Genomic DNA, 57671 nt, shown 5'->3' with positions numbered 1-57671 from the left:
AGACTTGCTCGCGCCACTTGTACGCCTGCTGCCAGCCCAGTGAACGCTTGAGCTTTTCGTTACTGAGCAGCGTTTCGAATTCGCCCAACTCCTTTTTGACCGGCACGTTCGGATAGAACCGCTTGAGCAACTCGGCTGTGGGCAGATCGGAAGACACGTCGTCGGCGGCAACGTTCATCACCTGAAAACCCAGCCCGTCCGTTTCGATGGCGAGACGCGCCGCCGTCGCGAGATCGCGCCCGTCGATATAGCTCCACGCGATGCGCTTGCGCAACGCGGGGTCAGCGAGCCACGTCGGGAATTTCTGGTAGTCGGCGGGATCGAGCACGTTGCCGATGCGGAAGCAATAGATGTCCGCGCCGGTGCGCGCATGGAACGCCTTCGCCGTCACTTCGTTGATGACCTTGGACGTGGCATAGCTGTCCATCGGATCGACTGGATACTCCTCGTCGAGCGGAAAGTACACGGGATCGCGATGCCGGTGCGCGAACACCACGCCATACGTCGTCTCGCTCGACGCGACGATCACCTTCTTGATGCCGAGCTTCGACGCAGCATCGAGAATGTTGTAGGTGCCCATCACGTTGATGCGGAAAACCTCGTTGTCCGTCGTGACGAGAATGCGCGGAATAGCCGCGAAATGCACGATGGCGTCGATCGGCTTCGGCTCGATGTCGTCGTCGAATTCCTTGGGCGTCGTCGTCGAGGCGAGCGCGTTGAAGACCTGTCCCGCATCGGTGATGTCGGTGATGAGCGTTCTCGCGGTGCCCTTCGCCATCGGCACGCGGTCCACGTTCAGCACTTCATAGCCGTGTGCAACCAGATCTTCCACCACCCACTTGCCGGCCAGCCCGCTGCCGCCCGTCACAATCACTCGCTTCGTCATGCTGTGGCTCCTTTTGAGTTCGACACTGTGTGAACTCATCGTAGCCTTGCTTCGCGTTCGATTTCTGTGACGCGCGTCATAGCGGCGTGCGTGTTCGTCTACGGGTCGACCCCGATATCCGACTATGACGCGCGTCACAGATTTCGCGCTTGCCGCGCGCCTATCATCGGCCTCAGTAAAAACGGAGGTGGACCGGTGAGCGACTTATCGTCGAACAAAGCGTCAGACAAGCCGCGGGCGCAATCGCCGCGCGGCATCGAATTCCTGCGCGCCTGTCTGCGCATCCGCGAGTTGAACGTGCTGTCGGTGCTGTTGCTGGTGGGCCTGCTGATCAGCTTCTTCTCGCCGTATTTCCTCACCACCAACAACCTGATGGGCGTGTTCCGCTCGTTCTCGCTGGTCGCGCTCATGTCGATCGGCATGATGCTCGTCATCATCACGGGCGGCATCGATCTGTCGGTCGGCTCCGTCATGGGCCTGTCGTCGCTCGTTACCGCGCTCGCGTTCCAGCACGGCCTGTCCGCATTCGTCGCGGTGCTGTCGGGGCTTGCCGTGGGCGTGATCGCCGGCAGCTTCAACGGCATCATGATCACGTGGATTCAGTTGCCGCCCTTCATCGCGACGCTGGGCACGTTGTCCATCGGGCGCGGGCTGATGTACATCATCACCAAGGGCGTGCCGGTCACGCCGGACGTGCCCGATCCGTTCACCTTCATCGGCCAGGGCTATATCGGCTTCGTGCCGTTCCCCGTCGTCATTCTGCTCGCGATGACCGTGGTGTTCTCCGTCGTCATGCGTCAGACGCGCTTCGGCCGTCATGTCTACGCGACAGGCGGCAACGAAGTGGCCGCGCGGCTGTCGGGCGTGCGAACCGCTCGTGTCAAGTTTGCAGCCTATGTGCTGTCCGGATTGATTGCGTCGATGGCGGGCGTCATCGCGTTCTCGCGCTTCGTGTCGGCAGAGCCGGCCTCGGGCTTCGGCGCGGAACTCGACGTGATCGCGGCGGCGGCTATCGGCGGCGCGAGCCTGTCGGGCGGCGCGGGCAGCGTCGAAGGCGCGATCATCGGCGCGGCGCTCGCCGGCATCATCACCAACGGTGTGGTGCTTCTCAACATCGATACCTATGCGCAGCAGGCCATTACCGGCTGCGTGATCCTGATCGCAGTCAGCATCGACATCTGGCGCGTGCGCCGCAAGGGACGTTGATTCCTGTTCATTCCAATAAGGAGACAAGCATGAAAACCACGCCAAGGATCATCGCGAGCATGATGTTCGCACTGTGCGCCGCGTTCGGTAGCGCAGCCAATGCGAAGGAAGCGAAGGACATTTCGGTGGCGGTCATTCCGAAGGTGGCCGTGCCGTTCTTCGACGACTGCAACAAGGGCGCGCAGTCCGCCGCGGACAAGGCCGGCGTCAAGTATCAATGGGTCGTGCCGCAGAACACGCAGGGCTCCACGCAGGTGCAGATCATCGAGGACCTGATATCGCGTCATGTGGACGGCATCGCCATTTCGGTGAACGAGCCGAAGTCGGTCGAGAGCGTGATGAAGCGCGCGGCGCAAAGCGGCGTGAAAGTGCTGACTTACGATTCCGATTCGCCCAAGAGCGGCCGTTCGATGTACATCGGCACGAACAACGTGCAGGCCGGCGAGACGATGGCCGACACGATGGGCCACGCATTGAACGGCAAGGGCGAGGTCGCGATCATCACCGGGCAGCTCGGCGCGGTGAATCTCAACGAGCGCATCACGGGCATCAAGAAGGGCTTGGCGAAGTATCCGGGCATCAAGATCGTCGAGACGCAAGGCACGGATGACGATCTGGCGCGCGGCGTATCTGTCGTGGAAACGACGCTGCGCGCGCATCCGAATCTCAACGGCATCTTCGGCGTGAGTCAGGTCGGCGGCCCGGCGGTGGCGAAGGTGCTCAACACGAAGGAATTCGGCGCAATGAAGGGCAAGCTCCAGGTGCTCGCCTTCGACGATCTGCCGGATACGCTCAAGGGCCTGAAAGAAGGCTATATCCAGGGGATCATGGTGCAGCGTCCGGTGACGATGGGCTCGCTCGCGGTTCAGCATCTCGTCGCCCAGATTCAGGGCAAGGAGACGCAGGAGAAGGACATCGACACGGGCGTCACGGTGGTGACGAAGGACAACATCGGCAGCTACACGAAATGACGTCCGCCGGCGACCGCCCGCAGCCCTTTCTGACGATGCGCGGCATCTCGAGGACGTTTCCGGGCGTGAAGGCGCTAGACCGCGTCGATCTCGAGATTCACCGTGGCGAAGTGCTTGCGCTGGCGGGCGAAAACGGCGCGGGCAAGAGCACGCTCATGAAGGTGCTGACGGGCGTGTATGCGCCGGACCCGGGCGGCGTCATCGTCGTGGAAGGACGCGAAGTGACGATCGCCGACAACAACCATGCGCGTGCGCTCGGCATCAACATCATCTATCAGGAACTGGCTGTCGTCGAGAATCTGACGGTCGGCGAGAACATCTTCCTCGCGACGGAGCCGCGTACACGCTTCGGCCTGATCGATCGGGCGCGCATGTATCGCGAGGCGCGCGATGTTCTCGAGATGATCGACATGGACGTCGATCCGGCCACGCGCGTCAGCGAACTGAGCGTCGGCCAGCGGCAGATGATCGAGATCGCGAAGGCGCTGTCCGCGCAATCGAAAGTCATCGTGATGGACGAGCCGACCGCATCGCTCAGTCATCACGAGACGAGCGTGCTGCTCGGACTCGTCAAGCGCCTGCGGGAGCGAGGCATTGCGGTCGTGTACATCTCGCACCGGCTCGAAGAGATTTTCGAGCTTGCGGATCGCGTGACGGTGCTGCGCGATGGCCGCACCGTCAGCACGATGCCGATCGCGCAGGTCACGCGCGAAACGCTCGTGCGCCAGATGGTGGACCGCGAACTGAGGGAGTTATACGGCGAGCCGCAATCGCACGCGAGCGAGGAGCGGGTGCTCGAAGTGCGCAATCTTACGCTCAGGCAGAAGAAGGCCGCCGACGCGCGCATTCGCGATATCAGCTTCACGCTGCATCGCGGAGAAGTGCTGGGCATTGCGGGGCTGGTCGGCTCGGGGCGCACCGAGATCATGGAGATGATCTTCGGCATGCGTCCATCGACCGGTTCGATTCTGATGGAAGGCGTTCCGGTCGCGATACGCAATCCGCATGACGCAATCCGCGCGGGCATCGGCTTCGTCACCGAGGATCGCAAGGCGCAGGGCCTCGTGCTCGGCATGAGCGTGCGCGAGAACTTCAGTCTCACGCATCTCTCGCGCTATTCGCCGTTTCAGTTCGTGCAGCATGCGCGCGAGCGTTCGAGCTGCATGGAATACGTGCGGATGCTCGGCATCAAGACGCCCGGCGTCGAGCAGAAGGTCGTGAATCTGAGCGGCGGCAATCAGCAGAAGGTCGTCATCGCCAAATGGGTGGCGCGCAATCCGAAGGTGCTGATCGTCGATGAACCGACGCGCGGCATCGACGTGGGCGCCAAGGCCGAAGTGCATGCGCTCATTGCGCGGCTTGCGGCGCAAGGCATCGGCGTGATCGTGATCTCGTCGGATCTGCTCGAAGTGCTGGCCGTCAGCGACCGTATTCTGACCGTGCGCGAAGGGCGCATCAGCGGCGAGCTGCAACGCGCCGAAGCATCGCAGGAGAAAGTAATGGCGCTTGCCACGGCCTGATTTTCAACCGAACAACGTTTGAGCCAAACATGACCAAGATCGTCGTTGTGCATACCGGACCCGTGACCGTCGAGCCGCTCAAAGCGCAATTCGCGCAACAGATGCCGGATGCACGTGTCGTCAACATCGTGGATGACAGCCTGCTCGTCGACGTGCGCGCAGCCGGCCGCCTGACGCCCGAAGTGACCCGGCGTCTGTACAGCTATATGTCGAGCGCGCAGGATATGGGCGCGGACATTATCCTGAATGCGTGCTCGTCGGTCGGCGAGGCGACGGATGTGCTGCGCGGACTCATTCGAACGCCCATCGTCAAGGTGGACGAAGCCATGGCCGAGGAAGCGAGCGCGCTCGGTGCGCGTATCGGCGTGGTGGCAACGGTGTCGACCACGCTCGAACCGACGGTCCGTCTCATCCGCAAGAAAGCCGCCGAGCACGGACGCGAGATCGACGTGACCGAATGCATCGCGCAAGGCGCATTCGAGGCGCTGCTTGCGGGAGATGCCGCGCGCCACGACGACATCGTGAGGCGCGCGATCATCGAGCTTGCCGATCATGTCGATGTGATCGTGCTCGCGCAAGTGTCGATGGCCCGGCTGCTCGCCGCGCTCGGCACGCTGCCCGTGCCGGTGCTGTCGAGTCCGCAAAGCGGAGTGGCCGCAGTCAGGCGCGCACTCGCGCAGAGCGCCTAGACAGCCGCGAGCGCGTGCGTCTTGCCGATGAAGCGCGAAACGAATGCCGGCGTCAGCACGATCTTCCGTTCGCGCATATCGACGAGACCTTCGGCCCGAAGATCGCTGAAGTGCCGGTTCACCGATTCGCGCGACGTGCCGATGAATTCCGCGAGCTTGTCCTGCGCAATCGGCAAGTCGATGAGAATCGCGTCGCCATGATCGGCGTAGTCGCAGGCGGTGCCGACCTGTTCCGAGAACATCACGAGGATGTTGGTCAGCCGCTTGCGGACGTCGTGCAGCGAGAGGTTCTCGATCAGCTGTTGCGCTTCCTGCCAGCGCAGATAGTGATTGCGCAGCACGAACTGATTGATGACGTCGTAACGCGCGAGCAGGTTCTTGAAGTCCTGCTTGCGGATATAGCAGACCATGCTCGGCGCAAGCGTCTGCGCATGATGCGAATAGTTGGCCTGATTGAGCACGTCGCCATCGCCGAAGATCATGCCGGCCTTGACGAACGCCAGCGTGATTTCCTGACCGTCCTCCGTCAGCCGATACAGCCTGACGCTGCCGCTCTTGAGCAGATAGACATGCTCGCTGGATTCGTCCGGACGATAAATGATGCTGTTCTTGCGCAGCGTGCGATGGTCGCTGAAGGCGGGCATGACCTCGTCGAGGCAATGTCGCTGGATGAGAGAAAGCAGTTCGCTCTTGCCGACAAACCACATTGCCGTCTCCTTAAGGTTTCCTTGCTATTGGCTCTCTTTCCGGGCGCCTTGTAATCGGCGCACGAGGAACCCTTGCTTCAGGACGCGTCCATTCTACACATCGAACGATTTCGCGCGCTTGGGGCTGGAGTGTGTTTTACCGCGCATTGTCATCGGCGAAGGCAGCGCGCGTTATTGCAATGCGACAGGCTCGCAACGCAAGCAGGGTCGATGATTCGCTCGGGAAATTGCTGCGCCCGCGAAAGAAAAACGCCCGATTTGGACGCCACGCGTCTACGGGAAAGTCCTAGCAAGAACATCAGACGTCTGATGTATATTTGACGCCGGGCCACTTGCGAGAGCACCATGCGTCTAAGCGTCGAACGTTCGATGAGCGACAAGATTCAGGACTCGCTCCTCACGATGATCCGCGAGCGCAAGCTCAAGCCCGGTGACCAGATACCCACGGAAATCGAGTTGTGCGAGCTGCTCGGCGTCGGACGCTCGAGCTTGCGTGAAGCGGTCGCGCAGATGATCTCGCATGGACTGCTGGAACGCGTGCAGGGCCGCGGCACCTTCATCAGACAAATTTCGCTCAAGCTGCAGGGCGGGCTGGATGATCTGATGTCCGTGACCGACATGATCAAGAGCGTCGGCGCGGTGCCGTCGACGAGCCGCATCCAGATGGACACCATCGCGGCGTCGGAGAGTCTTGCGGAAAAGCTGGGCATTCAGGCGGGCGACGCATGCCTGCGCATCGAGCGCGTGCGCCGCGCGGACGATGCGATCGCGGCGTACTGCATCGACACCATTCCGAAGACGCTGTTCGATGCCGCGGACGGAGAGCTGGGCGAATCGCTCTTCGGCATGTTCGCGCGTGCCGGGCGGCGCTTGTCGCATACGCATACGTCGATACAGCCGACCATTCTCACGCCGCGCGATCTGCCCGAACTGGGCGATGGTTTCGGCCTGTTTTTGCTGCTGGACGAAGTGGATTTCGATCAGAGCGGCCAGCCGCTTTGCTATAGCAACGACTACTACAACACGAGCATCTTCAAGTTCGATCTGGTGCGCAAACGTCGCTGAAGCGTGTCGATGGCTTGCGCTTTGTAACACATCGGAGGAGACACCGATGGAGTTCGAGGCATTCACCGCATCGGCGCTTGCCGATTACCTGGGCTGCATCGCCGAGGTGCGCGCCCGTCTGGGCGATCCCGACGATCTGGAAGTCGTCGAAGTAGGCGACGGCAATCTGAACTTCGTGTACTTCGTGACCAATGCGAAGGCGCGGGAGCGCAGCGTCGTCGTCAAGCAGGCGCCGCCGTTTCTGCGGCTCGTCGGGAAGAACTGGCCGCTGTCGTGTCAGCGCATGGACCATGAGGTCGCGGCGTTGCGCCGCTTCGGCGCGCTCTGTCCGCAACACGTGCCGCAGGTCTATCACGCCGATGGCAAGCGCTTCCTGATGGTCATGCAGCATCTCTCGTCGCATCGCATCTTGCGGCAAGGGCTGATGGATGGCGTCACGTATCCGCTGATGGCCGATCATCTGTCGACGTATCTCGCGCAGACGCTGTTCTTCGGCTCCGATCTGTATCTTGCACCCGACATCAAGAAGCAGGCGGTGGGCGGCGCGGTCAATGCCGAGCTGTGCCGCATCACCGAGGATCTGGTCTTCACGTTCCCGTTCGAAGACCATCCGTCCAACGTCTACAGTCCGGCGTTGCCGAAGTCCGCGCTCGAACGGCTTCGCACCAGCGACGCGTTGCGCATGGCCGCAGCCGACATGAAGTGGGCCTTCATGAATCATGCGGAGACCTTGCTGCATGGCGATCTGCACACCGGCTCGATCATGGTCAACGAGCGCGAGACCTATGTGATCGATCCGGAGTTCGCGTTCTACGGGCCGATGGGTTTCGACATCGGCGCGCTGATCGCGAATCTCTTGCTCGCGTATTTCTCGCGTGACTATCACGGCCGCCTCGATGGTGGCGATCCCGTCGCGTATCAGGAATGGCTGCTGGCGCAGACCACGCGCATCTGGAACGGCTTCAGCGCGAAGTTTCTCGCGCTGTGGCGCGATCACGAAAACCGCAGCGGCCGGCCTTTCATCGGCGGATCGGCGGATAGCCGTGCGGTCGATGCGTATCGCGCGCATTTCATGCGGCGGCTGCTCGCGGATACGCTGGGCTTCGCGGGGTGCAAGATGATCCGGCGCATCGTCGGCATGGCGAAGGTGGCGGAAATCACGCGCATTCCCGATGCCGAATTGCGTGCGCAAATCGAAGTGCGCTGCCTGCGCTGCGCCGAAGCGCTGCTCGTGCAGCGAAACGCGCTCACCGATATCGAAGACGTCGTTATGCTTGCGCGCGACATGGCGCGCGATGCCCTCGCACAACGCTGAACGGAGCATCAATGAATTCGCAGACCTTGTTCCCGACGCTGGCCCCGACCATCGAATGGCGTGACGGCAAGCTGCTGCTGCTCGATCAGACGCGCCTGCCGCACGAGATCGTCGTGGAACACGTCGCCGACGCCGCCGAGGTGTGGCGCGCGATCCACGAACTGCGCGTGCGCGGCGCGCCGGCCATCGGTGTTGCGGCGGGGTATGGCTTGTGCGTCGCGATGCAGGATGCCCGCACGTTGCCGGTGGCGCAGTTTCGCGCGGAACTCGAACGGCGCGCGGCGTGGCTCGATACCGCGCGTCCGACCGCCGTGAATCTCAGCTGGAGCCTCGGGCGCATGATGAAGCGCGCGCGCGAATGCGATACGCAGGACACGGCGGTGCTGTACGACGTGCTCGTCGATGAAGCGACGCGCATCCATGAAGAGGACATCGCGCTGTGCGAAGGCATCGGCGTGCATGGCATGTCGCTGATCGGCGAGGGCAACGGCGTGCTCACGCACTGCAATGCGGGCGCGCTCGCGACGACCGGTCTCGGCACCGCTACCGCCCCGATCTATGCGGCGCATCGCGCGGGCATCGCGTTCAGCGTCTTCGCCGATGAAACGCGCCCCCTGCTGCAAGGCGCGCGCCTCACCGCGTTCGAACTGCAGCAGGCGGGTGTCGACGTCACGCTCATCATGGATGGCGCCGCTGCATCGATCATGTCGCAGGGGCTGGTCGATCTCGTCATCGTCGGCACGGACCGGGTGGCCGCGAACGGCGACTTCGCGAACAAGATCGGCACGCTGGGCCTCGCGATCGCCGCGCGCCATTACGGCATCCCGTTCTATGTCGCGTGCCCTTCGTCGACGCTGGACTTCTCGACGGCGACGGGCGAACGCATCGAGATCGAGGAGCGCTCCGGCAGCGAGGTCACGCACCTCGCGGGGAAGCGTGTCGCGCCCGAGCACATCAAGGCGCGCAACCCCGCGTTCGATGTGACGCCGCACGCGCTCGTCACCGGCTTCATCACGGAGCGCGGCATCGTCGAGGCACCGTTCGAACGATCGCTCAAAAGCCTCTTCGCCGCCGAAGGCAGCGCGGCATGAACGCGACGAATGAAGATGCGCTGCGCCATGGCATCGTCGACACGGCGCTGGAAATGGAACGGCTCGGCATCAATCAGGGGACGTCCGGCAACGTCAGCGCGCGCTTCGGCGATGGCCTGCTGATCACGCCGAGCGGCGTTCCCGCGCGTGAGCTCAGTGCAGAAGGCATCGTCTATTTGCCGCTCGGCGTATGCGACGGCGACGACGTGCTGCGCGTCCAGCGTCCGTCATCGGAATGGCGGATTCATCGCGACCTGCTGCGGGCGCGTCCCGAGATGCATGCGGTCGTCCACACGCATTCGACGGCGGCAACGGCGCTCGCCATTCAGGGCCGCGACATTCCGGCTGTGCATTACATGGTCGCAGCCGCGGGCGGCGCGTCGATTCGCTGCGCGCCGTATGCGCTGTTCGGCACGCAGGCGCTGTCGGATCACGCGCTCGCCGCGCTCGAAGGACGGCGGGCGTGCCTGCTCGCGCATCACGGTGTCGTGGCGCTCGGCGCGGATTTGTCGCGGGCCGTGTGGCTCGCGCATGAAGTCGAAGTGCTCGCCAGGCAATACCTGCTGGCGCTGCAACTCGGCGCGCCGCCGGTGCTGACCGGCGAGCAGATGCATGAAGTGCTGGACAGATTCAAGACGTACGGCAAGCGCAGCAAGGACGACTGACATTCGCGACAAGACATCAAGCTAACTGCAATGAACAACTCGTAAAAAGGAGACAGTCATGGCCTGGAGTTCAGCACGGTTCGATAGTTGGGGAACATTCGGCAAGTCCACCGGGGCATTGCTGCTGTGCGCAGCGGCGCTCGCGGGATGCAACAAGAGCGAGAACGCGTCGTCGGGCAGCAGCGCCAGCAAGAGCGCGAGCGACAGCGCAAGCCCGCCGGCGAGCGCGCCGGCCCCGGCCTCGGCTGCGGCGAGCGGCAGCAAACCGAAGATCGGCTTCTCGATCGCGACGTTGAACAACGCGTTCTTCGTGGGCCTGAAGGCCGGTGTCGAACGCGGGTCGAAGGAGCAGAACTTCGACCTCGTGCAGACCAACGCCAACGGCGATGCGCAGCAGCAAGTCAACGACGCGCTTAACCTGCTGAGTCAGGGCGTGACGGCGCTCGTGCTCAATCCGATCGATTCGAAGGCGATCATTCCGGCAGTCGAGAAGGCGAACCAGATGAACATCCCGGTCTTCACGCTGGACCGTGGCTCGGATGGCGGCAAGGTGACTTCGTTCGTCGCATCGGACAACGTCGCTCTCGGCCAGACGGCGGCGAAGTGGATCGCGGAGCAGTTGAAAAAGCGCTACGGATCGGAGAAGGGCAACGTCGTCGATCTGATCGGTCTGGTCGGCACCACGGCGGCGACCGACCGCGAAAAGGGCTTCAGCGACGAGATCGCGAAGTATCCGGACATCAAGGTCGTTGCACGTCAGGAGGGCGCGTTCGACCAGGAGAAGTCGCTCAACGCGATGACCAACATCCTGCAGAAATATCCGCAGATCGACGCGGTGTTCGGCGCGAACGACGACAACACCGTGGGCGCGGAGAAGGCCATCGACAACGCGGGACGTTACAAGCCGCTCGACGACAAGGCGCACATCATGGTGATCGGTGCGGACGGGACGGCACAGGCGCTCTCGGCGATTCGCGCGGGCAAGCAGGACGCGACCATCTCGCAGAATCCCATCAAGATGGCGGCGAAGTCGCTGCAGTTCATCGCGGACTACAACGCGAAGAAGGACGTGCCCGCGAACTATGCGTGGCCGACCATGCTCATCGACAAGTCCAACATCGACTCGGATGCGGTCAAGCAGTATGGCCTGTGGTCCGAGGAAGTGAAGCAGTAAGGCCAACCGGCGGCCGCGCGTGCAGCACACGCGCGGCCGCGAGCGGAATGCGAACATGACAGTCGAAACCGAAGCGCGGACGCGCATGCCTTCGAGCACGAAGGCGCCGCTGCTGCGCATGCAAGGCATCGTCAAGAGCTTTCCCGGCGTGAAGGCGCTGCGCGGCGTCAGTCTCGAACTGCACGCGGGTCACGTGATGGCTATCGTCGGCGAGAACGGCGCGGGCAAGTCGTCGCTGGTCAAGACGCTGTCGGGCGCTTACGAGCCGGACGAAGGCGACATCGAGATCGACGGCAGGCCGCTTGCGCGCGGCACCAACGCGGCGATCGACGCGGGCGTGGCCGTCATCTATCAGGAGTTGTCGCTCATCAACGACATGACGGTCGCGGAGAACCTGTTTCTCGGCCGCATGCCCGCGAGAAAGGGCTTCGTCAGGCAGCGAGAGGCGCATGCGATGGCCCGCGAGGCGCTGGCGCGCGTCGGCCTCGACAACGTGCCGCCGTGGATGCGTCTCGGCGATCTGCCGCTCAACAAGCGGCAACTGGTGGAAGTGGCAAAGGCGATTGCGCGCGATGCACGCATCCTCGTGATGGACGAGCCGACCGCCGCGCTCCAGAGTCACGACATCGAGAACCTGTATGCGGTGGTGCGGCGATTGCGCGAAGAGGGCATGGGCATCATCTTTATCTCGCATCATCTGGAAGAAGTTTTCGAACTGGCGGACTCGGCAGTCGTGATGCGCGATGGCGCGACCGTCGGCGCACGTCCGATGTCCGAATGGACCGAAGCGGAACTCGTGCAGGCGATGGTCGCGCGCAATCTCGAATCGTTCTATCCGTGGGAGCCGCGCGAGTATGGCGACGTGGTGCTCGACGTGCGAAACCTCGCGAGCGCGCCGCTTCTGCGCAATGCGAGCTTCGCGGTGCGCGCGGGGGAAATCGTCGGCATTGCGGGCATTGCGGGCGCGGGACGCACGGAGTTGCTCAAGACGATTTTCGGCGCGCTGCCCGCCACGCATGGCGAGATCGTCGTGAAAGGCAGGAAGGTCACGAATCATTCGCCGACGGAAGGCGTGCGCCACGGGCTCGTCTATACGTCGGAGGATCGCAAGCTCGAAGGGCTCGTGCTCGATGCCAGCATCGAAGAGAACATCGCGCTGTCGAGTCTCAAGGCGCTCGCGAGCGGCGGCTTCGTGCGCGGCGCGAGAAAGCGCAAGCTCGCGCAGGAAGCGAGCACGCGCTTCGGCGTGCGCGCTTCGTCTGTGTTGCAGGTCACGGGCACGCTGTCGGGCGGCAATCAGCAGAAGGTCATTCTGGGCCGCGCCACCGCGACGAATCCCGCCGTCATCATGCTCGACGAACCGACGCGCGGCATCGACGTGGGCGCGAAGACCGAGATTTACGCGCATATGGTGAAGATGGCGCGTGCGGGCGCGGCGGTCATCATGGTCAGTTCCGAGTTGCCCGAATTGCTCGGCATGTCGGATCGCGTGCTGGTGATGTATCGCGGCAGCATCGTGACCGAAATTGCACGCGACAAGGCGAACTCGGAAACAGTGATTCAATGGGCAACGACAGGAGCAGGCGCATGACATCCACGGCAGCCAACCGGGCGGACACGGAAGCGCTGTCGCGCCGCGTGATCCGTCAATTGAGAAGCGGCATCGGGCCACTGTTCGCCGCGCTCGTCATCATTTGCGTGGCGTTGTCGATCGCATCGCCGGAATTTCTGACGACGAGCACGCTCACCAACATCATGGTGCAGGTGTCGGTCGTCGGCATCGCGGCGGTCGGCGGCACCTTCGTGATCATCACGTCGGGCATCGATCTGTCGGTGGGATCGCTCGTCGCGCTGACGGGCATGGTCGCCGCGACCTTCATGGCGGGATCGAGCCCGGATGCGGTGGGTCTCGGCATCGGCGGACTCTTCATCGCGCTGGCGACGGGCGCGGCGGTCGGCGCGATCAACGGCTTCGCGATTTCATGGCTGCGGCTCGTGCCCTTCATCGTCACGCTCGCCGCGATGGCAATGGCGCGCGGCCTCACGCTCGCCATCTCCGACGGCCGCACGAAGTTCGATTTTCCGAACGCGTTCACGGTCTTCGGCGCAAAGGCGATCGCGGGCCTGCCGATGCCGATGATCGTGATGCTCGTCGTGTTCGTCATCGGTCATGTCCTGCTGCGCAAGACGACATTCGGCCATCAGGTGTTCGCGGTCGGCGGCAATCAGGAAGCCGCGCGGCTCGCGGGCATTCCGGTACGTCGCGTCGTGTTCCTCACGTACATGCTCGCGGGCGTGACGGCGGCGATTGCGGGCATCGTGCTCGCCGGACGCCTGAACTCCGCATTGCCTTCGGCGGCCAACGGACTCGAACTTCAGGTGATCGCGGCCATCGTGATCGGCGGCACGTCGCTCGCGGGCGGACGCGGCTCGATCGTCGGCACGTTCATCGGCGTCGTGCTGATCGGGGTGATCAACGTCGGTCTGTCGCTGCTCGGCGTGAACCCGTTCTGGACGCAATTCATACAGGGCGGCGTGATCTTCGCGGCGGTCCTGCTCGACGCGTTGAGTCAGCGGCGCAAGCTGTGACGCGCGCATGCCCCTCGCCAAACACGCAATCAAAGGAGACACGAGAATGAAGAAGATCATCAACAACCCGGACACTTTCGTCGACGAGATCATCGACGCGTTGTTGCTCGCGCATCCGAAATGGATCAAGGCGGCGAACGCCGACAAGCGCGCGCTGGTTCGCGCCGATGCGCCGAAAGCGGGCCGCGTGGGCATCGTGACGGGCGGCGGCTCGGGTCATATGCCGGGCTTTCTCGGCTACGTCGGCGAGGGCCTGTGCGGCGGCGTGGCGGTGGGCAACGTGTTCTCGTCGCCGTCGTCGGAGCAGATATTCGAAGCGACCAAAGGCGTGAACGGCGGCGCGGGCGTGCTGTACGTGTACGGCAATTATGGCGGCGACGTGCTGAACTTCGATCTCGCATCCGACCTCGCGGACGCGGAAGGCATCGACATCAAAACTGTCGTATTGACGGACGACGTGGCATCGGCGCCGAAGGAACGCGCAGCCGACCGGCGCGGCGTGGCGGGCATGGTGTTCGCGTTCAAGTGCGCCGGCGCGGCGGCCGAGCGCGGCGATTCACTCGATGAAGTGGCGCGCATCTGCGCCAAGGCCAACGCGAACTGCCGCACGATGGGCGTGGGCCTGTCGCCGACGATCCTTCCGGCAGCGGGCAAGCCGACGTTCACGCTGCCGGATGGCGAGATGGAGATCGGCATCGGCATCCATGGCGAACCCGGCACGCATCGCGGCGCGCTGCAATCGGCCGATGTCATCGCGGACAACATGATGCGCCAGATTCTCGACGATCTCGACGCGCCGAAGGGTTCGCGTCTTGCGCTGCTCGTGAATGGTTTGGGCGCGACGCCGCTCGAAGAACTCTATCTGCTATACCGGCGTGCGGCGAAGGTCATCGACGGCGATGGACTGACGATCGCGTGGTCATATGTCGGCGAGTATGTGACGAGCCTGGAAATGGCGGGGGCATCGATCACGGTCATGCTGCTCGACGACGAACTCGAAGCGCTGCTCGCCGCGCCGGCGCATTCGCCGTTCTTCCGCGAAGGCACGCGCGCTTGATAAGGATGTCGAAATGACGACGACGAAGCAACTGATAGACGTTGTGAGCCGCGCATTGAGCGCGCTCCCCGCGCATGCCGACGAACTGCGCGACCTCGATGCCGCTCTCGGCGACGGCGATCTCGGCATCACGGTGCGCGCGGGAACGGAAGCGGTCGTGAAGGCAATCGGCTTGCTGCCGGAGGAGGCGAGCGTCGGCGACGTGCTGCTCGCGGCGGGGAAGGCGTTCTCGACGGCCAATCCATCGACGTTCGCCGCATTGGTCGGCGGCGGGCTGCTCGCTGCGGCCAAGACGATGCAGGGGAAGAACGAGATCGGCCGCGATGATGCGCTCGGCATTGGGCGGGCGGTGGCCGCGCGCATCATCGAGCGAGGCAAGAGCAATATTGGCGACAAGACCGTGCTCGATGCGCTCGTGCCGAGCCTCGACGTGCTCGAGCAATCGCAGGGAAGCGCGACGGATGCTCTGGATGCGATGATCGCCACGGCGGGGGAGCGTGTCGCCGAGACAGCGAAGATGCAATCGCAGAAAGGGCGCGCGGCGTGGGTGCAGGAACGCAGCATCGGCCATCCGGACCCGGGCGCGACGGCTTATGTGCGGTTTCTTGAGGCTTTGCGTAGGGCGGTGGATGGGAGCGTTTGACGTCGATGGTGGGGCGCGGCGGCTATGGCGAGAGGCTGCGCCGCGTCTGCGTTGCCGAGCAATGGTCCGGCTATGCGAAGCCAGAGTTCGCGTCGGTGATGCGCGCGTCGTCCATACCGGTTCAAGCCCCGCTCCAGTTTCAGCGGCGTGCGAGGTCCGAGGTTTCGATCGAACATCTCTCCGTAGTTGCCGACGCTTCGCACTGCGCGCGCCATCCGCTTGTCGTCGTAACGAACGCTAAAGCCGCGTGGCAATCGCGGCGAGCAGCTTGTCGAGATTGACAGGTTTCGTGAAATGAAGATCGAAGCCGGCGGCCTTCGCCTTCGCAAGGTCGTCTTTCTGCCCCCAGCCCGTTATCGCAACGAACAGGAGATCAGAGCCCTGAGCGCCTTCCCGGATGCGCGCTGCAAGCTCATACCCGGACATGTCGGGCAAACCGATATCGAGCAGCGCCACGTCGAGCTCGTTCTCTCGCGCGATCAGCAGAGCGGACTTCGCATCGTCTGCGCGCAGGACGGTATGACCATCCAGTTCGAGAAGCATGGAAAGGCTCTCGCCCGCGTCGCGGTTGTCGTCAACCAGCAGGATTCGACGCGGCCTGTTCTTGTGTGAGGACGCCGGCGGACGCTCGCCGTGCGACTGCGGGAGCGTCGACAAAGGCAATCGCACGATGAATTCGCTTCCCTGGCCGATGCCGGGACTCCGTGCCGAAGCAGTTCCGCCATGAAGGTCCGTGAGCATCTTGACGAGCGCCAGTCCGACACCGAGCCCGCCCTCGGCGTATTGTTTGCCGCCGGAGAGTTGCGTGAACAGGCCGAACAGGGACGGCAGATCGGTTTCATCGATGCCAATCCCCGAATCGCGGACGACGATCACGGCCTCGCCGTCTTCCCGATACGCCGAGAACCAGATGTTTCCGCCGGGTGGCGTGTACTTCGCCGCGTTGTTCAACAGGTTCTGCATGATCTGCGACAGCCTCGTCGGATCGGCATCCACGGTAAGCGGTTCGCGCGGAGCGTCCACGGAGATGTGATGCGATGCCGCGGTTATTCTTGGTCGCGACGCTTCGAGCGCCGTTTGCATCGCCTCCGCGACATTCACTGGCTCGCGGCGCAACTCGATTTTTCCTGCGCTGATGCGCGACACGTCGAGAAGATCGTCGACGAGATGCGATAGCTGATTCAGTTGGCGGTCCAGAACACCGTATCCCCATTGAACGCGGCCGGCATCGAGGCTCGGCGTTTTAAGCAGGTCCATCACGCTGCGCATCGGGGCCAGCGGATTTCTCAACTCGTGCGCCAGAGTGGCCAGGAATTCGTCTTTCTGCCGGTCTGCCCGTCTCAGTTGGTCCTTGACCTGCCGTTGTGCTTCGAGCGCACGCTCGGCACGCGCTCTCGCCTCGACGAGCTCTTGCTCGAATCTATGACGGTCGGTGAGCACCATGAACGCATAGTGGTCGAAGTCTCTGTCCTTGCTTCGAACACGGCGCACGTTGAGCAACATGGGAATGCGGTTGCGTTCGCGGCCCAGCAACTCGAGCTTGAGTTCGGCGACAGAACCTTGCAACTCCAGCAGCGGTCCCCAGTGCGTTTGCTGAAACAGCTTTGCACCGACAGTCAGGATATCCGACACCTTGCGTACATTCACCAGCTCGTGCTGGCCGTAGCCGAGCCAACGGCACAGTGTCGAATTGACACGGAGAATGGTGCCGTCGATATGCGCGCTCAGCAGGCCGCATCCGGCGTGTTCGAAGGAGTCGTCGATCGTGAGCAAGCTAGGCCCCGCTCTGAAGGCCGTGACCATGCAGGAACCGCTGGATCGCGTCGATGCTCGCGCCCGCTGCACTCAGGTGAGGGCAGTGCCCGATGTTATCGATGGTGCTGAGCGTGCTGCCGGGAATCATGCGATGCATGTACTCGCCTACGGATACCGGAGCGAGGAAGTCGTCGGTCGATTGCAGAATCAAGGTCGGCGTCGTGACCTTGGGCAGATCGCTCCGATGATCGGCAAGGAAGGTGACGCGCGCAAAGTGCCTGGCGATGTCGGGGTCTGTCCTGCAGAAGCTGTTGACGAGTTCCGCACTCAGTTCCGGCTGGTCCGGCGCACCCATGATGGCCGGCGCCATGCTGCTCGACCAGCCCAGGTAGTTCTGCTCGAGCGTCTCCAGAAGCTCTTCGATATCTTCCCGGTTGAATCCTCCGACGTAGCCCGCTTCGTTGATGAAGGAGGGCGAAGGTCCAACCATGACATTGGCGGCAAAGCGTTCGGGCCGCTCGATGGCGGCCAGCATGCCGATCATCGCGCTTACCGAGTGGCCGACGAAGATGACGGGGCCGTCGCAGAGTTCGTCGATCAACTCCAGCACGTCCCGAGCGTGCCCGTGCAACGACGAATACTTGTTCCGATCGTAGGCAGACAAATCAGACTTGCCGCTGCCGACGAGGTCGAACAGCAGCGTGGTGTATCCCGCGCTGAACGCCGGAGTCATTCTCCGCCACATGGTCTGGTCGCATCCGAATCCGTGCGCGAAGACCATGCATGGCCCGTGGCCGCTGATAGAAACGTTGTTTCGTTTTTGAATATTCATCGGGACGGCGGCGCCGTGTGACTGTTGAAAAGGCGACCAGCAAGGCGACGGGCTGAAAAGCGCCGTGAAAGGTAATACGGACAGAAACTTTGCGCCCCTGTCTGCAGTGAAATAATGTACAGCGCAGTTCACGGAGCGTCATCAATCATATCAGGGTGTGCTCGCGCGAGCCGGCGCGGTGCCAAGGAGCCGACGCCAACCGACGTGATCGAAGCCGCGTTCCTTTAAGCCGCCCGCGCGACGCATGACGTGATGCTCGCGCCCAACACGGCAGCCTTTGTTGGCGGCGTCGGCGCGCCCGATCAGGGGTGACGTGATATGCTGAGCGGGTGTCACGCAGGAGGTTACAGTGTCATGGTTACGTCCACCGTCCATCGTGCTTTCGAGCCGGGCAAGCTATGCCACCCCGGTCGATTGCTTAGCGAATTCGTGCTGCCGCAACTCGGTCTATCCGTGAGTCAGGCGGCCAGAGACCTGGGCGTATCCCGACAGACGCTCCATCGAATCTTCGACGAAAGCGCTGCCGTTACGCCGGTGATGGCAATGCGGCTAGAGGCGCTGTGCGGCATTCCAGCCATGTTCTGGCTTCGACTCCAATGCGCGCACGATCTCGGCGACGCCCGCACATCGTTGACTGATGTGCTGCCTCTCATTCCCAAATACCGGCTTTCTCGCATGGCGATGAGGCAGCTCCGAGCAATCGATGGACACTAAGACTGTAACGCCGCACTACGCCCAGACAGGCGTGTCGGGACTCGACGACGTATTAGCGGGCGGCTTGACGAGAAAAAACGTGTTCCTGCTCGAAGGAAGTCCGGGCACGGGCAAGACGACTATCGCGCTGAGTTTCCTGATGACCGGCGCCGCGTTAGGCGAGCCGTGTCTCTACATCACGCTCTCGGAGACCGAGGTCGAGTTGCGAAACGGCGCGCGCTCGCACGGCTGGGATCTCGGGCATGCAATCAAGATTTTCGAAGTCAGTCCGTCAGAAACTTTGCTGGACGCCGACCAGCAGCAGACGCTTCTTTATTCCTCAGACCTCGAACTCGGCGAAACGACGCGTTTGATACTGGCCGAATTCGAGCGCGTCAAGCCGAAGCGGGTGGTGATCGACAGCCTGTCCGAAATTCGTCTGCTCGCTCAAAGTTCGCTGCGCTATCGCCGGCAGATTCTCGCGTTCAAACACTTCTTCGCGAGTCGCGATGCGACGGTGTTGCTGCTGGACGATCTGACGTCCGAGGCAACGGACATGACGGTGCACAGCGTGGCGCACGGCGTCATCAAGCTGGAGGAGTTGTCGCCCGAATACGGCGCGGAGCGGCGTCGCCTGCGCGTGCTCAAGTACCGGGGACAGCGGTATCGCGGCGGCTATCACGACTTCGCCATCAAGCAGGGCGGTGTGGCCGTGTTTCCACGGCTCGTTGCGGGCGAACATCGCACCGGCTTTGCGCGCACCCAGGTGACGAGCGACGTGCCCGAACTCGACGCGCTTCTCGGCGGCGGCATCGAACAGGGGTCGAGCACGCTCATTCTCGGGCCGGCAGGCACCGGGAAAAGCCTCTACGCCATACAGTTCGTTGCAGCGGCGATCAGACGCGGTGAGAAAGCCGCACTTTTCGTGTTCGATGAAGAACTCGGGCTGCTGTTCGACCGGGTCCGCGTCATGGGCTTCGATCTCGAGGCGATGCAAAGCTCGGGCAATCTCCATATCGAACAGGTCGATGCCGCCGAACTGTCGCCGGGCGAATTCGCGCATCGCGTGCGCACCAGCGTGGATACCGCGCGCTCGAAAACCGTCGTCATCGATAGTCTGAACGGTTATCAGGCGGCGATGCCCGAGGAAAACGCGCTCGTGCTGCACATCCATGAGTTGTTGCAATACCTCAACCGTCAGGGCGCCAACACCTTCCTCACCGTGGCCCAGCACGGCCTCGTGGGCGACATGAAGGCGCCGGTCGACGTGACTTACCTTGCGGACACCGTGATTCTGCTTCGCTATTTCGAGGCGCTCGGCCGGGTCAGACGCGCCGTATCGGTCATCAAGAAGCGCACCGGAGCGCACGAGGAATCGATCCGCGAGTTCCGCATCGGGTCGACTGGGCTCGTGCTGGGCGCGCCGCTCAACGACTTCCAGGGCGTGCTGCGGGGCGTGCCCACGTTCGTTGGCAATTTGGGACCTCTGCTGACACCGAACGCAAGCGCGGAACCGAATGCCTGAACTCGATCGTTGTCCCGTGCTGATCCTGACGCCTTTCGGTCGGGACCTTGCTGTCGCCCAGGCGCTCCTCGAGTCAACCAGCATCAGCTCCGAGGGCTGCGCGGATGTGCCGGAGTTGGCCGCAAGGTTAGGGGACGATGTCTGCTGCGTGGTCGCCGCCGATGAAGCATTGAACGGCGCCGATCTCACTGCGCTCACGCATTGGGTTTCGTCGCAACCGGCCTGGTCGGACCTCCAGTTCATCGTCCTGAGGCAGCGCAGCGCGGGAACCGACCGCAGACCGATGGTGGCACGGCTGACGAAGGCGCTCGGCAACGTGGCGTTCGTCGAGCGGCCGTTCCATCCGACGACATTCGTCAGCGTGATTGGAACAGCGGTGCGCGGCCGTCATCGCCAGTTCGAGGCGCGCGCCCGAATCAGGGAACTGCACGAAGGCGAAGCACGTTTGCTTACCGCGCTCACCGCCGGCAACCTCGGCTCATGGGATCTGGACCTGGCGAGCCTGACGCTGACGGCATCGTCCACGTGCAAGGCGATTTTTGGACGCGGCGAGCACGAGAGTTTCACGTACGCGGAGCTTCTTGCGAGCGTGCATCCGGAAGACCAGTTGCGGATGCAGGCAGCCATGAAGCGCAGCCTGGATACGGGCTGCGACTTCGCGATCGAATTCCGCAATGTCTGGCCGAACGGCAGCGTGCATTGGGTCGATATCCGGGCGCGCGTCGTTCGCGACGACTCGGATCGCGTGTGTCAGCTTGTCGGCGTGTCATCGGACATTACTGCGCGAAAAACGTCAGAGGACGAGTTGCTTCGTTTGAACGAGTCACTCGAAGTGAAGGTAAAGGAGCGCACGGCGCAACTCGAACATGCGCATCAAACGGTCCTTGCCGAGATTCGGCAGCGCGAGCGCACCGAGGAACTTCTCCGGCAAGTCCAGAAACTCGAAATGATCGGCCAGTTGACGGGCGGCATCGCGCACGACTTCAACAACCTGCTGATGGCGATCATGGCGAACCTCGAGCTCGTACGCAAAGACGTGGCGCCTGAGGAGCGGATCGGACGCCTGGTCGAAGGGGCGCTTCGAGGCGCTCAACGCGGCGCGGCGCTCACTCAACGCCTGCTCACCTTCGCGCGGCAGCAGGTCTTGAGAGTCGAGCCGGTGCAACTGACGACCCTGATGCATGGCATGGCCGACCTGCTCGAACGCTCGATAAGCTCGACGATCGAACTAACGGTCGACACGGCCGATGAGCTTCCCTACACGATGGTCGATGCGAATCAGGTCGAGCTTGCCATCCTGAACCTCGTCGTCAACGCGCGCGATGCAATGCCTCATGGCGGCAAGATCAGCATCGCTGTGGACGATGTCCATACATCGGGCGATACCGAACTGCCCGCGGGCCACTATGTGCGCATCATGGTGAGCGACACGGGAACGGGCATGGACGCCGCGACGCTCGCGAAAGCCACGGAACCGTTCTTCACGACGAAGGAAGTAGGCAAAGGCACGGGGCTGGGTCTGTCGATGATTCACGGCCTGGCGCGCCAGTTGAACGGCGCGCTGCACCTGGAGAGCACGCCGGGAGAGGGTACGTGTGCATCGCTATGGCTGCCGGCGTATCAGCACGACGCGGGCGATGCCGACGTGAAGCGCGAATCGCTCGACGATACGTCGCCTGACACGCTGATCGAGCGCGCAACGATACTGGTGGTCGACGATGACCCGCTGATCTCATCCAGCACCGCTTACCTCTTGCAAGACCTGGGACAAGACGTTATCGAGGTGAATTCCGGCGCTGCGGCGCTGGAGATTCTTCGCAGCGGTCGCGCGGTCGACGTGCTGCTGACCGACTATTCCATGCCGAGAATGACGGGCCTCGAACTGGCCGGCGCGGCGCGCGCACTCCGTCCGACGCTGCCCGTCATTCTCGCAACGGGGTACGCCGAGCTTCCGGAAGGACCCGAGGCTGCGCTTCCGAGACTGCGCAAGCCTTACGAGCAAAGTCAGCTTCTCAGGGAGATTGCAAGAGCCGTGTCGATGGGACGCTGACTTCACGGGCGATGCGTCGATGCAGTGCAGACGTGCGGCATCGCGATGAACGGCGACGCCGCGAGGCAGGGTCTCTTCCGTGGGCTGCTTCTGTGGCATCAGCCAACGCCTTGTTGCAAACGCCCAAGCACGGGAATTGCTGCTGCACGATAAGGAATGGCTCGAAACAAAGACGTAGGGGGAGAGGGTGAAGCCAACAGACGTTCTGTTTTTGATCGAGTCGTTGAACCGGCGCACGCGCGAGTCGCCGGAATGGGCCGATAGATACCTGAGAGCCGAAGTACTTTTGCACGCTGAATTGAGCGAGCAATGGTTGCAAGAGAGTGACCAGCTTAAAGACGGGCTGGCCAAGACGCGTTCGTTAGCGAGGCTCGGACGTCCTCGTGCCGCGCTTGCCCGGCTTGCGCTTCTCATGAAGACGCTGGCAGCAGTAAGCCTGAAGGCGGAGCACGGCGTTGCTGCGTTTAGCGAGCCGCAGGTTGCCGGTTCTATGGCAACGCTGTCGCAGTCAGTCTGAGGAAATGTTTTCTTAAAAAGAGCAGTGGTCCGCCGAGGGCGGGCCTGAAGAATGCTCTCATCATGTCCGATGCATCGCCGGTTGCCGACGACGCCCATTACCGAGGCACTTCCAAATGACCCCGATCATCGATACGTTCGGCATCGACCCGACGCCACGCAGGGCAGACGGCGAATTCATGGCGCATGCAAAGACCACGACGCCTCGCAGGGACGGCGAACACCCTCAGGTTCTGATGAGTGGAGACCTGGCCGGATTCGATCAGCGAGACGATGCCATCGCCTACGCTCGAGCGTGGGCTGCCCAATGGATTCACACTTACGTCCAGGAAGGAACTCCCGCGAAGCAGTAACGCGGTCGGTAGTCGCTGCATCCGCCTTTCGACAGGAAGGGCGGGATTCTTTATTGAAGGCGCGTGACGTTCAGCGTTATCCCTTGCGCGGCTTAGATACCTACATGCACGAGCAGCTTTCCGCTCTTCAGCGACTTAGGCGTGGCGCATGTCGCGTCGCACGCGGTAAAGGCCCGTTCATCGGCGGTGATTCTGCCTCTTCGCAGCACGCGGACGGGCAGCAAGCGGCATCCTCTTATCGGACGACTGGACGAAGAGTCGCGCCATAGCCAAATCGCCGAACGCGCAGCGCATCAAACCCCACTTCTGGACATGGACGCAATGGAACTCTACGTGAGCCCGAACGGCGACAGATGGTATCTGCACATCGATGGCGACGCTCCCCCGGTGGTCCGGCACGTGCCCAACCTCGCATCCGGTGGCCGGCCGAGCGAACAACCGGTCCCGGACTTTCTGGCGGCTAATCGCGCAACGCCACAAGGAGAGGCGCTTCTGCGATCCATCGGCACGCTCGCCGATAGCCCCGACAAACAAAACGCCGCGCCGAGCCGGCCCATCGTCGAGGGACTCTTGCTTGCGGCCGTGCGAGTGAGGACATTCGCCGATGCGCGCCATCTGACGAACGCCAGCGGCTTTTTCTTCGCTCGCGACGATCGGCTGTTTCTCGTGACGAGCCGGCACGTTGTGTACGACACGCCGAGCGAACATTTTCCCGACCGGCTGGAGATCGAGCTTCATGTCGATGGCGCCAACCTCGGCGCGTCGACGTGGTTTTCGCTCCCGCTTTATGCCAATGGCGCCAGCCTCTGGCGCGAAGGCGCGGATGGAGGGGGCGACATCGACGTTGCCGTGCTGGAAGTGTTCAAGGAGCGGCTGCCGCCAACGGCCGTCTTTCAGGCGTTCGGCCCGGCGCATCTGCCTGATGCCGACGATGTCATGCCGGTCGGCCATTCCGTGCTGATCGTCGGCTTTCCGCTCGGGTTTCACGATTCCCTGCATCATCTTCCGGTGGTCCGGCAAGGCGTTATCGCGTCAGCCTTCGGCCTGCGCTTCCAGGGCAAAGGCTGCTTCATCACCGATGCGCGGACTCATCGCGGCACGAGCGGCGCGCCGGTTGTCATGAGCGATTCGACCGCCGATGCGCCGGATGGCAGTCGCGCCTTGCCGTGGAAGCTGCTCGGTATCCATTCGTCGACGATCGACATGGGAGGACGCGATCTGCAAGTCGATGAGTCCCTTGGCCTGAACAGCGCCTGGTATGCCGACATCCTCCTCGCATTGACGGAACCCACTGAAGCAGCAGCAACGACTCAGCAGCCCGACGGAGACAACGCGCACGCCGCCCTGGACGCAGACAACGAAAAGCTTGCGCGTGCCCCTCGCGATCCCGGCGACATGGAATAAGCTCAGCGCCGCGCGTTCATGCGGAGCCTTCATTCAGCGCTGACGATGTTTCGGTAAGCGAACTATTCGACGCAAGATGCAGTTCATCGCCGATGATTCCGATGAGCGCTTCCGCCGCGGCGCTCAACGGGCGGCGCGGGTGGCTCACACACAGAATATGCCGCACGATGCGCGGCGCGAGAATCGGGCAGGCGCGCAAGGTGCCGTGCCGCGCCGTACGCTCGACCACGATGCGCGGAAGGATCGTCGCAAAGCGCGTGCTTTCGACGAGCTTGAGAATGGTCGACAGCACGTCGATCTCGAAGCGCGGCGCGAGCAGCACGTCTTCATGTTGCGCGGCGCTGTCGAGCACGCCGCGCAGCCCGTGGCGCTTCGTCGGCAAGACGAGTTCCAGCTCGGGCAGCTTCGCGAATTCGATTGCGTGCGGAAGGTCGGGACCGTGCTCGGCGCTGGTGGCGAGCACCATCTCTTCATCGAGCAGCGGACGCGCATCGAGTGAAAGGCGGGCGCGCGGCTTGTTGATGATCGCGGCATCGAGCTGACCGCCCGCCACCCAGTCGATGAACGTCGCGCTATAGCCGTCGGCGACGGTGACGTCGACATCCGGATAACGCGCATGAAAGCGCGACAGCGAATCCGCGAGCACGCTCTCCGTCACCGACGCGATCAGTCCGATGCCCACGTGCCCCGTCACGACTTCCTCGCGCTGCACGAGTTGCTGCCGTGCGTGGGCGAGGTCGCGCATGATCGGCAGAAACAGCCGATACATGAGCCGTCCCGCCGCGGTCGGCGCCATGCCGTGCGCGCCGCGCTCGAACAATTGCTGATGCAATTCGTCCTCTAGCTTGGCGATCTGCATGCTCAATGCGGGCTGCACGATATTGAGCCGCTTGGCCGCCCGCGTGACGGAGCCATCTTCGAACAGCGCGATGAAGTACTGAATCTGTTTAAGGTCCATGTCTCGCTTGCGGCATCAGTGATGCTAATAGCTTTCGCTGGTTTTATCACGCGGCGTTCGTCGACGTTACCGGACGCCCGTTAGGTTCCCGCCCACAAACAGAGCATATGTGCGCAGTCCATTGATACGCACCTGTAAGGGCACTGTCATCCGGGCTAATACCAATATAAGCGGTGTTGATTCGGAGCATCAACAAACAGTATTAGAAGTTATGGGGCGATGTCGCTACGCTTCATCTCATGCGATTGCTACGGCAACCGCGCACGGATGGAGACACTAATGAATTTACGCGATGCCGCAACGAACGGCATGCCCTCGTTCTCGTGGGCCCCGGATCACGCCGACAGCGGATCATTATCGCTGCGCGACTGGCTCGCGCATCTCGCGAAAACCGGCCGCGTCGCGACCATCGACAAACCCGTTGCACTCGAACACGCACTCGCTGCGACCGCGAAATGCCTCGATGGCAAGCAAGCGGCGATCTTCATGCGGCCGGGCGGCCATGCGATGCCTGTCGTGAGCGGTTTCATGTCGAAGCGCGCGTGGATCGCGGAGGCGATGGGCGTCGATGAATCCGGCGTGCTCGCGCGTTTCTCGTCTGCGGCCGCTGCGCCGGTGGCATCGAAACTGGTTGCACGCGAAGACGCGCCCTGCCAGCAAGTGGTGCATGAAAGCGGCATCGACCTGCACGCGCTGTTGCCGATCCCCACGCACAGCGAACACGACAACGGCCCGTACATCACGGCAGGTCTCGTGATCGCGCGCAATCCGCGCACGGGCGTGCAGAACGTGTCGATCAACCGCATCCAGGTGCACGGTCCCGATCGCATGGCGATCCTGCTGCTGCCGCGCCATCTGTACGCGTTTCAGCGCGCAGCCGAAGAAGCGGGCGATGCACTCGACGTAGCCGTTGCCATCGGCGTCGATCCGCTCACGATGCTCGCGTCGCAAGCCATTACGCCGATCGATCACGACGAGCTTGAGATTGCAGGCGCATTGCGCGGCGCGCCACTGCCGGTCGTGCAATGCGTGACGAACGGCGTGCATGTGCCGGCGTTTGCGGAGATCGTCATCGAAGGGCGCATTCTGCCGAACGTTCGCGAACCGGAAGGCCCGTTCGGTGAATTCCCGAAGTATTACAGCGCGAAGGAATCGCGCGAAGTCATCGCCGTAACGGCGGTCACGCATCGGCGCGACCCGATCTTTCATACGATCGTCCCGGCCGAGATGGAGCATCTGCTGCTCGGTGCGATTCCGCGTGAAGCGACGCTCCTTTCGCACCTTCAGCGCAGCCATCCGAACGTGAAGGACGTGCATCTGTCCGTAGGCGGCGTGTGCCGCTATCACCTGTGGGTGCAGTTCGACAAGAAGCGCGAAGGCGAAGCGAAGAACGTGATTCTTTGCGCATTCGGCGCGCATTACGACATCAAGCAGGTGGTCGTCGTCGATCCCGACGTCGACGTGCACGATCCCGCCGAAATCGAATGGGCCATCGCGACGCGCTTCCAGGCAGACCGCGATCTCGTCGTGATCGCGGGTGCGCAAGGCTCGCCGCTCGATCCGTCGACGACCATCGGGCAGCCGGCAGACGCGCCCGCGCATCTGCAAGGCGTCAGCACCAAGATGGGCCTCGACGCGACGCGGCCTGTTGTGTATCCGGAGCACGTCTTCACGCGCGTGCGCATTCCCGGACAGGACTCGGTCGATCTGGACGCGCTCATCGCCGCCGACAACAGCGCATTCGATGCCTACCTCGCGCGCAATCATGGCTGAACGCAAGAAACGCATCGTCGTGGGCATCTCGGGCGCGAGCGGCGCGGTGATCGGCGTGCGCCTGCTTGCCGCGTTGCGCCGCCTCGGCACGCACGAGACGCATCTGATCGTGTCGGCGTCGGGCGCGGTGACGGCGGCGCAGGAGCTCGACCTCGCTCGCGGCGACATCGACGCGCTCGCGGACGTCGTGCATAACGTGCGCGATATCGGCGCGGCGGTGGCGAGCGGATCGTTCCTGAGCGACGGCATGGTGATCGCGCCCTGCTCGATGAAAACCCTCGCCGGTGTCGCGAACGGCTTCGCGGACAACCTGCTCACGCGCGCCGCCGATGTGATGTTGAAGGAACGCCGCCGCCTCGTGCTCGTCGCGCGTGAAACGCCGCTGAATCTCGCGCATCTGCGCAACATGACGCTCGCCACCGAAATGGGCGCGATCGTGATGCCGCCCGTGCCCGCGTTCTACGCGCATCCGCAGACCATCGACGATATCGTCGATCACACGGTAGGGCGCGTGCTCGATCTTTTCGGCATCGAGCACGGCGAAATCGCGCGCCGCTGGAGCGGTCTCGGCGATGAATTCGCGAGCCGTGGCGAACGTAAAGGAGCAAGCGCATGAACCAGCGCGAAACGGCATTCGCCGATACGAACGCGCGCGTTGCGCCAAGCGACGGCGCAAAACCCGAGCGCCACGTCGGCCGCCCGATGGAGCGCCTCGAAGACCCGGCGATTCTCACGGGCCGTGGCCGCTATGGCGACGATATCGCCGTCAAGCCCGGCACGCTGCACGCCGCGATTCTGCGCTCGCCGCACGCGCACGCGGAGATCGTGTCGATCGACACCGAAGCCGCCGCGAAGCTCGCGGGCGTGCGGGCGGTGCTGACGCGCGACGACTTGCGTCCGTGGTCGCGTCCGTTCGTGGTCGGCGTGAAATCGCCGATGGAGCAATGGGCGCTCGCGATGGACCGCGTGCGCTATGTGGGCGAGCCGGTCGCGGTCGTGATGGCCGAATCGCGTGCGCTGGCGGAGGACGCGATCGATCTCATCAAGGTCGAATACGCGATGCTCGATCCGGTGACGTCCATCGAACAATCGCTGGCCGACGACGCCGCCGTGCTGCACGAGCGCGTCGGCAGCAACGTGATCAGCGACCGGCATTTCCGCTACGGCGAGCCGGAAGCCGCGTTCGGCAATGCGCCGCATCGCGTGAAGCTGGTCGCGCACTATCCGCGCAACACCTGTGCGCCGATCGAATGCGGCGTGGTGATCGCCGAATACCTGTCGGGCGACGAAGGCTACGACGTCACCTCGAATTTCATGGGGCCGTTCTCGCTGCACGCGGTGATGGCCATGGCGCTCAACGTGCCCGCGAACCGCCTGCGCCACAAGGCGCCGCGCGACTCGGGCGGCAGCTTCGGCGTGAAGCAGGCGGTGTTTCCGTATGTCGTGCTGATGTGCCTCGCCTCGCGCAAGGCGGGCGCGCCGGTGAAGTGGGTCGAGGACAGGCTCGAACACCTGAGCGCGGCGACATCGGCGACGGCGCGCTTATCCACGATCGAAGCCGCCGTCGAAGCCGATGGCCGCATCGTCGCGCTGTCCTACGATCAGCTCGAAGACGTCGGCGCTTACGTGCGCGCGCCCGAGCCGGCGACGTTCTACCGGATGCACGGCTGCCTGACCGGCGCATACGCGATACCGAATCTGCTCGTGCGCAATCGCGTCGTGCTGACGAACAAGACGCCGACCGGCCTCGTGCGCGGGTTCGGCGGGCCGCAGGTGTATTTCGCGCTCGAACGGCTGATCCAGCGCATCGCGATCGAGCTGAAGCTCGACGTGCTCGACGTGTATCGCCGCAACTTCGTTCCCGCCGATGCGTTTCCGTATCGCGCGGCAGCGGGCGCGCTGCTCGACTCGGGCAACTATCAGGAAGCGTTGCGCCGTTCGATCGACGAGGGCGGCTATGGCGAACTCGCCGCACGCCGCGATGCCGCGCGCAAGGAAGGGCGGCTGTATGGCATCGGCTTCGCGGCGATCGTGGAGCCGTCGGTGTCGAACATGGGCTACATCACGACCGTGATGCCCGCCGCCGCGCGCAAGAAAGCCGGGCCGAAGAACGGCGCAATCGCGAGCGCGACGGTCAGCGTCGACTTGCTGGGCGGCGTGGTCGTGACGATCGCATCGACGCCGGCGGGGCAGGGTCACATGACCGTGTGCGCGCAGGTCGTCGCCGACGTGCTCGGGCTGGACCCGAAGGACATCGTCGTCAACGTGGAATTCGATACGCACAAGGACGCGTGGTCCGTCGCGGCGGGCAACTATTCGAGCCGCTTCGCCGGCGCGGTGGCGGGCACGGTGCATCTCGCGGCCACGCGCGTGCGCGACAAGCTCGCCCGCGTCCTCGCCAAACAGTTCGGCTGCGCACCGGATGACGTGCGCTTCGAAGGCGCGCGCATCTTTCCGCAGGACGCCGAAGACCGCGCGCTGCCGTTCGCACGCGCCGCGAGCAATGCGCCGCACTGGGCGCCCGCGCTGCTGCCCGAGGGCGACGAGCCGGGCCTGCGCGAAACGGTGTTCTGGTCGCCGCCGCACATGGACGCGCCCGACGAGCAGGACCGCATCAACACGTCGGCGGCATACGGTTTCGCGTTCGACATGTGCGGCGTCGAAGTGGATCGCGCGACGGGGCGCGTGCGTATCGACCGTTATGTGACCGTTCACGACGCGGGGACCATCCTCAATCCCGCGCTCGCCGATGGTCAGATTCGCGGCGCATTCGCGCAAGGCGTCGGCGCGGCGCTGATGGAAGAGTTCCGCTACGGCGCGGACGGCAGCTTCCAGTCGGGCACGCTCGCCGACTATCTGATGCCGACGACCTGCGAAGTGCCTGATCCGCGCATCGTGCATCTGGAGACACCGTCGCCGTTCACGCCGCTCGGCGCAAAGGGGCTGGGCGAAGGCAACAACATGAGCACGCCGCCGTGCATCGCGAATGCGGTGGCCGATGCGCTGGGCGTCGAAGACATTCGCCTGCCGCTCACGCCGCCGAAGGTCATGGCGATGATCGGCATCGACGATCCGGAGCCGTCGCGGCCGGACTATCGCGAAGCGCCCGCTGCGAAGCCCGCGACGCCGGGCGGCGGACGCGCGCTGACCGCGCAGGGCACGGTCGATCTTCCCGCGCCGCCCGAAGCCGTGTTCGCCGTGCTGCTCGATCCCAAGGCGCTCGCGAAGGTCATTCCGGGCTGTCATGCGCTCGATGAGACCGCGCCGAACCAGTATCGCGCGGACGTGACGGTTGGCGTCGGCATGATCAAGGCGCGCTTCGAGGCACGCATCGGCTTGTCGGAGATCGAGGCGCCGCATCGCTTGCGGCTGGCGGGCGCGGGCATTTCGCCGCTCGGCAGCGCACGCGGCAGCGGTCTCGTCGAACTCACGCCGCACAGCGGCGGCACACGGCTCACGTACGACTACGAAGCGCAGGTGTCGGGCAAGGTCGCGGCGGTCGGCGGCCGCATGCTCGAAGGCGCGGCGAAGGTCGTGTTGAAGCAATTGTTCGAATCGCTCGGACGGCAGGCGGCGGGCAAGCCCGTGCAGCCCAGCGGCTCCTGGCTCGCCCGGCTGTTCGGCAGACTCAGGAGGCGCGCATGAAGCCCGCATCGTTCGATTATCTGCGCGCCATGACCACGCAAGACGCGCTCGACGCTCTCGCACAGCACGGCGAAGACGCACGCGTGCTCGCGGGCGGCCAGTCGCTGATGGCCGTGCTGAACATGCGGCTCGCGCAGCCGAAGCTGCTCGTCGACATCTCGCGCACCGCCGAACTGGGCGACGTGCGCATCGACGAGAAAGCGGGGCATCTCGTCGTGAACGCGGCGGCGACGCAAGGCAGCGTCGAATGGCGCGCGACCCTCGCCGCAGAAGTGCCTTTGCTCGCGATGGCCTTCCCGCATATCTCGCATTTTCAGATTCGCAATCGCGGGACGGTGTGCGGTTCGATCGCACATGCCGATCCGAGCGCGGAATTGCCGCTCGTGCTCGCCGCGCTCGGCGGCGACGTGATGCTGCGTTCGAAGAAAAAGCGCCGCACGTTGCCCGCGCAGGACTTCTTTCAGGGCATGTTGATGACGGCGCGCGAGCCCGACGAACTGGTGGAAGCCGTGCGCTTTCCGCTGCGCAAGCCGGGCGAGCGATACGGGTTCACGGAATTCTCCGCGCGTCACGGCGATTTCGCGATCGTCGCTTGCGCGGCGGTCGTCACGGACGATGCGATCCGCATTGCGGTCGGCGGCGTCGCGGACCGGCCCGTGGTGGAGAACTGGCCGCGTCTCGCAGGCGACGACCTGCGCGGCGCACTGAACGATTTGAGCTGGAAACTGAACGCGCAGAACGACGCGCACATCAGCGCGACGTATCGCCGGCATCTGGTCCGGCAACTTGGATGGCGCGTGATCGAGGAGGCGAAGTGAGCAAGACGTCGGACACCATCATGCGGCGGGACGAACGCCAGCGCATCGCGCTGACGCTCAACGGCCGCGAACGCAGCGGCCATTGCGAGCCGCGCGAACTGCTGTCGGATTTCATCCGGCACGAACTGGGCGCGACGGGCACGCACGTCGGCTGCGAACACGGCGTATGCGGCGCGTGCACCGTGCACGTGGACGGCGTCGCCGCCCGCTCGTGCCTGATGCTCGCCGTTCAGGCGGACGGACGGCGTATCGATACCGTCGAAGGACTCGCGCCCGACCAGACGCTCGGCGACCTGCAGCAGGCATTCCAGCGGCATCACGCGCTGCAGTGCGGCTTCTGCACGGCGGGCATTCTGATGTCGTGCGCGGACTATCTCCGGCGCGTGCCGGACCCGACCGAGCACCAAGTGCGCGAGATGCTGTCGGGTCATATCTGCCGCTGCACGGGTTACACGCCGATCGTCGCGGCGGTGCTCGACGTGGCGGCGCGCCGCCGGGCCGAAGCAGGCACCAGCGAGGTCGAACATGCTTGATCTAGGCCGTACTTTTCTGCAAAGCGTCGAGCGCAGCCCGAACGCGCTCGCACTCGTCGATGGCGACGTGCAACTGACCTACGCGCAGTGGCATCGCGTGATCCTGAATGTCGCCGAGGGCCTGCGCAAGCTCGGCCTCGAACGCGGCGACCGGCTGCTCGTCGTCTTGCAGAACCGCTGGGAAATGGCGACGCTGCACTGGGCGGGGCAATTCGCGGGCATCGTGATCGTGCCGCTCAACTGGCGCGCGAAGCCGGAGGAACTGGACTATTGCGTGACCGATGCGGGCGTGAAGGCCATCGTCTACGAACCCGTCTGCGCCGATGCCGTGCTGCAAAGCGCCGCCGCGCAGCAGGTGCCGCGTATCGGACTCGACGATGCCCCCGGCCTCTCGATGACCTTCGATGCGCTCATCGTCGAAAGCACAACGGAAGAAGCGGCTCCGCAAGCCACCGCCGACGACTTTTCGCTGATCCTCTACACATCCGGCACGACCGGCAAGGGCAAGGGCGTGCCGCGCCGCCACCGGCATGAACGCGCGGGCGCGCTCGCGCATGTCGCGCAGAACCTGTACAGGCGCGGCGAACGCACGCTCGGCGTGATGCCGCTGTATCACACGATGGGCGTGCGCTCGCTGCTCGCGATGGCGCTCGTCGACGGCCTGTTCGTGTGCGTGCGCCGCTGGAACGCGAAGCTCGCGCTCGATTGCATCTCGACGCATGCGCTCACGTGCCTTTATCTCGTGCCGACGCTCTATCACGATCTGCTTGCGGACAGCGCGTTCGCGAGCACGGATACGTCGTCGGTGCGCAAGCTCGGCTTCGCCGGCGCGCCGATGAACGACGGCCTGCTCAAGCGCCTGAGCGCCGCATTCGAGCCGGAGCTGTTCGTCAACCACTACGGCTCGTCCGAGGTCTACACGTTCAGCATCGACCAGGACGCGACGAAAAAGCCCGGCAGCGCAGGGCGCGCGGGCATCAACACGCGGTTGCGCGTGGTGAAGCTCGACTCCGTTTTGCCCGGCGACATTGCCGCTGTCGGCGAGGAAGGCCAGATCATCGTCGACCTGCAGGGCGACGAGGCGTTCGAAGGCTACTGGAATCGTCCGGACGCGAACGCGAAGTCATTGCGCGACGGCTGGTACTTCACCGGCGACACCGGCTATTTCGATCGCGACGGCGATCTCTACGTGACCGGCCGCGTCGACGACATGATCATCAGCGGCGGAGAAAACATCTCGCCGGTGGACATCGAGTCGGTGCTGTCGCTGCATCCCGCCGTCGATGAAGTCGCGGTCGCGGGCCTCAAGGACGAGCGCTGGGGCCAGCGCGTGGTCGCGTTCATCAAGCGTCGCGAATACGTCGATTCCGGCGCGCTCGATGCGTGGTGCCGCGAGTCCGATCTCGTCAACTTCAAGCGGCCGCGCGACTACGTGTTCGTCGACGATATCCCCAAGTCGCCGGTCGGCAAGATACTGCGCCGCAAGCTGCAGGCCGGCGAATATGCGAGCGAAGACAACGCTCAACCAACAGAGACCAGGAAGGAGTAACCGACATGAGCGATTTGAATCATCGCGGCCAGACGCTGCTGCAGGACCTCGACGGCTTTTCCATCGAGATCGACGCCAACCGCGAGCGCGCCGACATCGTTCTGCATCGCCCGCCGTTCAACGTCATTTCGATGCACGCACGCGACCAGTTGCGCGCCGCATTCGAGGCGCTCGACGAGGACGATCGCGTGCGCGTGATCGTGGTGCGCGCCAAGGGCGAGCACTTCTCGAGCGGTGGCGACATCAAGGGCTTTCTCGAAGCATCGCCTGAGCATGTGTCGAAGCTCGCGTGGAATATCGCGGCGCCCGCGCGCTGCTCGAAGCCGGTCATCGCGGCCAATCGCGGCTTCTGCTTCGGCGTGGGTTTCGAGTTGTCGCTGGCGTGCGATTTCCGCATCGTCACCGATACGACCTTTTATGCACTGCCGGAGCAGAAGCTTGGCCAGATTCCCGGCTCGGGCGGCTCGGCGCGCTTGCAGTCGATGGTCGGCATCGGCCGGACCAAGGACATCGTGATGCGCTCGCGCCGCATTCCGGGCAAGCAGGCCTACGAATGGGGCATCGCGGTGGATTGCGTGGCGGATGCCGAGCTCGAATCGGCGACGGATGCGCTCGTCGACGAATTGCGCGCCTTCTCGCCGCTCGCGCAGCGCACGGCGAAGAAGCTGCTGAACGATTCGGAGGACGCACCGCTTTCCATCGCAATTGAACTGGAAGGGCATTGCTATAGCCGCCTGCGCTCGTCGGACGACTTCCGCGAAGGCGTCGAAGCGTTCCACGGCAAGCGCAAGCCGGCGTTTCGCGGCTCCTGACCATCGCGCGGCGAACAAGGCAAAGGAGACAGGCGATGGATCGCTTCGACTACGTGATCGTGGGCGGCGGCTCGGCGGGATGCGTGCTTGCGCATCGGCTGTCGGCCGTGCCGTCGGTGCGCGTCGCGCTGATCGAGGCGGGCGCGGATACGCCGCCCGGCGCGGTGCCCGCGGCGATCCTCGACAGCTATCCGATGCCGGTCTTTTGCGGCGACACCTACATCTGGCCCGGCCTCAAGGCGAAGGCCACGAAGGACGCCGCGCCGCGTGTCTACGAGCAGGGCCGCGTGATGGGCGGCGGGTCGAGCATCAACGTGCAATCGGCCAATCGCGGCCTGCCGCGCGATTACGACGAGTGGGCCGCGGACGGCGCGCATGGCTGGGCGTGGCGCGACGTGCTGCCTTACTTCCGCAAGCTCGAACGCGACGTGAACTTCCCCGGCGGCGAGTTGCACGGCAGCGACGGTCCCGTGGCGATCCGCCGCATCATGCCGGGCGACTGGCCGGAGTTCTGCCATGCGTTCGAGAAGGGCTTGCGCGCCAACGGCCTCGCGGCGCTGCAGGATCAGAACGGCGAGTTTGGCGACGGCTTCTTTCCCGGCGCGTTCTCGAATATCGACGACGCGCGCGTGTCCACGGCCATCGCCTATCTCGACGAAGCCACACGCAAGCGTCCCAATCTCAGCATCCACGCGAACCTGCGTGTCGAACGCATTCTGATGGAGGGCGCGACGGCGCGCGGTGTCGTCGCGATTGCAGCGAACGGCGAGCGCGTGCGGTTCGATGCGGATGAAGTCGTCCTGAGCGCGGGCGCGTTGCAGTCGCCTGCGATGCTCATGCGCGCGGGCATCGGCGATGCGCGCGATCTCGCGGCGATGGGCATTGCATGTGCGGTCGATTTGCCGGGCGTCGGACGCGGTTTGCAGGATCATCCGTCGCTCACGTTCTGTCATTTTCTCGAGCCGCGCTTTCGCATGCCGCTCGCACGCCGCCGCGCAAGCATGATGGCGGCGCGCATGAGTTCGGGCGTCGTGGGCTGCGACGAGTCGGACCTGTATCTGTCGAGTGCGACGCGTGCCGCGTGGCATGCACTCGGCAACCGGCTGGGCCTTTTCTTTCTGTGGTGCAACCGGCCGTACTCGCGTGGCCGGGTGCAGCTCGCTTCGCCCGATGCGGCCGCTGCGCCGCGCGTCGATCTGAACCTGCTCGACGACGAACGCGACCTGCAACGACTCGCCGCCGGCGTGCGGATGCTGGCCCGCGTGGTCGAAGCATCGGGACTCGGGCGCAGTCCGCGCGATTTCTTTCCGGCAGCGTTTTCGCCGCGCGTGAAGGCCCTGAGCAAGGTCGGCGAAGGGAACGCGCTGCTGACCTCGATGCTCGGGCTGCTGCTCGATACGCCCGCGCCGCTGCGGCGCTTTTTGATTGAACGCTTCTTCACACGCGGCCTGAAGATGGACGCGCTTCTCGCCGACGACCGTGCGCTCGCGGAGTTCATCCGCGCGAACGTGTTCGGCGTGTGGCACGCGAGCGGCACGTGCCGCATGGGCGGCGCGCACGATCGCGACGCCGTCACGGACACCGAAGGGCGCGTGCGGGGCGCACGTGGCCTGCGCGTCGTCGATGCATCGCTGATGCCGAGACTGCCATCGGCCAATACGAACATACCGACCATCATGATCGCCGAGAAGATCGCCGACGCGATGATCGCGCAACGCAGTGCGAGCGTGGCGTCGCCGCTTGCCGCCGCGCACTGACGCCTACCAACGATTTATCAACCTCGACAAGAGCACGCATTCAAACAAGCGTGCCTGCGACACACCAGGAGATGCAAATGTCCGCAGCAGCGCAAGACGGAGCCGCCGTGCTTCCGGTCAACCAGCGGCAGGTCATGGGTGCAGTGATGGCCTCGTGCCTAGGCTGGGCCCTCGATCTGTTCGACCTGTTCGTATTGTTGTACGTGGCGCCGATTGTCGGGCGTCTGTTCTTCCCGTCCGAGCACGCGATGCTCTCGCTTGCGGCGGTCTATGCGTCGTTCGCCGTGACGCTGCTGATGCGTCCGCTCGGCTCGGCGCTCTTCGGCTCCTATGCGGACCGTCACGGCCGCAAGGGCGCGATGATCGTCGCGGTCGTCGGGGTCGGGCTGTCGACGGCGGCTTTCGGCCTGCTGCCGACGGTCGCGCAGGCCGGCGTCATCGCGCCGATCCTCTTCCTTGTACTGCGTCTCGTGCAGGGCGTGTTCGTCGGCGGCGTGGTGGCGTCGACGCATACGATCGGCACCGAATCCGTCGCGCCGAAGTATCGCGGCGCGGTGTCGGGGCTGATCGGCGGCGGCGGCGCGGGGCTTGGCGCGTTGCTCGCCTCGCTCACGTACCTGGCGATGTCCGCGCTCTTTCCCGGCGACGCGTTCGATGTCTGGGGCTGGCGCTGCATGTTCTTCACCGGCATCCTGAGTTCGGTGCTGGGGCTTTTCATCTTCAACAGTCTCGAAGAATCGCCGTTGTGGAAGAAGCTCGCCGCTGAAAAGGCTGCGAAGGCCGCGGCGCAGACGAAGGGCGCGAAGGTCGAAGTGGTGCGCTCGCCGATCCGCACGCTGTTTTCACGCGACTATCGCGGCGTGCTGTTCGTCAATCTGCTGCTGACCATCGGCGGCGGCAGCGGCTATTACCTGACCTCGGGCTATCTGCCGACGTTCCTCAAGGTCGTGAGCCATGCACCGAACGGCGCGGCTGCCGCGATCCTGATGATCTGCAGCGTGGCGGTGGTGATCGCATCGGTTGCGGCGGGGCATATCAGCACGTTCATCGGGCGCAAGGGCGCGTTCCTGTGGATCGGCGCCATCCGGCTGATCGCGTTGCCGGGCCTGTTCCTGCTGCTGCCGACGGCGCAAAGCCTCACGATGATCGGTGTCTACGCGGTGCTGCTGTCCGCGCTCGGCAGCGCGGGTTATGCGCCGGTCCTGATCTTCCTGAACGAGCGCTTTCCGACTGCGATCCGTGCGACCGGGACCGGTCTCTCGTGGAATATCGGCTTCGCGATCGGCGGGATGATGCCGACCTTCGTCTCGCTCGTCGCGAAGGATGCGAGCCAGTTGCCGTCGACGCTCGCGATCTTCGTCGGCGCGATCAGCGTCATCTTCCTGGTCGGCGCGTTCGTCGTGCCCGAAACGCTCGGCAAGCTCGACAACGGGGCGGGGCGCAACCCTTCGTAACCGGGTTCATTCCGGCGCGCGCGTGGTCACGCGCCGGATTTCCTCGGTGATGATCGAGATCAGCGCCTGCGCGGCCGATCCGATGGGCCGCTTCGGATGCGTGACCTGAATGATGTGACGCACGATCGGCGGCGACGCGATCGTGTGCACGCGCAACAGGCCGTCGTCGACTTTCGGCTGCACGACGACGCGCGGCAGGATCGTCGCCACGGCGCTCTGTTCGACGAACTGCACGATTGTGCTCAGAAGATCGATCTCGAACTTCGGCTGGATGACGACGTCGGCGGCCATCAGTGCGGCATCGAGCGCGCCGCGCAGGCCATTGCGCCGTGTCGGCAGCACGAGTTCGAAGTCGAACGGCTGGGTCAGGTCGATCGCATCGGGCAACGCGGGGCCGTGCGCCGCGCTCGTCACCAGCACCATTTCCTCGACGAGCAACGGCTCGACATCGAGCGAAAGCCGGCCACGCGGCTTGTTGATGATCGCGGCATCGAGCCGGCCCGCTTCGACGGCGTCGATGAGTTGCGCGCTGAAGCCATCGGCCACGGACACTTCCACTTGCGGAAACAGCGCATCGAAGCGCGCAAGCGATTCGGGCAGCACGCTCTGCGCCTCGGACGACACCATCCCGAGCGATACGCGCCCCGTCACGATGACGTCGCGCCGGCTCAGATGTTCGCGCGCGTGGTCGATGTCGCGCATGATCGGCGTGTACAGGCGGTACATGAGCCGCGCGGCTTCGGTCGGCGCCATGCCGTGCGGTCCGCGCTCGAAGAGCTTCTGGCGGATTTCGGTCTCGATCTTGGCGATCTGCATGCTGAGCGCCGGCTGCGCGATATTCAGCCGCTTTGCTGCACGCGTGACGGTGCCTTCTTCGAACAGGGCGATGAAGTATTGAACCTGCTTCAGTTCCATGCGTGACTATCTTCAGAGCTTCGGCCTGAAGATAGTAAACGCACGAGGGGCTGCTTGCATTGGAGTCGCAAAAATCGCCGCTCGATGGAAGCAGGCGATGCTGCAAGTCGATGCGAAACGCCGGTCGATAAATCGCTGAGAGCGAAAGCGCGTCGGCACACGCGAGACGCCGGGCAAACACCCGACGCCTCGCGTCCTGCATCAGAACACGTCGGCCATGCCCATCGCCGGATCGGTCACCGAGTGACGGCCCGTTTCCATGCGCCCGGCGATGCGCCGGAAGAAGCTGCGATCCGTGGCGCTGGTAATTTCGAAGTCGTACCAGTAGCCAGTCTGCGCGACGTTCCAGAACAGCGCGACAGGAAGCGCGCCGATCGTGCTTGCCGTCCAGGTGTTGCCCGCGCTGAGGGCGTCATCGCGAGAAAGCGGCGCCGGCGCTGGCCATGCACCGAAGCCCGGCGCGGGGAAGCCGCCAAATCCGGCCGGATTGCGCCCGAAGCCAGGAATCGGCAGACCGGGGAACGCCTGCAGCACACCGTAGACCTTGTTCGACTTCACGGTGAACTGCGCCGGACCCGCGCCATCGTTGCGCAGTTGCAGGTGCAGCGTTCCCGAAAGCAAGCCATAGCCCACGCGCACTTCGAGATTGGCGCCTCGGTGACCCCGCTGCGCGCCAAGCTCGCCCTTGAATTCACGATGAAAACCGTTCGGGCCGAGCACCCACAGGTCGTACCTTCCCTGGTCCGTCGAAGTGGGTGTCCACACGTCGTCCAGCGTCTTGCCCGGCTCCACCGCATAACGCCTGGGCAAGCGGTCGAGGTGCAACTTGTCGTAGACGTGGAACACGGCGCCCTGGCGGCCGGTATTGGCGAACAGCAGCCGCATGGTGCCGGCGTTTGCATCGACGTGAGCGCTGGCGTGCAGCTCGTAAGGCAGCGCACGCGACGGACGGAAACCGCTCGCCTGCTTCGGCATGCCGCGATTCGCGTCCGGCACGATCTGTCCGAGCGCTTGCTGCGTGGCGCGCAACGCATCGGCGTCGGCCTTGCTTCTCTCGCCGGCGATGGTCGGCAGCGGCTCGTTGTTCGGCGACGCGAAATTGAAGGCCGTCGTCAGATCGCCATTGATCAATCGGCGATACGGCGAGATGTTGCTCTCCTTGATGCCAAAGCGCGCTTCGAGAAAGCGCAGCACCGAGGTGTGGTCGAAGGTCTGGGAATTGACCCAGCCGCCGCGGCTCCACGGCGAAATCACCCATAGCGGCACGCGCGGGCCGGGTCCGTAAGGCTTGCCGTCAGGGCCGGCCGGCTGGCTGTTGGGCTGCGCGCCGGTGTCGGCGCGGGTCACGTACGGATGCGTGAAATATTCGGCGCTCAGGTCGGCGGTGTTCAGCGTCGTTTTGCCGGCGTAGGTGCCGTCACCGTTCGGCGACGGGACCGCGGCCGGAGGCACGTGATCGAAGAAGCCATCGTTCTCGTCGAAGTTGACGAGCAGCACGGTCTTGCTCCATACCTCCGGCACGGCGGTCAGCGCATCGAGGAATTGCTGCACGAACCACGCGCCCTGCACCGGGCTGGAAGGCCCCGGATGCTCGGAGTAGACATCGGTCGGCACCACCCACGAGACTTCCGGCAGCCGGCCGTTTTTCACATCGTCGGCGAAGGCCTCGACGAACGTGCCGTTGGTGTTCGGGTCGGTGTCCATGGTCGGCAGCGTGTTCGCGTAGGCCTTGATGAGCGGCTGGGCCACGGCGTCGGCGGGATTGTAGGCCGGCTCGGCGGCCTGCGTCAGCGACGTGTTGACCTGACGCGCCGCCGGCAGCGCCTCGTTCGCTTTGCGAAACTGCCTGAAGCCGAGCAGCGGATTGCAGCCGTACGTGTTCTTGATGTTCTGATAGACCTTCCATGTCACGCCAGCATCTTCGAGACGCTCGGCGGTCGTCTTCCAGTCGAAGTACGCGGAAGCCGACGTGGTGACGTCGAAGTCGCCGCTGAAGTTGTTCACGAAGGTCTTGCCATACGCGGGACCATGCGTGCCGGTCGAATGGATGATGCGGTTCGGGTGCGTGCCGCCGAGAAACGCGCAGTGATAGTCGTCGCAGAGCGTGAACGCTTCGGCCAGCGCCCGCTGGAAGGGAATCTCGGCGGCGTCGAAATAGCCCATCGTCTGGTTCTTCTTGGACACTGGCCATGCAGCCATGCGGCCGCCGTCCCACGCGTTTTGCGTGTCGACCCAGCTATGCGGCGTGCCGGCGACGCGCTGCGCATTGCCCTTGGTTTCGTCGAGATGATAGGGCAGGTCGACGTTGCCGTTGGCGTCGATCTGCTGCCACACGTTGCGGCCGTCCGGCAGCGGGATCGTGAAGCGATCGCCGTAACCGCGCACGCCTTTGTAGGTGCCGAAGTAATGGTCGAACGCGCGGTTCTCCATCATCAGGATCACGACGTGTTTGACGTCCTTCATCGTGCCGGTGTCGTAATGCGCCGGAATCGCGAGCGCGCGGCGGATGCTCGGGGGAAACACGCTTAGCGCAGCGGCCGAGAGTCCGGCAGTGGCCGTGCTTTGAAGAAATTTGCGACGGGAGTTCACGGGGCAAGTGCTCCTTCTTTTCTGCTGATCCTCGAAACCTTCGATTGCCTTCACCGCAGCCGCTCCTCACGGCGAACCCGGCATGGCTTGTCACGTCGATGCGTTTGCACCGGCCGCACGCCATGCTCGATGTCGCCCGTTCGGAAAGACCGCCTGCCGAGACCTCGCTCGTGGAAGTTCAAAGGACGTGTTGTTTTCTACGCGCGTCATCGGCAGTGCGTCGACTGCCGGTTCCGGCGAGTGACGAATATAGGACGCGGAAATGACGGGACAGTGTCGGTGCGGAAATCGTTTGCGGTGCTTACATGTCGCTTGCGGCGCAGCTGAACGCGCATCGACGACACATCAGCGCATGCGTTGCTACATGCGGTCGTTGTCTTTCAGCCAGTCGATGAATGCGCGCAGCGGCGCGGGCACATGCCGGCGTCCCGGATAGTAGAGAAACGGCCCGGAAAACGGCTGTTTCCAGTCGTCGAGTATCGCGACCAGCGCGCCGCTTTCGACGTGAGGCTGCAACATCTCCTCGAACAGATGGATCACGCCGAGACCGGCGACCGCCGCATCGATCATGAGACCCAGCGCCGCGCCCGGACGCACCACGAGACGCGACGGCGGATCGATCCGCACGACTTCGCCGTCGCGCTCGAACTGCCACACGGGCCGCGCACCGCCCGAGAACTGTCCGCGCACACTGGTATGCGAGAGCAGATCCCGAGGATGCTCGGGCGTACCGTGCGCTCGTAGATACGCGGGCGATGCGGCGGTCGTGAACTGCTCTATGCGCGGGCCGATCGGCATGGCGATCATGTCCTGTTCCAGCTTGTCGTCGTAGCGTATGCCCGCATCGCAACCGATCGACAGGACATCGACGAAGCCGTCTTCCACCATCACTTCGACGCGAATGTCGGGATACGCCTGCATGAAGCCCGCGAGCAGCTTCGGCAGCAGCGTGCGCGCGGCGCTCGCGGGGACATTGAGCCGGAGCGTGCCGCTCGGCGAATCGCGATAGCCATTCAGAACATCAAGCGCCGCTTCCATTTCACCGAACAACGGCGTCAGCGTTTCGATCAACCGCCGGCCCGCCTCGGTCGGCGATACGCTGCGCGTCGTGCGGTTCAGCAAGCGCAATCCGAGCTTCGTTTCGAGCCTGCGCACGGCAATCGAGAGACTCGACGCCGATACACCGTTCGTGCGCGCGGCGTCGCGAAAGCCGCCTGCGCGGGCGACAGAAACAAAGGCAGCGAGATCGTTCAATTCCACTTTCGGACCGTTTTGTTTATTGAACAACCCGTGCAACTTAGCCCCATTTATTCAACGCCGCAAGCTCGAGATAATGGGCGCCATCGAACCAGTCACGGGAGCCATGCAATGAAAACGACTTTTGAGTTTGCGGGACGCGAAGTGAATCGAATGGGTTATGGCGCGATGCAGCTTGCGGGACCGGGCGTATTCGGTCCGCCGAAGGATCGCGCTGCGGCCGCCGCCGTGTTGAGGGAAGCCGTTGCAGCGGGTGTGAATCACATCGATACGAGCGATTTCTATGGCCCGCACGTCACCAATCAGATCATCCGCGAGGCGCTGCATCCGTATCCGTCGAATGTGACGATCGTCACGAAAGTCGGCGCCATGCGCGACGAGCAGGGCGGCTGGCTGCCCGCATTCGAACCAGAAGACCTGCGTCGCGGCGTCGAAGACAACCTTCGCAACCTCGGCGTCGATGCCATCGACGTGGTCAATCTGCGCATCATGGGCGACATTCACAGGCCGACGGAAGGCTCCATCGAGCCGCAGATGCACGCGCTCGCCAGGATGCGGGAGGAGGGCAAGATCCGGCACATCGGCTTGTCGAACGCGACGTCGATGCAAGTGCGCGACGCACGAAAGATCGCGCCGATCGTTTGCGTGCAGAACCACTACAACCTCGTGAATCGCGATGACGACGCACTCATCGACGAACTCGCGCAGGAACACATCGCCTATGTGCCGTTCTTTCCCCTCGGTGGGTTTTCGCCGATTCAATCGGATGCGCTGTCGCAGATTGCGGCGCGTTTGAATGTGAGCGCGATGCAGGTCGCGCTTGCGTGGCTGCTGTATCGATCGCCGAACATTCTGCTCATTCCGGGCACGTCGTCAGTCACGCATTTGCGCGAGAACCTGAAGGCTGCGGATATCGTGTTGAACGAAGAGGTGCTGAAGGAACTCGATGCGATCAGTGGTGGCGCTTCGCGGGTGGGTCACTAGCAAGCGGCGTGAGAGGCGCTTGTTGTGAGGATTGTGGCAATTAAGCGTTGCCGCTGCGGGCGAGCGGCCGTGTAACGACGGCCGTCCGCATCCGCGCGACGCTTCTACCGAATGCTTTCCAGCGCCTTTGCAAACCTCGTCACTGTGCCGTCGATATCGTTGAGCTTGTCCAGGCCGAACAGACCGATACGGAACGTCTTGAAGTCCGCCGGCTCGTCGCACTGAAGCGGAACGCCCGCGGCGATCTGCACGCCGGCATCGGCGAATTTCTTGCCGGATCGAATGCCATCATCGACCGTGTAGCAGACCACCACGCCCGGCGCTTCGAAACCTTTCGCTGCCACGCTCTTGAACCCGTGCTCGGCCAGAAGCGAGCGAATGCGATTGCCGAGTTCGGATTGTTCCGCTTTCACTTTATCGAAGCCGTATGTCCCGGTTTCCTTGATGGCGTCGCGAAGTCTCGCAAGACTGTCCGTGGGCATCGTCGCATGATAGGCAAACCCGTTGTTTTCATAGGCCTCCATGATCTGCAGCCATTTGCGAAGATCACAGGCGAAGCTGGAACTCGTGGTTGCGTCGATTCTCTCGCGGGCGAGCGCGCTCAGCATGACCAGGCCGCAGCAAGGCGATGCGCTCCATCCCTTTTGCGGCGCGCTGAGCAGCACGTCGATACCGCTCGCTTCCATATCGACCCAGATCGCGCCGGACGCGATGCAATCCAGCACGAACATCCCGCCGACAGAGTGAACCGCATCGGATACGGCGCGCAGATACGAATCGGGCAACAGTATTCCGGACGCGGTCTCGACGTGCGGCGCGAAGACGAGATCCGGCTTGTTTTCCTTGATGGCTGCGACGACTTCTTCCAGCGGCGGCGGTGCGTAAGCGGCCTGCGTGCCTTCTTCGACCGGGCGCGCTTTCAATACCGTCGATTCGGACGGGATGCCGCCCATGTCGAAAATCTGCGACCAGCGGAAACTGAACCAGCCATTGCGAATGACCAGACACTTCTTGTTTGTCGCGAACTGACGCGCAACGGCTTCCATGCCGAACGTTCCGCTGCCCGGGACGATCACGACAGACCTGGCGTTATAGACCTTCTTCAGGGAAGCGGATAAGTCGCGCATGACGCCCTGAAAAAGCTGCGACATGTGATTGATCGATCGGTCGGTGAAGACGACCGAGTATTCGAGAAGTCCATCTGGGTCAACATCAGGGATTAACGCTGGCACGGTCGCCTCCTTTGACAGATGAATATAGGTATCTAACACAGATTCTAACGATAGGCTGGTGCGAGGGTGTTTGAGGGATGCTCTTGTCGGCGCTTGGCGGCTAGGGGAAAGCCGACGAATCGGCTTGTTTCGTCGAAGTGCGTTGAGGATAGTTCAACCGCAGGCTTCGTGCCGCAACGGGCGCAAGCGCGAATAATCAGCGCTTTCAACGGCGGGAATGACATCCCGCTGAGGGAGGAATCGAAGCTGATAAGCTTGGACCGCCCAGAGCAACTTCAACAATTTCCCTTATCTCTCGAAGTTTCCCTGCGGGCGAGAGTCGCGCGCTCTGCACGATCCGATCCCGCCGCTCCATGCAGAACGTCCGCACCAGACGCCCGCGCCGCGACAACACCTTCGCCCGCTAATCCCCCGAGCGAACGCGTGTAGTACGCCACCGCCTTGCGCAGGATATCGTTCACTTCCCTGAGCGCCGCGTTTTCCTGTTCCAACTCGTCGATGCGCCGAAGCCGTGTTTCCATGTCAGCGATGGGAAAGCGCCTGCGCCGATTGCAGCAGATCGTCGAGCATCGACTGGCGGCGTTCGGGGTTCGTGTCGCGGCCCGTCATGAAGCAGAGCGCGGCGAGCGGCATCCCCGCGCGGTCGCGAACGGGCGCTGCCATGCAAAGCCGGAAAGCGTTGGACAGCCCTTCCGTGCAGCAATAGCCAAGCTCTCTCGCATTGTGCACATCGCGCATGAATTCATCGAAATCGATGCGCACGCCGTTGTCGAGCACGAAGTCATCGGGGGGAATCAGGGCGCGGATGGCCTCGGCGTTCAGGTGGCCGAGCAGCAGACGTCCGGTCGCGGTCCACGGAATCGGCACACGCACGCCGATATCCGAACTGATATTAAAAGGCCGTGCGCTGTTCTCCGATAACACCACCGTGTACTTGTTCCCTTCGAGCATGCACAACTGCGTGGTCTCGTCGTATTTGCGCACGAGGGCAAGAATCGACTGATGCGCGCGGCTGATGAGGTCGTTGTGCGTCGCATAGTCGGAGCCGTAGTAATGCATCTCGCGCCCGAAAAACACGCTGCCATCCGCCGATGTCTCGAGCCAGCCCACTTCGGCGAGAATGGCGACGAGTTCGTAGATGCTCGAACGCGGCGCACCGGTCGCCTCGATCAGCTCGCGCATCGTCATGGGCCGCCGTGCGATATGCAGCTTCCTGAAGATATCGATGACACGGTCTACCCCTCGCGCGCGCGACGTTTCTGGAACCGCCATTCGTCGATTCCTTCAGTGGTCCAGCACGCGGCTCAGAAACTGCCGCGTGCGTTCGTTAGATGGGCTAACGAAGATTTGTTCCGGATCGCCTTGCTCCGCGATCACGCCCTTGTCCATGAACACGACGCGATCAGCCGTTTTGCGCGCAAAGCCCATTTCGTGCGTGACGACGACCATCGTCATGCCGTCGCGTGCGAGGCCGCGCATGACTTCCGTTACTTCGCCGACGAGTTCGGGATCGAGTGCGGACGTGGCTTCGTCGAAGAACATGATGCCCGGCTCGACCGCGAGTGCGCGCGCAATCGCAACGCGCTGCTGCTGTCCGCCCGACAACTGGCTCGGGTAGTGCGATGCGCGATCCGCAAGCCCCACGCGGTCGAGCGTTTCCATCGCGCGTTTGCGGGCATCGCCGGGCGACATGCCGCGCGCCTTGATGAGTGCGAGCGTCACATTGCCGAGCGCGGTTTTATGCGGGAACAAGTTGAACTGCTGAAACACCATGCCAACGTGGCCGCGGATCTCGCGTGCGCGCTTTGGATCGTGCAAGGGCACTTTGTTGACCCACACTTCTCCGGAATCGGTCGTCTCGAGTCCGGCCATGATGCGCAGCACCGTGCTCTTGCCGGAACCGGAAGCGCCGATCAGCACGAGCACTTCGCCCGCGCGCACATGGAGATTGATTTCGTTGAGCACGCGCGTCGCGCCGAATGCCTTGCTTACGCCCGATAGCGAAATCACGGGCTCGTTCTGTATCGAATCGCTCACGCAAGTCTCCTGCGGTCATGGTGGCGCACCCATTGCGAAAGCGGGAAGCACACGACGAAATAAATAATAGCGACGAGTCCGTAGATCTCCACCGGCTTGCCGATGCGATCCACGATCGCCTGCCCGCCGTGCATCAGTTCGGACATGCCGATCATGCTGACGATCGACGTATCCTTGATGAGCGACAGATACTGCCCGACGAGCGGCGGCAACACGATGCGCCCCGTCTGCGGCAACACGACGAAGGCAAAGGTCTGCATGCGGGAAAGGCCGAGAATCTGCGAGACTTCCCACTGTCCTTTCGGCACGGACTCGATGCCCGAGCGAAACACTTCCGCGATGTACGCGCCTTGATAGACGCTCAGGCCGATGACACCTGCAGCGAAGACATCGATTGCATAACCGAAGTAAGAGACGCCGAAGTAGATGAACATCAGCGTGATAAGCACGGGCGTGCCGCGAAACAACTCTGTATAGAGTTTCGCGATGCGGTCAGTGCCCCACGGCCCGAACGTTCGCAACACGGCGGCGAAGAGGCCAATGAGCGTGCTGCCGACGATCGCCGCTACAGATAAAAGCAGCGTCGTCACGAGCCCTTGCAGCAGGACCGACAGACTGGTTTGCAGCAGTTCGAGTGACATGATTCAGGCCCTCATGCACGATTGGCGCGACGCAGCGTGAATCCGCCGAAGCGCGCACGCGGCCTCACGATCAGCGGCGGATGAAACATCCGTGCGCCGAGTTGGCTTGCGATCCACGACAGCACATTGCTCAGCACCAGATACGCCACGAGCACGACGGCGAACGTCTGGATATAGAGGAGCGTGCGCGAATTGATGACGGTCGCGGTGCCGGTAAGTTCGGGCAAGGCAATGGCCGACAACAGCGACGTGCCGAGCAACAACTGAATCAGATAATTGACGATGGCCGGATACACCGCGCGTGCAGCCTGCGGCAACACGATCTCCGCGAATATCTGCCCGCGCTCGAGTCCGAGAATGCCCGCTGCTTCGAGCTGTCCGCGCGGCACCGATTGAATGCCTGCGCGAAACACTTCCGACAGATACGCGCCCACGTTCAGGCCCAGCGCGATGACGCCGGCCCAGTAAGCATCGAGCGCGATGCCCATCGACGGTAAGCCGAAGAACACGATGAATATCTGCAGCAGTACCGGCGTATTGCGGATGACCTCGACGTAAGCACGCGCGATGAACCGCACGATGGCCGAAGGCGACATGCTGGCGAGCGCCGCGATCAACCCGAGCACCAGCGCGAGTACGAACGACAGCAGCGTGACTTGCAAGGTCAGCCAGCCGGCCTTCAGGAACTCGGGCACGTAGCCCCATAAAGTCAGCCATTGATAGCTCATCTGCGCCTCCGCTTCAGGACTGCGGATTGAGCGGATATCTCGGGTCGACGCCGAACCACTTCTTGTACAACTGCGCATTCAGCTTCGACGCGTTGATGTTGAACAGGAACAGGTTCAGGTAATTGAGCCACACTTGATCGCCCGCTTTCACGCCGAACGCGTTGTACTCGAGCGGCACGAGCGCCTCGTTGGTGACGGTCAGTTCCGGATCGAGCTTCGCCTGATATGCAAGGAAGTTGTTGTCTTCGATCATCGCATCGGCCTGGCCTTGCTTGACGGCGAGAATAGCCGCTTGCGAACTGTCGTATTCCTGAATCTTTACGGAGATACCCATCGAACGGACTTCGTCGCCATTGGTCGAGCCTTTTACCGTTGCAATGGTGCGCCCGCTCATGTCTTTCGCTGACTGGATGCCGCTGCTTTTCTTCACGAGCATCGCTTCACTGGCCACTACGTACGGCGACGTGAATTCGACGACTTTCGCGCGTTCGAGATTGCGCGTGAAGTTGCAGAACACGACATCGACCTTGGCGGTTTGCAGGTTCGGGATGCGGTTTGCGCTCGTCGTGTCTACGACTTCGAGCTTCACGCCCATTTGCTTCGCGAGTTCTTTGGCAAGGTCGACGTCATAGCCGTCCGGTTTGCCGTCTTTGTCGTAGAAGCCGAACGGGGCGAACGTGAGGCAGTCGCCTACACGCAGCGTGCCGCGCTGAAGCACGGCTTGTAGCGTCGATGCAGGCGCTGCTGCCGTTGAATTCTGTTCGGGCGTCGACACCTTCGTACAGGCGGAAAGCGCGAGCAATCCGCTCATTGCGGTCATGGCTAACAACAAGGCGGCCTTGGCGCCCTTGGCGGCGAGCTTCATGTTCGGATCCTGTTTTGAGTAGGTTGAGCCGAGCGGATCGGTTGCGGAGTGACGTCTGATGCGAGTGACGCTGTGCGTCGCAACATCGAACTGTCCGATATATCGGACAGTTATCCGGGGAATCGGATTCAGGCCAAGTGTTGGACGTAAAAAAAGGCCGCGCAAGCGGCCCGAACCCGGATTGATTCGATGTTTTTGATGAGATAGCGGATGCGTTGTATGGGTTTCTCTCTCATCGGCTTAAAACCAGTCTCGTCGCGTCGTGCTTTTGCGCGAACGTGTGGAGACGCGGACAACTCACTTCAGCACGGCTTCTGCAACACCAGCCAATGCACACATGATGACGACCGCAAGCGGCGGCATCTTCCAGCGCGTCAACAACAAAAGGCCAATCGTTGCGATGGCGAAGTCGATCGCGGAGTGAATTGCGCTGGTCCAGACGGGCGAATAAAACGCTGCCGCCAGCAGTCCGACGACCGCTGCGTTCACGCCAGCAAGCACAGCCGCCATTGACGGACGCGCTCGAAGCGCTTGCCAATAAGGCAGCGTGGCAAGAACGAGCAACAGCCCCGGCAGAAAGATGCCTAGCGTGGCAAGCAGTGCCCCGGCCCAGTGATTCGGTGCTTCCGCCATCGTCCAGCCGAGAAATGCGGCGAATGTAAAGAGCGGGCCGGGGACTGCTTGCGCTGCGCCATAACCCGCGAGAAAGTCATTCGACGATACCCATCCTGTGGCGACGGTCTCCTGCTGCAAGAGCGGCAGAACGACATGACCGCCACCGAAAACGAGCGCGCCCGATCGATAAAAGCCTTCGAAAACGCGGATGGCATGGCCTGCGCCCAGATTCGCTAGCACCGGAAGCCCAAAGAGCAGTACGCAGAACAGCAGCAGCGCCACGGCTCCGGCTGTATGCGAGACGCGGAATTCATGAACGTGTTGCCTTGCGCCGACCGCGCCCGCCGATGCCGTGGTCCGGCAAAAAACGAATCCGGCTACGGCACCGAGCGCGATCACGAAGAGTTGTGCATACACGGTCGTCAGGACACTGAGGGCCGCAAGCGCGGCAAGGGCGATAGAGGCGCGGCGGCGATCGGGGCAGAGGCGCCGGGCCATGTCCCACACGGCTTGCGCCACGACCGCAACGGCAACGAGCTTCAGGCCATGAATCAGGCCTTGGCCGATGGCCCCGTCGAGGCGCGGTGCAATGGCCGCGAAAGCGAGCATCAGTAACACGGAGGGAAGTGTGAATCCGCACCAGGCGGCAAGTCCACCGAGCCACCCGGCCCTGAGCAGGCCGATCGAAAATCCAAGCTGGCTGCTGGCTGGTCCCGGAAGAAACTGACATAGGCCGACGAGGTCGGTGAACGTCTCGTCATCGAGCCATCGACGACGCTCGACGAACTCGCGGCGAAAGTAGCCAATGTGAGCGATGGGGCCGCCGAAACACGTCAATCCGAGCCTGAGAAAGACTGCAAGCACTTGCGGTGCAGTGCTGCTTCTGGCCGGGGTCGATGGTGTCATGCCAGTTTCCATAAATCCTTGAGTTCTCTAATTACGGCTTGCAGCGCGTCATCCTTCGTCATTGTGCCGTCTTAGAAGCGTTCTTTCCGTACCGTCGCACCGGTCGACAGTACGATAACCGCGACTATCGACATTCGCTGGACGTGCAGCTCAAGGATTCTACCGGCGCAGGCGAGGGCCGGCGGCACCGCACGAATGGTCCAAGATGCGAGGCCGTTTCCTGATCGGAGCCGACGTCTATGCGCGCAGGCATCGGTGTATCTGAACGTTGCTCAGTAGTTAGCGGGCTTGCAATCGCAAATCCATCAGCTGAAAGCCGCGTCCCTTGTGCAGACGCAACGGCTCGTGTGAGTTCGTGTTAGCCTGCACGATTACAATTGACCTATGCATCCATGGACTTGCCTGTCTGGTTCGGCAACGTAAGCAGCGTAGCGCGACATCTGCATAGCATCGAGTGGGACCAGACTCCCGTGGGTCCAATTGCGCAATGGGATGCCTGCTTACAGGCGTCGGTCGCGAGCTGTCTCTGCTGCGCGTTTCCGTCTTGCGTGTTGTGGGGCCCGGACCTGACGGTAATCCCTAATCAGGCACTATGCGATCGGCTCGACATTGAAACCGCAGTGACCTCCGGGCAGTCCTCTTCGCGTTTCTCGGGCGGCGCTTGGGACGCTGTGCGGCCAGCAGCGGAACAGGCTTTGAAGCAGCGCAGCCTCGTTCGCTCACCCGATATTCTGTTCCCGGTCCCAGATGACGGTACCGGAAGCGAAACCTATTTCGCGCTGTCGTGCAGTCCTGTCTACAACAGCGATGGGCAGGTCGCCGGTGTCTTCTGCATCTTCAACGAAACCACGGAAATCGTTCTGGCCCGACAGCATGTCGCGCGTGAACAGATGGCGGTCCAAACCGCACGGCGTCTCGACGAGGGTCGGCTGCAGACGATCATCGACCAATTGCCAGCGGGTGTCGGCCTTACCGACGCGAGCGGCCAATCGACGCTCAGCAACGCACTGATGAGGCGATACATCCCGACGGCTCTCCCGTCGACGCTGCCGGAACGAGCGGCGCTTTGGCAAGGATGGGACGCGCACGGGGCACTTATTCCACCGCACGACTGGCCCGGCGCACGAGCGCTGCGCGGTGAAACGGTGCTTCCGGGGCAGGAAATGCTTTACACCGGCGTCACGGGACATCGTGTCTGGATGCGAGTGAGCGTAGCTCCGCTGCGTGACGAAGCTGGCAAAGTGATCGGCACCTGCTCGATCGTTCAGGACATAAGCGACTTGAAGGACGCTGAGCAAGCGTTGAAGGAAGCAGATCACCGCAAGAATGAGTTTCTTGCTGTGCTCGCCCACGAGCTTCGGAACCCGTTGGCGCCGATACGAAACGGCCTCAATATCCTCGAACATACAGTCGACGTTGAAACGCGTGCACGCGTTCATCGTATGTTCAATCGCCAGATGTCTCACATCGTGCGGCTTGTCGACGATTTGCTTGAAGTTTCTCGTATCACGAGTGGCAAGATCGAACTGCGCAAAGAAAATCTGAATCTCTCTGCGATTCTCTCAACTGCTGTAGAGACGAGCCGGCCAGTCATCGACACAGGTCAGCACCGGCTTACGATCAGCTTTTCAGCCGAACCGTTGACCGTTTTCGGTGATCCGGTACGACTCACACAGATCTTCGCCAATCTGCTGAACAACGCGGCTAAGTACACCAATGCTGGCGGCCATATTGAACTCACGGCCATGCGAGACGATAAGGATGCGGTTGTCACCGTCCGCGATAACGGTATTGGCATTACCGCGGGCATGCTGCCACGAATCTTCGACATGTTCAGCCAGGAAGAGAACTTCCGTCAACGGGCCCAAGGCGGTCTGGGCATCGGATTGACTCTCGTTCGTAGCCTCGTTCACCTGCATGGCGGTACTGTCTTAGCCCACAGCGATGGCCTGGGCCGGGGTAGTGAATTTGCAGTCCGCCTGCCCCTGACAGATGCACCCACCGACACGCAGATGTTTGATCCGGACAACGACCCGTTCAGCCGGAAGTCACTTGCGGGCAAGAGACTACTTATCGTTGACGACAACGTCGATGCGGCGGACAGCCTTGCCATTCTGCTGGACATGTTGGGCGCCGAGACACGTACCGCCCACGGTGGACTCGCTGCGCTGGACGCATTGAAGACGATGCCAGCCGATGCCGTTCTGATGGATGTGGGTATGCCCGATATGGATGGCTACGAGCTCGCACGACGTATCCGTGCCAACGAGGCCTTTGGCGCCGCAACTCTGATTGCCATCACCGGCTGGGGTCAGGAAGAAGATCAACGAAAATCGCGCGACGCAGGGATCGATCGCCACCTTGTCAAGCCAGTTAATATCGATCTGCTGCTGAAAGCGTTGACAGCCAACGGCAATTGACGCGGGACTCGGTTCTGACCATACCTCTCGACGTGGAGCGTGACATCAGCCCTACATCGATTCCGACACAGCCATTGAAAACGTGGCAAGAACGTTTCAACTGGCTCGCATCCGCAATTCAATCCCCACGTCCACTCGCACGCTTCCGTATCTCGGAGTCAAGAATCAGCCGCCCGCGCAACTTGCCTTTCATGCGCTTCACATAGCGCGGCGCCTCGGTCATATGAATCACCATTAGTTCGCGCACCTTATCCGCATCCCGCGCACGCGCTGCTTCAGTGATTGCCTTATGGATCTTCACGTTCGCGCGGCCAAACCGTTCGTGTTCCGCCTGCGGCGTATCGTTCCTGAACTCGATCAACTGCCGGATCATCTCGTTGATCAACTCACACGTAAAACGAAGAAAAGGATTGGGATTCGCCGCAGCCAGAATATCGTGGAAGTTCACATCTTCCTGACGTTGCCGCACGATGTCCCGATTCGCATGCGCCGCTGCCGGTTCGTCGCAACACGCGATGTTCGCTTCCAGCGCCGTGAAATCATCGTCGGTGAGATGCGGCACCGCACCCGCCGCGAGTTCCGGCTCGAGCAACTGACGCACCGTATAGATGTCGTCGATGGTCACGTCCTTGAAGAACAAATAGTTCTGCAAGAGCTGCAAGGTGCGGGCAAGCGGCACCTCGACAATCGTGCCGCCGCCCGAGGGTCCGGTCGTCACCTTGATGAGCCCTTGCACTTCCAGTGACTTCAGCGCCTCGCGCGTCGTGCTTTTGCTGACGGAGAAGAGCTGCTGCAATTCGACCTCACGGGGCAACTTGTCGCCGGGCTTCAGGTCCTTCTCCGTGATGAGCCGCTTGATCTCCTCGGCCACCAGATCGGCGCGCTTCGGCTGCTTGATCGGCTGCTGCGCGATTTGAATTGCCGCGCCGGCGCGCTTTGCACGCTCCATCACCATGTCGATGCTCCCTGTCTCTATCCGTCTGCTTTCGTCATGCGGACATTGAAAAATCCGCAGACTGGAATATTGCCTTATTGACACCCGAATTTATTGTTCCTAGCATCCAGTTCATTCTATTTATCATGATAAATAGAATGAACCGAGCCGAGGCTCGAACGTACCACGAAAAATAACGCCGGGCGGCTGCGCGGGTCATCTTCTCAAGGAGCGTCACTTTGAATCGCCGAAACATGTTGAAGCTGGCCGCGCTGTCGGCCATTCCCGGATCGTTCGAGGCGCTCGTCGCAAGAAGCGCCTTTGCGCAAGGCTCGCCGATCCAGTTCGCGTGCCCGGTCCCGATGTCCGGTCCGTTCGCGGCCAACGGCAAGTATGCCGACCTGGGCATGAAGCTCGTCATCGAACAGTACGGCAAGGTGCTCGGGCAACCGCTCGCTTATACGACGCTCGATACCGAGGGAAAACCCGCGACCGCCGTGCGGCGCGTGCAGGAAATCGCGCAGCAAAAGAACGCGCGCTATTTCGCGGGCGGCATTCTCTCATCGGAAGCGCTTGCAATGGGCAAGGAAGCGGAGAAGGCCGACGGCATCTTCATCACGACGGCAGGCGCCGACGAACTCACCGGCAAGGACTGCAATAGCGCGACCTTCCGCTGGTCGGTGCCGACCTTCGGCGCGATCGAGCAGACCGTGAGGCCGCTGGTCGAATCGATGCCCAAAGCGAAGCGCTGGTACACGATCACGCCGCAATACGTGTTCGGCGACGGACTTCTGTCCGCGGCGAAGAACCTCTTCAAAGAGAAGGGCATCGAGCATGTGGGCAACAGCTATCACTCGCTCAATGAAAAAGAGTTCAGCGGTTACCTGACCAATGCGGTCGCCGCGAAGCCGGATGTGCTGCTCATCCTTAACTTCGGTTCGCAATCGTCGGACACGTTGCGTCAGGCCGTGAGCTTCGGCATGAAGAACAATTGCACGATTCTTATGGCATGGGCCTCGGGTCTGGAGCAGTTCGAAGCGCTCGGTCCGGATATCTGCGAAGGCGTGTACTTCGGCGCACAGTACTGGCATGCGATCGATACGCCGCTCAATCACGATCTCGTGAAGCGCGTCAACGCGGTTTATAAATCGAACCCGAACTACAGTCTCGCGGGCTCGTACATCTGCACGAAAATTCTTCTCGATGGCATCGTGAAGGCGGGCACCGCCGATCCGAAGAAAGTCATCGCCGCGCTCCAGGGCATGAAATACGCGGGCCTGACCGGTCCCGAAGAGATTCGCGCGGGCGATCATCAGGTGCTAAAGAATTACTACCTGTTGAAGGGCAAGCCCAAGAGCAAGATGAAAGACAAGGACGATTACGCCGATATCGTCAGCTCGGGTCAGTCGTTTCTGCCGCTCGACAAGACGCAGTGCAAGCTGGCCTAAGCGCCTGACGCGCTGACGCGTCGTTCTCATGCGAATGCAGGCAAGCCTTGCATTCGCGCCGCCACTCTTCTGATGCAAGGCCATGAACGTTTATCTGTTGCAGGTCGTGAACGGCATCGGCGTGGGCATGCTGTACTTCTTGCTCGCGGTTGGTCTGTCGATCGTGTTCGGGCTGCTGCGCTTCGTGAACTTCGCGCACGGCGCGTTCTATCTGTTGGGCGCGTACTTCTGCTATCAGGCGATGCAGTGGTCGATGAGCTTCTGGGCCGCGCTCGTCGTCGTGCCCATCGTCGTCGGCGCGTGCGCGTGGATCGTCGAGAAGGCCGTGCTGCGGCACGTCTATGCGCAACAGCACGAGTTCCATATTCTCGCGACGGTCGGTCTCGCGCTCGTGATACAGGAATGCGCAATTATCGCGTGGGGACCGATCGGCGATAACGTCGCCGTGCCCGACATGCTGAACGGCGTGGTGATGTGGGGCAGCTTCATCTACCCGAAATACCGGCTCTTCGTGATCGCGTTCACGGCTGTGCTGGCCGGCATTCTGTGGTGGGTGCTCGAAGGCACGCGCCTCGGCAGCGCAGTGCGCGCGGGCAGTGAATCGAGCGAGATGGTGTCGCTGCTCGGCATCAACGTGACGCGTATCTTCAGTCTCGTGTTCGCGCTCGGCGCAGGGACAGCGGCGCTTGCGGGCGTGCTCGCCGCGCCGATCCGCGGCGTCGATCCGTTCATGGGCATCGAAGCGCTCGGCGTCGCGTTCGTGGTCGTCGTGGTCGGCGGCATGGGCAACTTCCTCGGTGCGCTCGTCGGCGGATTGCTGGTCGGCATCGTGCAAAGCGTGATGAGCACGCTATGGCCCGAAGGCGCGCGTCTCATGATCTATGTCGCGATGGCCGCAGTGCTGCTGCTGCGTCCGAACGGTTTGCTCGGGAGGACCGCGTGAATTCCAAACCTGATTCGAAGACATTGGACATGAGTCTGCCCGAACGATCACTCAGGCATTCGCTTCATCGCTATCGGTTCCTGCTGCTTGCGGCGATCGTCGTCTGCATCCTGCCGATAACGATGCGTTCCGGATCGCTCGCAACGGAAGTGCTCGTCTATGCGCTTGCCGCGCTCGGCTGCAATCTGCTGCTCGGGCATACGGGCTTGCTGTCCTTCGGGCAAGGCATCTTCTTCGGACTCGGCAGTTATAGCGCCGGCCTGATTCTTACGAAGTCAGGGTTGCAAGTACCCGTTGCGCTGCTCGGCGCGGTCGTCGTGGGCGCGCTCGCGGCGGCCGTTGTCGGATGGTTTTCGATCCGTCAGCGCGGCGCGTACTTCGTGATGCTCACGCTGGCATTCGGGCAGATGTTCTACTTTCTCGCCTACACGACGCCCGATCTCACGGGCGGCGACAACGGCCTGCTCGACATCCCGCGTCCGGCGTTGTCGATTCTCGGTCAGCCGCTCGTATCGATCGCATCGCCGTGGCAATACTATGCGTTCGTCGCGGTGCTGTTCCTGATCGCGTTCTGGCTGATGCTGCGCGTGTCGCATTCGGTCTTCGGCCGCACCCTGCTCGCCATTCGCGATAACGAAGCGCGCGCCGCTGCGGTCGGCTACGACGTCAAGCGCTTCAAGCTCGCCGCGTTCGTGGTATCGGGCGCGGTCACGGGTCTGGCCGGCGCGCTTCACGCGATGATGACGGGCATCGCGCCGCTGTCGAACGTCGACTATCACACGAGCGAGATGATCCTCGTGATGACGGTGATCGGCGGCACGGGCAACCTCTTTTCCTCCGTGCTCGGCGCGGCGTTCTACGTGTTGTTCGCCGACTGGCTCTCGACGCTCTGGCCGCGCTGGCTTCTGCTGCTCGGGCTCGTGCTGATCGCCGTGAGCCTGTTCATGCAGCGCGGCCTGTGGGGGCTGGGCGAACGCATCTGGCGCGCGGTGAAGCGCAATGAAGGAGAGCCGGCATGAGCGCGTCGATACTGGAAGCGAAGGGCGTCGCCAAACGCTATGGCAAGTTCTCGGCGCTGACCGATGTGAATCTGCGCATCGCGAAGAACACGGTGCATTCGGTGATCGGCCCGAACGGCGCGGGCAAGACCAC

The 57671-nt window shown here is 63.0% G+C and carries 50 protein-coding genes (1 of these 50 running past the window's edge); 34 read left to right on the top strand and 16 right to left on the bottom strand.

The features are described 5' to 3' along the window. A protein-coding gene (locus tag BG57_RS16925; RefSeq protein WP_035966385.1) for an NAD-dependent epimerase/dehydratase family protein crosses the window boundary here: on the bottom strand, positions 1 to 886 show its 5' portion. 8 nt of this gene lie to the left of the window's left edge; 886 of the gene's 894 nt are visible here — the first part of the coding sequence; the start codon lies at positions 884 to 886; the stop codon falls past the left edge of the window. 255 nt (positions 887 to 1141) lie between these two features. On the opposite strand from BG57_RS16925, the gene BG57_RS16920 reads away from it, so the two are divergent. From BG57_RS16920 to BG57_RS16905, 4 genes are read left to right on the top strand one after another with little or no spacing between them, the layout of a single operon-like run. Further along, the gene (locus BG57_RS16920; RefSeq protein WP_035966495.1) at positions 1142 to 2092 is read left to right on the top strand and encodes an ABC transporter permease; all 951 of its coding nucleotides are present in this window, start codon (positions 1142 to 1144) and stop codon (positions 2090 to 2092) included. A gap of 29 nt (positions 2093 to 2121) precedes the next feature. Next, entirely contained in the window at positions 2122 to 3063 is a 942-nt protein-coding gene (locus tag BG57_RS16915; RefSeq protein WP_035966384.1) for a sugar-binding protein, read from the top strand. Then, positions 3060 to 4583, top strand: coding sequence for a sugar ABC transporter ATP-binding protein (locus BG57_RS16910; protein WP_035966383.1), 1524 nt, complete (start codon positions 3060 to 3062; stop codon positions 4581 to 4583). Before BG57_RS16915 ends, BG57_RS16910 begins: the two co-directional genes overlap by 4 nt. 29 nt (positions 4584 to 4612) lie before the next feature. Then, positions 4613 to 5272, top strand: a complete 660-nt coding sequence (locus tag BG57_RS16905; protein WP_035966382.1) for an aspartate/glutamate racemase family protein — start codon at positions 4613 to 4615, stop codon at positions 5270 to 5272. Here BG57_RS16905 and BG57_RS16900 read toward each other — a convergent pair. Continuing rightward, the gene (locus BG57_RS16900; RefSeq protein ID WP_035966381.1) at positions 5269 to 5979 is read right to left on the bottom strand and encodes a Crp/Fnr family transcriptional regulator; all 711 of its coding nucleotides are present in this window, start codon (positions 5977 to 5979) and stop codon (positions 5269 to 5271) included. The genes BG57_RS16905 and BG57_RS16900 overlap by 4 nt on opposite strands. Before the next feature lie 369 nt (positions 5980 to 6348). On the opposite strand from BG57_RS16900, the gene BG57_RS16895 reads away from it, so the two are divergent. The 9 genes from BG57_RS16895 to BG57_RS16855 are packed head-to-tail and all read left to right on the top strand — an operon-like array spanning position 6349 to position 15578. Then, a complete protein-coding gene (locus BG57_RS16895) occupies positions 6349 to 7044 on the top strand; it encodes a GntR family transcriptional regulator (protein WP_229753993.1) in 696 nt (231 codons plus the stop codon). A 46-nt stretch (positions 7045 to 7090) separates the two neighbouring features. Then, positions 7091 to 8359 carry an S-methyl-5-thioribose kinase gene (gene mtnK, locus BG57_RS16890; protein ID WP_035966377.1) on the top strand — a complete coding sequence of 423 codons (1269 nt, stop codon included), beginning with the start codon at positions 7091 to 7093 and terminating at the stop codon, positions 8357 to 8359. Between the two features lie 11 nt (positions 8360 to 8370). Further along, entirely contained in the window at positions 8371 to 9450 is a 1080-nt protein-coding gene (gene mtnA / locus BG57_RS16885) for an S-methyl-5-thioribose-1-phosphate isomerase (RefSeq protein ID WP_035966374.1), read from the top strand. Continuing rightward, positions 9447 to 10115, top strand: coding sequence for a class II aldolase/adducin family protein (locus BG57_RS16880; RefSeq protein ID WP_035966373.1), 669 nt, complete (start codon positions 9447 to 9449; stop codon positions 10113 to 10115). Before mtnA ends, BG57_RS16880 begins: the two co-directional genes overlap by 4 nt. A 58-nt stretch (positions 10116 to 10173) precedes the next feature. Continuing rightward, positions 10174 to 11289, top strand: coding sequence for a sugar ABC transporter substrate-binding protein (locus BG57_RS16875; protein ID WP_035966371.1), 1116 nt, complete (start codon positions 10174 to 10176; stop codon positions 11287 to 11289). A gap of 55 nt (positions 11290 to 11344) precedes the next feature. After that, the gene (locus BG57_RS16870; protein WP_035966494.1) at positions 11345 to 12880 is read left to right on the top strand and encodes a sugar ABC transporter ATP-binding protein; all 1536 of its coding nucleotides are present in this window, start codon (positions 11345 to 11347) and stop codon (positions 12878 to 12880) included. Then, positions 12877 to 13878 (top strand): ABC transporter permease, encoded by a 1002-nt coding sequence (locus tag BG57_RS16865; protein ID WP_035966370.1) that lies wholly within the window; start codon positions 12877 to 12879, stop codon positions 13876 to 13878. The genes BG57_RS16870 and BG57_RS16865 overlap by 4 nt, the downstream gene beginning before the upstream one ends. Positions 13879 to 13924: 46 nt before the next feature. Next, positions 13925 to 14935, top strand: coding sequence for a dihydroxyacetone kinase subunit DhaK (locus BG57_RS16860; protein WP_035966369.1), 1011 nt, complete (start codon positions 13925 to 13927; stop codon positions 14933 to 14935). 13 nt (positions 14936 to 14948) lie between these two features. Further along, positions 14949 to 15578: a DAK2 domain-containing protein gene (locus BG57_RS16855; protein WP_035966367.1), complete on the top strand. Its 630-nt coding sequence runs from the start codon at positions 14949 to 14951 to the stop codon at positions 15576 to 15578. A gap of 237 nt (positions 15579 to 15815) precedes the next feature. Here the strand turns inward: BG57_RS16855 and BG57_RS16850 are convergent, their stop codons facing one another. Both BG57_RS16850 and BG57_RS16845 read right to left on the bottom strand, forming a co-directional pair. Then, positions 15816 to 17351: a hybrid sensor histidine kinase/response regulator gene (locus tag BG57_RS16850; RefSeq protein WP_035966366.1), complete on the bottom strand. Its 1536-nt coding sequence runs from the start codon at positions 17349 to 17351 to the stop codon at positions 15816 to 15818. 1 nt (position 17352) lies between these two features. Further along, a complete protein-coding gene (locus BG57_RS16845) occupies positions 17353 to 18165 on the bottom strand; it encodes an alpha/beta fold hydrolase (RefSeq protein ID WP_035966365.1) in 813 nt (270 codons plus the stop codon). Between the two features lie 354 nt (positions 18166 to 18519). Between BG57_RS16845 and BG57_RS31225 the strand changes: the two genes are divergently transcribed. The 6 genes from BG57_RS31225 to BG57_RS16815 all read left to right on the top strand — a co-directional run bounded on the left by BG57_RS31225 (position 18520) and on the right by BG57_RS16815 (position 24706). Further along, a complete protein-coding gene (locus BG57_RS31225) occupies positions 18520 to 18879 on the top strand; it encodes a HigA family addiction module antitoxin (protein ID WP_052005862.1) in 360 nt (119 codons plus the stop codon). After that, entirely contained in the window at positions 18869 to 20383 is a 1515-nt protein-coding gene (locus tag BG57_RS16835) for an ATPase domain-containing protein (protein WP_035966363.1), read from the top strand. The genes BG57_RS31225 and BG57_RS16835 overlap by 11 nt, the downstream gene beginning before the upstream one ends. Next, entirely contained in the window at positions 20376 to 22433 is a 2058-nt protein-coding gene (locus BG57_RS16830; RefSeq protein ID WP_052005861.1) for a hybrid sensor histidine kinase/response regulator, read from the top strand. The genes BG57_RS16835 and BG57_RS16830 overlap by 8 nt, the downstream gene beginning before the upstream one ends. A 187-nt stretch (positions 22434 to 22620) precedes the next feature. After that, complete coding sequence (locus BG57_RS16825) at positions 22621 to 22950, top strand: hypothetical protein (protein WP_035966362.1); 330 nt, start codon at positions 22621 to 22623, stop codon at positions 22948 to 22950. Positions 22951 to 23065: 115 nt separating this feature from the next. Beyond that, complete coding sequence (locus BG57_RS16820) at positions 23066 to 23302, top strand: hypothetical protein (protein WP_035966360.1); 237 nt, start codon at positions 23066 to 23068, stop codon at positions 23300 to 23302. Positions 23303 to 23623: 321 nt separating this feature from the next. Then, on the top strand, positions 23624 to 24706 hold the full coding sequence (locus BG57_RS16815) for a S1 family peptidase (RefSeq protein WP_081850929.1): 1083 nt from the start codon (positions 23624 to 23626) through the stop codon (positions 24704 to 24706). A gap of 16 nt (positions 24707 to 24722) precedes the next feature. Here the strand turns inward: BG57_RS16815 and BG57_RS16810 are convergent, their stop codons facing one another. Beyond that, positions 24723 to 25664 (bottom strand): LysR family transcriptional regulator, encoded by a 942-nt coding sequence (locus tag BG57_RS16810; RefSeq protein ID WP_035966359.1) that lies wholly within the window; start codon positions 25662 to 25664, stop codon positions 24723 to 24725. A gap of 279 nt (positions 25665 to 25943) precedes the next feature. Between BG57_RS16810 and BG57_RS16805 the strand changes: the two genes are divergently transcribed. The 9 genes from BG57_RS16805 (at position 25944) to BG57_RS16765 (ending at position 38005) form a co-directional block, all read left to right on the top strand. After that, positions 25944 to 27437 (top strand): UbiD family decarboxylase, encoded by a 1494-nt coding sequence (locus tag BG57_RS16805; protein ID WP_035966357.1) that lies wholly within the window; start codon positions 25944 to 25946, stop codon positions 27435 to 27437. Beyond that, positions 27430 to 28053, top strand: a complete 624-nt coding sequence (locus BG57_RS16800; protein ID WP_035966355.1) for a UbiX family flavin prenyltransferase — start codon at positions 27430 to 27432, stop codon at positions 28051 to 28053. The genes BG57_RS16805 and BG57_RS16800 overlap by 8 nt, the downstream gene beginning before the upstream one ends. Beyond that, on the top strand, positions 28050 to 31082 hold the full coding sequence (locus BG57_RS16795; protein WP_035966354.1) for a xanthine dehydrogenase family protein molybdopterin-binding subunit: 3033 nt from the start codon (positions 28050 to 28052) through the stop codon (positions 31080 to 31082). The genes BG57_RS16800 and BG57_RS16795 overlap by 4 nt, the downstream gene beginning before the upstream one ends. After that, entirely contained in the window at positions 31079 to 31900 is an 822-nt protein-coding gene (locus tag BG57_RS16790; protein WP_035966353.1) for an FAD binding domain-containing protein, read from the top strand. The genes BG57_RS16795 and BG57_RS16790 overlap by 4 nt, the downstream gene beginning before the upstream one ends. Positions 31901 to 31920: 20 nt before the next feature. Further along, positions 31921 to 32433, top strand: coding sequence for a (2Fe-2S)-binding protein (locus tag BG57_RS16785; protein WP_371875864.1), 513 nt, complete (start codon positions 31921 to 31923; stop codon positions 32431 to 32433). Continuing rightward, positions 32426 to 33982 carry an AMP-binding protein gene (locus tag BG57_RS16780; protein ID WP_035966352.1) on the top strand — a complete coding sequence of 519 codons (1557 nt, stop codon included), beginning with the start codon at positions 32426 to 32428 and terminating at the stop codon, positions 33980 to 33982. The genes BG57_RS16785 and BG57_RS16780 overlap by 8 nt, the downstream gene beginning before the upstream one ends. A 5-nt stretch (positions 33983 to 33987) precedes the next feature. After that, positions 33988 to 34794 carry an enoyl-CoA hydratase/isomerase family protein gene (locus tag BG57_RS16775; RefSeq protein ID WP_035966351.1) on the top strand — a complete coding sequence of 269 codons (807 nt, stop codon included), beginning with the start codon at positions 33988 to 33990 and terminating at the stop codon, positions 34792 to 34794. Between the two features lie 35 nt (positions 34795 to 34829). Next, complete coding sequence (locus tag BG57_RS16770) at positions 34830 to 36551, top strand: GMC family oxidoreductase (RefSeq protein WP_035966350.1); 1722 nt, start codon at positions 34830 to 34832, stop codon at positions 36549 to 36551. A gap of 77 nt (positions 36552 to 36628) precedes the next feature. Further along, the gene (locus BG57_RS16765) at positions 36629 to 38005 is read left to right on the top strand and encodes an MFS transporter (RefSeq protein ID WP_035966486.1); all 1377 of its coding nucleotides are present in this window, start codon (positions 36629 to 36631) and stop codon (positions 38003 to 38005) included. Positions 38006 to 38011: 6 nt separating this feature from the next. On the opposite strand, the gene BG57_RS16760 is transcribed toward BG57_RS16765, so the two are convergent. From BG57_RS16760 to BG57_RS16750, 3 genes are all read right to left on the bottom strand, one after another. After that, on the bottom strand, positions 38012 to 38920 hold the full coding sequence (locus BG57_RS16760) for a LysR family transcriptional regulator (protein ID WP_035966349.1): 909 nt from the start codon (positions 38918 to 38920) through the stop codon (positions 38012 to 38014). A 201-nt stretch (positions 38921 to 39121) separates the two neighbouring features. Then, positions 39122 to 41509, bottom strand: a complete 2388-nt coding sequence (locus tag BG57_RS16755) for a phosphocholine-specific phospholipase C (protein ID WP_035966348.1) — start codon at positions 41507 to 41509, stop codon at positions 39122 to 39124. A gap of 360 nt (positions 41510 to 41869) precedes the next feature. Further along, positions 41870 to 42769 (bottom strand): LysR family transcriptional regulator, encoded by a 900-nt coding sequence (locus tag BG57_RS16750; protein ID WP_035966347.1) that lies wholly within the window; start codon positions 42767 to 42769, stop codon positions 41870 to 41872. A gap of 108 nt (positions 42770 to 42877) precedes the next feature. Between BG57_RS16750 and BG57_RS16745 the strand changes: the two genes are divergently transcribed. Further along, positions 42878 to 43750, top strand: coding sequence for an aldo/keto reductase family oxidoreductase (locus tag BG57_RS16745; RefSeq protein ID WP_035966346.1), 873 nt, complete (start codon positions 42878 to 42880; stop codon positions 43748 to 43750). 104 nt (positions 43751 to 43854) lie between these two features. Here BG57_RS16745 and BG57_RS16740 read toward each other — a convergent pair whose 3' ends face one another. The 7 genes from BG57_RS16740 to chrA all read right to left on the bottom strand — a co-directional run bounded on the left by BG57_RS16740 (position 43855) and on the right by chrA (position 50786). Continuing rightward, on the bottom strand, positions 43855 to 44982 hold the full coding sequence (locus BG57_RS16740) for a pyridoxal-phosphate-dependent aminotransferase family protein (RefSeq protein WP_035966484.1): 1128 nt from the start codon (positions 44980 to 44982) through the stop codon (positions 43855 to 43857). A gap of 522 nt (positions 44983 to 45504) precedes the next feature. Next, positions 45505 to 46254, bottom strand: a complete 750-nt coding sequence (locus BG57_RS16730) for an IclR family transcriptional regulator (protein ID WP_035966342.1) — start codon at positions 46252 to 46254, stop codon at positions 45505 to 45507. Positions 46255 to 46266: 12 nt separating this feature from the next. Next, the gene (locus BG57_RS16725; protein WP_035966339.1) at positions 46267 to 47019 is read right to left on the bottom strand and encodes an amino acid ABC transporter ATP-binding protein; all 753 of its coding nucleotides are present in this window, start codon (positions 47017 to 47019) and stop codon (positions 46267 to 46269) included. Then, positions 47016 to 47660, bottom strand: a complete 645-nt coding sequence (locus tag BG57_RS16720; RefSeq protein ID WP_035966338.1) for an amino acid ABC transporter permease — start codon at positions 47658 to 47660, stop codon at positions 47016 to 47018. The genes BG57_RS16725 and BG57_RS16720 overlap by 4 nt, the downstream gene beginning before the upstream one ends. Positions 47661 to 47671: 11 nt before the next feature. Further along, on the bottom strand, positions 47672 to 48388 hold the full coding sequence (locus BG57_RS16715; RefSeq protein WP_035966336.1) for an amino acid ABC transporter permease: 717 nt from the start codon (positions 48386 to 48388) through the stop codon (positions 47672 to 47674). Between the two features lie 13 nt (positions 48389 to 48401). Further along, positions 48402 to 49253, bottom strand: a complete 852-nt coding sequence (locus tag BG57_RS16710) for an ABC transporter substrate-binding protein (protein ID WP_035966334.1) — start codon at positions 49251 to 49253, stop codon at positions 48402 to 48404. 297 nt (positions 49254 to 49550) lie between these two features. Beyond that, on the bottom strand, positions 49551 to 50786 hold the full coding sequence (gene chrA, locus BG57_RS16705) for a chromate efflux transporter (RefSeq protein WP_035966332.1): 1236 nt from the start codon (positions 50784 to 50786) through the stop codon (positions 49551 to 49553). A 365-nt stretch (positions 50787 to 51151) separates the two neighbouring features. On the opposite strand from chrA, the gene BG57_RS31220 reads away from it, so the two are divergent. Beyond that, complete coding sequence (locus BG57_RS31220) at positions 51152 to 53194, top strand: hybrid sensor histidine kinase/response regulator (RefSeq protein WP_152562623.1); 2043 nt, start codon at positions 51152 to 51154, stop codon at positions 53192 to 53194. A gap of 118 nt (positions 53195 to 53312) precedes the next feature. Here the strand turns inward: BG57_RS31220 and BG57_RS16695 are convergent, their stop codons facing one another. Further along, positions 53313 to 54149 carry a FadR/GntR family transcriptional regulator gene (locus BG57_RS16695; RefSeq protein WP_035966330.1) on the bottom strand — a complete coding sequence of 279 codons (837 nt, stop codon included), beginning with the start codon at positions 54147 to 54149 and terminating at the stop codon, positions 53313 to 53315. Positions 54150 to 54367: 218 nt separating this feature from the next. Between BG57_RS16695 and BG57_RS16690 the strand changes: the two genes are divergently transcribed. The 4 genes from BG57_RS16690 to BG57_RS33810 form a co-directional block, all read left to right on the top strand. Next, on the top strand, positions 54368 to 55576 hold the full coding sequence (locus tag BG57_RS16690; RefSeq protein WP_035966328.1) for an ABC transporter substrate-binding protein: 1209 nt from the start codon (positions 54368 to 54370) through the stop codon (positions 55574 to 55576). An 82-nt stretch (positions 55577 to 55658) separates the two neighbouring features. Continuing rightward, entirely contained in the window at positions 55659 to 56519 is an 861-nt protein-coding gene (locus tag BG57_RS16685; protein ID WP_035966326.1) for a branched-chain amino acid ABC transporter permease, read from the top strand. Positions 56520 to 56548: 29 nt separating this feature from the next. Next, on the top strand, positions 56549 to 57538 hold the full coding sequence (locus BG57_RS16680) for a branched-chain amino acid ABC transporter permease (RefSeq protein ID WP_229754006.1): 990 nt from the start codon (positions 56549 to 56551) through the stop codon (positions 57536 to 57538). Next, on the top strand, positions 57535 to 57671 hold a 137-nt coding region (locus tag BG57_RS33810), incomplete at its 3' end, for an AAA family ATPase (protein ID WP_035966321.1). The genes BG57_RS16680 and BG57_RS33810, both read left to right, overlap by 4 nt.

The organism is Caballeronia grimmiae (assembly GCF_000698555.1).
GTDB lineage: Bacteria > Pseudomonadota > Gammaproteobacteria > Burkholderiales > Burkholderiaceae > Caballeronia > Caballeronia grimmiae.
This window is presented reverse-complemented; position numbering and strand designations above follow the sequence as displayed.

Coding starts and splice junctions, on each gene's coding strand:
- BG57_RS16915 (WP_035966384.1), top strand. CDS start 2,122: ATGAAAACCACGCCAAGGATCATCGCGAGCATGATGTTCGCACTGTGC.
- BG57_RS16910 (WP_035966383.1), top strand. CDS start 3,060: ATGACGTCCGCCGGCGACCGCCCGCAGCCCTTTCTGACGATGCGCGGC.
- BG57_RS16905 (WP_035966382.1), top strand. CDS start 4,613: ATGACCAAGATCGTCGTTGTGCATACCGGACCCGTGACCGTCGAGCCG.
- BG57_RS16900 (WP_035966381.1), bottom strand. CDS start 5,979: ATGTGGTTTGTCGGCAAGAGCGAACTGCTTTCTCTCATCCAGCGACAT.
- BG57_RS16895 (WP_229753993.1), top strand. CDS start 6,349: ATGAGCGACAAGATTCAGGACTCGCTCCTCACGATGATCCGCGAGCGC.
- mtnK (WP_035966377.1), top strand. CDS start 7,091: ATGGAGTTCGAGGCATTCACCGCATCGGCGCTTGCCGATTACCTGGGC.
- mtnA (WP_035966374.1), top strand. CDS start 8,371: ATGAATTCGCAGACCTTGTTCCCGACGCTGGCCCCGACCATCGAATGG.
- BG57_RS16880 (WP_035966373.1), top strand. CDS start 9,447: ATGAACGCGACGAATGAAGATGCGCTGCGCCATGGCATCGTCGACACG.
- BG57_RS16875 (WP_035966371.1), top strand. CDS start 10,174: ATGGCCTGGAGTTCAGCACGGTTCGATAGTTGGGGAACATTCGGCAAG.
- BG57_RS16870 (WP_035966494.1), top strand. CDS start 11,345: ATGACAGTCGAAACCGAAGCGCGGACGCGCATGCCTTCGAGCACGAAG.
- BG57_RS16865 (WP_035966370.1), top strand. CDS start 12,877: ATGACATCCACGGCAGCCAACCGGGCGGACACGGAAGCGCTGTCGCGC.
- BG57_RS16860 (WP_035966369.1), top strand. CDS start 13,925: ATGAAGAAGATCATCAACAACCCGGACACTTTCGTCGACGAGATCATC.
- BG57_RS16855 (WP_035966367.1), top strand. CDS start 14,949: ATGACGACGACGAAGCAACTGATAGACGTTGTGAGCCGCGCATTGAGC.
- BG57_RS16845 (WP_035966365.1), bottom strand. CDS start 18,165: ATGAATATTCAAAAACGAAACAACGTTTCTATCAGCGGCCACGGGCCA.
- BG57_RS31225 (WP_052005862.1), top strand. CDS start 18,520: ATGGTTACGTCCACCGTCCATCGTGCTTTCGAGCCGGGCAAGCTATGC.
- BG57_RS16835 (WP_035966363.1), top strand. CDS start 18,869: ATGGACACTAAGACTGTAACGCCGCACTACGCCCAGACAGGCGTGTCG.
- BG57_RS16830 (WP_052005861.1), top strand. CDS start 20,376: ATGCCTGAACTCGATCGTTGTCCCGTGCTGATCCTGACGCCTTTCGGT.
- BG57_RS16820 (WP_035966360.1), top strand. CDS start 23,066: ATGACCCCGATCATCGATACGTTCGGCATCGACCCGACGCCACGCAGG.
- BG57_RS16815 (WP_081850929.1), top strand. CDS start 23,624: ATGGAACTCTACGTGAGCCCGAACGGCGACAGATGGTATCTGCACATC.
- BG57_RS16810 (WP_035966359.1), bottom strand. CDS start 25,664: ATGGACCTTAAACAGATTCAGTACTTCATCGCGCTGTTCGAAGATGGC.
- BG57_RS16805 (WP_035966357.1), top strand. CDS start 25,944: ATGAATTTACGCGATGCCGCAACGAACGGCATGCCCTCGTTCTCGTGG.
- BG57_RS16800 (WP_035966355.1), top strand. CDS start 27,430: ATGGCTGAACGCAAGAAACGCATCGTCGTGGGCATCTCGGGCGCGAGC.
- BG57_RS16795 (WP_035966354.1), top strand. CDS start 28,050: ATGAACCAGCGCGAAACGGCATTCGCCGATACGAACGCGCGCGTTGCG.
- BG57_RS16790 (WP_035966353.1), top strand. CDS start 31,079: ATGAAGCCCGCATCGTTCGATTATCTGCGCGCCATGACCACGCAAGAC.
- BG57_RS16785 (WP_371875864.1), top strand. CDS start 31,921: ATGCGGCGGGACGAACGCCAGCGCATCGCGCTGACGCTCAACGGCCGC.
- BG57_RS16780 (WP_035966352.1), top strand. CDS start 32,426: ATGCTTGATCTAGGCCGTACTTTTCTGCAAAGCGTCGAGCGCAGCCCG.
- BG57_RS16775 (WP_035966351.1), top strand. CDS start 33,988: ATGAGCGATTTGAATCATCGCGGCCAGACGCTGCTGCAGGACCTCGAC.
- BG57_RS16770 (WP_035966350.1), top strand. CDS start 34,830: ATGGATCGCTTCGACTACGTGATCGTGGGCGGCGGCTCGGCGGGATGC.
- BG57_RS16765 (WP_035966486.1), top strand. CDS start 36,629: ATGTCCGCAGCAGCGCAAGACGGAGCCGCCGTGCTTCCGGTCAACCAG.
- BG57_RS16760 (WP_035966349.1), bottom strand. CDS start 38,920: ATGGAACTGAAGCAGGTTCAATACTTCATCGCCCTGTTCGAAGAAGGC.
- BG57_RS16745 (WP_035966346.1), top strand. CDS start 42,878: ATGAAAACGACTTTTGAGTTTGCGGGACGCGAAGTGAATCGAATGGGT.
- BG57_RS16730 (WP_035966342.1), bottom strand. CDS start 46,254: ATGGCGGTTCCAGAAACGTCGCGCGCGCGAGGGGTAGACCGTGTCATC.
- BG57_RS16720 (WP_035966338.1), bottom strand. CDS start 47,660: ATGTCACTCGAACTGCTGCAAACCAGTCTGTCGGTCCTGCTGCAAGGG.
- BG57_RS16715 (WP_035966336.1), bottom strand. CDS start 48,388: ATGAGCTATCAATGGCTGACTTTATGGGGCTACGTGCCCGAGTTCCTG.
- BG57_RS16710 (WP_035966334.1), bottom strand. CDS start 49,253: ATGAAGCTCGCCGCCAAGGGCGCCAAGGCCGCCTTGTTGTTAGCCATG.
- chrA (WP_035966332.1), bottom strand. CDS start 50,786: ATGGAAACTGGCATGACACCATCGACCCCGGCCAGAAGCAGCACTGCA.
- BG57_RS16695 (WP_035966330.1), bottom strand. CDS start 54,149: ATGGTGATGGAGCGTGCAAAGCGCGCCGGCGCGGCAATTCAAATCGCG.
- BG57_RS16685 (WP_035966326.1), top strand. CDS start 55,659: ATGAACGTTTATCTGTTGCAGGTCGTGAACGGCATCGGCGTGGGCATG.
- BG57_RS16680 (WP_229754006.1), top strand. CDS start 56,549: ATGAGTCTGCCCGAACGATCACTCAGGCATTCGCTTCATCGCTATCGG.